Annotated in this window: 46 protein-coding genes and 1 pseudogene (1 of these 47 running past the window's edge); 11 read left to right on the top strand and 36 right to left on the bottom strand. The window is 53.3% G+C overall.

What is annotated here, in order from left to right; all coding sequences use genetic code 11:
* Positions 1-5624, bottom strand: the 5' portion of a protein-coding gene (locus FDX04_RS13220; protein ID WP_137371064.1) for a retention module-containing protein. The gene continues 3493 nt to the left of window position 1, outside the view; only the first 5624 of its 9117 coding nucleotides appear in the window; it begins with the start codon at positions 5622-5624; its stop codon lies beyond the left edge, outside the window.
* Positions 5625-5956: 332 nt separating this feature from the next.
* Between FDX04_RS13220 and FDX04_RS13215 the strand changes: the two genes are divergently transcribed.
* From FDX04_RS13215 to FDX04_RS13205, 3 genes are all read left to right on the top strand, one after another.
* Entirely contained in the window at positions 5957-7300 is a 1344-nt protein-coding gene (locus FDX04_RS13215) for a TolC family outer membrane protein (RefSeq protein ID WP_137371063.1), read from the top strand.
* A 90-nt stretch (positions 7301-7390) separates the two neighbouring features.
* Complete coding sequence (locus FDX04_RS13210) at positions 7391-9583, top strand: type I secretion system permease/ATPase (RefSeq protein WP_249935536.1); 2193 nt, start codon at positions 7391-7393, stop codon at positions 9581-9583.
* A complete protein-coding gene (locus tag FDX04_RS13205) occupies positions 9570-10943 on the top strand; it encodes an HlyD family type I secretion periplasmic adaptor subunit (RefSeq protein ID WP_137371061.1) in 1374 nt (457 codons plus the stop codon). Before FDX04_RS13210 ends, FDX04_RS13205 begins: the two co-directional genes overlap by 14 nt.
* A gap of 41 nt (positions 10944-10984) precedes the next feature.
* Here the strand turns inward: FDX04_RS13205 and FDX04_RS13200 are convergent, their stop codons facing one another.
* Positions 10985-11590 carry a helix-turn-helix domain-containing protein gene (locus FDX04_RS13200; RefSeq protein ID WP_042310657.1) on the bottom strand — a complete coding sequence of 202 codons (606 nt, stop codon included), beginning with the start codon at positions 11588-11590 and terminating at the stop codon, positions 10985-10987.
* Between the two features lie 444 nt (positions 11591-12034).
* On the opposite strand from FDX04_RS13200, the gene FDX04_RS13195 reads away from it, so the two are divergent.
* From FDX04_RS13195 to mutS, 3 genes are all read left to right on the top strand, one after another.
* Entirely contained in the window at positions 12035-12820 is a 786-nt protein-coding gene (locus FDX04_RS13195; protein ID WP_137371060.1) for a winged helix-turn-helix domain-containing protein, read from the top strand.
* Positions 12820-13332 carry a hypothetical protein gene (locus FDX04_RS13190; protein ID WP_042310661.1) on the top strand — a complete coding sequence of 171 codons (513 nt, stop codon included), beginning with the start codon at positions 12820-12822 and terminating at the stop codon, positions 13330-13332. Before FDX04_RS13195 ends, FDX04_RS13190 begins: the two co-directional genes overlap by 1 nt.
* 241 nt (positions 13333-13573) lie before the next feature.
* A complete protein-coding gene (gene mutS, locus FDX04_RS13185; protein WP_042310663.1) occupies positions 13574-16135 on the top strand; it encodes a DNA mismatch repair protein MutS in 2562 nt (853 codons plus the stop codon).
* A gap of 120 nt (positions 16136-16255) precedes the next feature.
* On the opposite strand, the gene FDX04_RS13180 is transcribed toward mutS, so the two are convergent.
* From FDX04_RS13180 to FDX04_RS13165, 4 genes are all read right to left on the bottom strand, one after another.
* Positions 16256-16408 (bottom strand): Hok/Gef family protein, encoded by a 153-nt coding sequence (locus tag FDX04_RS13180; RefSeq protein ID WP_137361237.1) that lies wholly within the window; start codon positions 16406-16408, stop codon positions 16256-16258.
* 281 nt (positions 16409-16689) lie between these two features.
* Complete coding sequence (locus FDX04_RS13175) at positions 16690-16926, bottom strand: non-oxidative hydroxyarylic acid decarboxylases subunit D (RefSeq protein ID WP_038633131.1); 237 nt, start codon at positions 16924-16926, stop codon at positions 16690-16692.
* Positions 16927-16936: 10 nt separating this feature from the next.
* Complete coding sequence (locus tag FDX04_RS13170; protein ID WP_038633134.1) at positions 16937-18364, bottom strand: non-oxidative hydroxyarylic acid decarboxylases subunit C; 1428 nt, start codon at positions 18362-18364, stop codon at positions 16937-16939.
* A complete protein-coding gene (locus tag FDX04_RS13165) occupies positions 18364-18957 on the bottom strand; it encodes a non-oxidative hydroxyarylic acid decarboxylases subunit B (protein ID WP_137361238.1) in 594 nt (197 codons plus the stop codon). Before FDX04_RS13165 ends, FDX04_RS13170 begins: the two co-directional genes overlap by 1 nt.
* 159 nt (positions 18958-19116) lie before the next feature.
* Here FDX04_RS13165 and FDX04_RS13160 point away from each other — a divergent pair, with 159 nt between their 5' ends.
* Positions 19117-19521 (top strand): MarR family winged helix-turn-helix transcriptional regulator, encoded by a 405-nt coding sequence (locus FDX04_RS13160; RefSeq protein ID WP_137361239.1) that lies wholly within the window; start codon positions 19117-19119, stop codon positions 19519-19521.
* A 74-nt stretch (positions 19522-19595) separates the two neighbouring features.
* Here the strand turns inward: FDX04_RS13160 and rpoS are convergent.
* The 12 genes and pseudogenes from rpoS to cysD form a co-directional block, all read right to left on the bottom strand.
* Positions 19596-20589 (bottom strand): annotated as a pseudogene (gene rpoS, locus FDX04_RS13155) (RNA polymerase sigma factor RpoS).
* Between the two features lie 62 nt (positions 20590-20651).
* Positions 20652-21734 carry a murein hydrolase activator NlpD gene (nlpD, locus tag FDX04_RS13150; protein WP_249935535.1) on the bottom strand — a complete coding sequence of 361 codons (1083 nt, stop codon included), beginning with the start codon at positions 21732-21734 and terminating at the stop codon, positions 20652-20654.
* A gap of 164 nt (positions 21735-21898) precedes the next feature.
* Complete coding sequence (locus FDX04_RS13145; protein ID WP_042310675.1) at positions 21899-22525, bottom strand: protein-L-isoaspartate O-methyltransferase; 627 nt, start codon at positions 22523-22525, stop codon at positions 21899-21901.
* Positions 22519-23280 (bottom strand): 5'/3'-nucleotidase SurE, encoded by a 762-nt coding sequence (gene surE / locus FDX04_RS13140; RefSeq protein ID WP_061382353.1) that lies wholly within the window; start codon positions 23278-23280, stop codon positions 22519-22521. The genes FDX04_RS13145 and surE overlap by 7 nt, the downstream gene beginning before the upstream one ends.
* Positions 23261-24310, bottom strand: a complete 1050-nt coding sequence (gene truD, locus FDX04_RS13135; RefSeq protein WP_042310679.1) for a tRNA pseudouridine(13) synthase TruD — start codon at positions 24308-24310, stop codon at positions 23261-23263. Before truD ends, surE begins: the two co-directional genes overlap by 20 nt.
* On the bottom strand, positions 24307-24786 hold the full coding sequence (gene ispF / locus FDX04_RS13130; protein ID WP_042310680.1) for a 2-C-methyl-D-erythritol 2,4-cyclodiphosphate synthase: 480 nt from the start codon (positions 24784-24786) through the stop codon (positions 24307-24309). Before ispF ends, truD begins: the two co-directional genes overlap by 4 nt.
* Positions 24786-25496, bottom strand: a complete 711-nt coding sequence (gene ispD, locus FDX04_RS13125; RefSeq protein WP_061382355.1) for a 2-C-methyl-D-erythritol 4-phosphate cytidylyltransferase — start codon at positions 25494-25496, stop codon at positions 24786-24788. Before ispD ends, ispF begins: the two co-directional genes overlap by 1 nt.
* Positions 25497-25514: 18 nt before the next feature.
* Complete coding sequence (ftsB, locus tag FDX04_RS13120; RefSeq protein ID WP_003034163.1) at positions 25515-25826, bottom strand: cell division protein FtsB; 312 nt, start codon at positions 25824-25826, stop codon at positions 25515-25517.
* A gap of 215 nt (positions 25827-26041) precedes the next feature.
* Positions 26042-26365, bottom strand: a complete 324-nt coding sequence (locus tag FDX04_RS13115) for a DUF3561 family protein (RefSeq protein ID WP_137361243.1) — start codon at positions 26363-26365, stop codon at positions 26042-26044.
* A gap of 47 nt (positions 26366-26412) precedes the next feature.
* Positions 26413-27018, bottom strand: coding sequence for an adenylyl-sulfate kinase (cysC, locus tag FDX04_RS13110; RefSeq protein WP_042310685.1), 606 nt, complete (start codon positions 27016-27018; stop codon positions 26413-26415).
* Complete coding sequence (gene cysN / locus FDX04_RS13105) at positions 27018-28445, bottom strand: sulfate adenylyltransferase subunit CysN (RefSeq protein WP_042310687.1); 1428 nt, start codon at positions 28443-28445, stop codon at positions 27018-27020. The genes cysC and cysN overlap by 1 nt, the downstream gene beginning before the upstream one ends.
* 9 nt (positions 28446-28454) lie before the next feature.
* Entirely contained in the window at positions 28455-29363 is a 909-nt protein-coding gene (cysD, locus tag FDX04_RS13100; protein WP_003034152.1) for a sulfate adenylyltransferase subunit CysD, read from the bottom strand.
* A 254-nt stretch (positions 29364-29617) separates the two neighbouring features.
* Between cysD and FDX04_RS13095 the strand changes: the two genes are divergently transcribed.
* Complete coding sequence (locus FDX04_RS13095; RefSeq protein WP_137361244.1) at positions 29618-30655, top strand: aminopeptidase; 1038 nt, start codon at positions 29618-29620, stop codon at positions 30653-30655.
* A gap of 50 nt (positions 30656-30705) precedes the next feature.
* On the opposite strand, the gene cysH is transcribed toward FDX04_RS13095, so the two are convergent.
* From cysH to cysJ, 3 genes are all read right to left on the bottom strand, one after another.
* Positions 30706-31440, bottom strand: coding sequence for a phosphoadenosine phosphosulfate reductase (gene cysH / locus FDX04_RS13090; RefSeq protein ID WP_137371058.1), 735 nt, complete (start codon positions 31438-31440; stop codon positions 30706-30708).
* 76 nt (positions 31441-31516) lie between these two features.
* Entirely contained in the window at positions 31517-33229 is a 1713-nt protein-coding gene (cysI, locus tag FDX04_RS13085) for an assimilatory sulfite reductase (NADPH) hemoprotein subunit (protein WP_042310692.1), read from the bottom strand.
* Positions 33229-35028: an NADPH-dependent assimilatory sulfite reductase flavoprotein subunit gene (cysJ, locus tag FDX04_RS13080; RefSeq protein WP_137361246.1), complete on the bottom strand. Its 1800-nt coding sequence runs from the start codon at positions 35026-35028 to the stop codon at positions 33229-33231. The genes cysI and cysJ overlap by 1 nt, the downstream gene beginning before the upstream one ends.
* 305 nt (positions 35029-35333) lie before the next feature.
* On the opposite strand from cysJ, the gene queD reads away from it, so the two are divergent.
* Positions 35334-35696 (top strand): 6-carboxytetrahydropterin synthase QueD, encoded by a 363-nt coding sequence (gene queD, locus FDX04_RS13075; protein ID WP_137371057.1) that lies wholly within the window; start codon positions 35334-35336, stop codon positions 35694-35696.
* A gap of 47 nt (positions 35697-35743) precedes the next feature.
* Here queD and queE read toward each other — a convergent pair whose 3' ends face one another.
* The 3 genes from queE to FDX04_RS13060 form a co-directional block, all read right to left on the bottom strand.
* Positions 35744-36415 carry a 7-carboxy-7-deazaguanine synthase QueE gene (gene queE / locus FDX04_RS13070; protein ID WP_137371056.1) on the bottom strand — a complete coding sequence of 224 codons (672 nt, stop codon included), beginning with the start codon at positions 36413-36415 and terminating at the stop codon, positions 35744-35746.
* A 71-nt stretch (positions 36416-36486) separates the two neighbouring features.
* The gene (locus FDX04_RS13065) at positions 36487-37176 is read right to left on the bottom strand and encodes an N-acetylmannosamine-6-phosphate 2-epimerase (protein WP_061382359.1); all 690 of its coding nucleotides are present in this window, start codon (positions 37174-37176) and stop codon (positions 36487-36489) included.
* A complete protein-coding gene (locus tag FDX04_RS13060; RefSeq protein WP_137371055.1) occupies positions 37176-38732 on the bottom strand; it encodes a maltose/glucose-specific PTS transporter subunit IIC in 1557 nt (518 codons plus the stop codon). The genes FDX04_RS13065 and FDX04_RS13060 overlap by 1 nt, the downstream gene beginning before the upstream one ends.
* A 165-nt stretch (positions 38733-38897) precedes the next feature.
* On the opposite strand from FDX04_RS13060, the gene FDX04_RS13055 reads away from it, so the two are divergent.
* Positions 38898-39722, top strand: a complete 825-nt coding sequence (locus FDX04_RS13055) for a MurR/RpiR family transcriptional regulator (protein WP_042310698.1) — start codon at positions 38898-38900, stop codon at positions 39720-39722.
* A 55-nt stretch (positions 39723-39777) separates the two neighbouring features.
* Here FDX04_RS13055 and eno read toward each other — a convergent pair whose 3' ends face one another.
* From eno to rlmD, 5 genes are all read right to left on the bottom strand, one after another.
* The gene (eno, locus tag FDX04_RS13050) at positions 39778-41076 is read right to left on the bottom strand and encodes a phosphopyruvate hydratase (RefSeq protein ID WP_042310706.1); all 1299 of its coding nucleotides are present in this window, start codon (positions 41074-41076) and stop codon (positions 39778-39780) included.
* 86 nt (positions 41077-41162) lie between these two features.
* Positions 41163-42800 carry a glutamine hydrolyzing CTP synthase gene (gene pyrG / locus FDX04_RS13045; RefSeq protein ID WP_005130912.1) on the bottom strand — a complete coding sequence of 546 codons (1638 nt, stop codon included), beginning with the start codon at positions 42798-42800 and terminating at the stop codon, positions 41163-41165.
* Between the two features lie 224 nt (positions 42801-43024).
* Entirely contained in the window at positions 43025-43816 is a 792-nt protein-coding gene (mazG, locus tag FDX04_RS13040; RefSeq protein WP_137361247.1) for a nucleoside triphosphate pyrophosphohydrolase, read from the bottom strand.
* Between the two features lie 70 nt (positions 43817-43886).
* Complete coding sequence (relA, locus tag FDX04_RS13035) at positions 43887-46121, bottom strand: GTP diphosphokinase (protein ID WP_042310708.1); 2235 nt, start codon at positions 46119-46121, stop codon at positions 43887-43889.
* Positions 46122-46221: 100 nt separating this feature from the next.
* Entirely contained in the window at positions 46222-47520 is a 1299-nt protein-coding gene (gene rlmD, locus FDX04_RS13030) for a 23S rRNA (uracil(1939)-C(5))-methyltransferase RlmD (RefSeq protein ID WP_042310710.1), read from the bottom strand.
* A gap of 57 nt (positions 47521-47577) precedes the next feature.
* Here rlmD and barA point away from each other — a divergent pair, with 57 nt between their 5' ends.
* Positions 47578-50334: a two-component sensor histidine kinase BarA gene (gene barA / locus FDX04_RS13025; RefSeq protein ID WP_137349465.1), complete on the top strand. Its 2757-nt coding sequence runs from the start codon at positions 47578-47580 to the stop codon at positions 50332-50334.
* A 43-nt stretch (positions 50335-50377) separates the two neighbouring features.
* Here the strand turns inward: barA and FDX04_RS13020 are convergent, their stop codons facing one another.
* The 7 genes from FDX04_RS13020 to FDX04_RS12985 form a co-directional block, all read right to left on the bottom strand.
* Positions 50378-51520, bottom strand: coding sequence for a glycerate kinase (locus tag FDX04_RS13020; protein ID WP_079226056.1), 1143 nt, complete (start codon positions 51518-51520; stop codon positions 50378-50380).
* An 83-nt stretch (positions 51521-51603) separates the two neighbouring features.
* The gene (gene gudD, locus FDX04_RS13015; protein WP_042310713.1) at positions 51604-52944 is read right to left on the bottom strand and encodes a glucarate dehydratase; all 1341 of its coding nucleotides are present in this window, start codon (positions 52942-52944) and stop codon (positions 51604-51606) included.
* Between the two features lie 20 nt (positions 52945-52964).
* Complete coding sequence (locus FDX04_RS13010; protein WP_137361249.1) at positions 52965-54305, bottom strand: enolase C-terminal domain-like protein; 1341 nt, start codon at positions 54303-54305, stop codon at positions 52965-52967.
* Between the two features lie 2 nt (positions 54306-54307).
* Complete coding sequence (gene gudP / locus FDX04_RS13005) at positions 54308-55660, bottom strand: galactarate/glucarate/glycerate transporter GudP (RefSeq protein ID WP_061382367.1); 1353 nt, start codon at positions 55658-55660, stop codon at positions 54308-54310.
* Positions 55661-56006: 346 nt separating this feature from the next.
* Positions 56007-56456, bottom strand: coding sequence for a flavodoxin (locus FDX04_RS12995; protein ID WP_137361250.1), 450 nt, complete (start codon positions 56454-56456; stop codon positions 56007-56009).
* 19 nt (positions 56457-56475) lie between these two features.
* Entirely contained in the window at positions 56476-57258 is a 783-nt protein-coding gene (gene truC, locus FDX04_RS12990) for a tRNA pseudouridine(65) synthase TruC (protein WP_137361251.1), read from the bottom strand.
* Positions 57258-57587 (bottom strand): YqcC family protein, encoded by a 330-nt coding sequence (locus tag FDX04_RS12985; RefSeq protein ID WP_042310722.1) that lies wholly within the window; start codon positions 57585-57587, stop codon positions 57258-57260. Before FDX04_RS12985 ends, truC begins: the two co-directional genes overlap by 1 nt.
* Positions 57588-57671: the final 84 nt, after the last annotated feature.

Here is a 57671-nt window from a genome sequence, read left to right as displayed (position 1 = left end):
TGTAGCCATTGCGTATCAACGCCAATGGAATACCCCAAGGTTCCCAGATTTGGCAGGTTCGTCACCGTCGCATCAACCATATGGCCGCCGATATTCAGGTGCACCACATCATTAACCCTGGCATCACCGCCCACCGTACCGCTGACGATCGTCGTGGTTTGCCCCAATTCGATCTTATTCAATACATCGTCGCCCGTTACCGGATCGATGGTGATTGAGGCCAGCGCTTGCGCGTCCAGCGTAACCGTATGATGCGCTGTAATTTGCGCATGGTTCAGGGCATCGTCCGTGATATCCATGGTGACGCTGATATGCGGATCGGCAACCAGATCGGCCGTCGCAACGGGAACGTGGAATCCCATTTGTTGATTACCGCGATCCTCTACCACACCGGAATAGGTATGGCCATTGATGGTCATGGAGAACGGATCGCCGGGGTGAACTTCCCCGCTCACCGTCCCGCTCACCATCGTATAGCCATGCATCTGCTCAGCGAGGTTCAGAGTATTATCCGGCGTCACGGCATCAATGGTTATCTGCGCATCGACACGGGTATCGATAATCACTGTGGTTTCTGCATTGGCCGTCGCCGGGTTGCCCGCGCCATCGGTGGTGCTGACCGTCGCGGTCAGATGCGGATCGGAGATCAGATCGGCGGTACTGACCTTAATGCTATAGCCGAGAACGCCGCCTCCGGTATCGCTCACTTTTCCCGTCAGGACGTGGCCATTCACGGTGAGATAAACGACGTCATTTACATGAACATCCCCAGCCACTTTCCCGGTTACATACGTGAATGGTTGTTTTGATTCATCACCATTAATCATATTGTCGCCAGTGACGGGATCAATCGTCAGCATGGCTTTGGCATGTAAATCAACCAGCAGGTCGTGCGTTATCTCCGCTTGCTGGAAATTATGCACATTATCTTCACCGACTACACGAGCAACGATATGCGGGTCTTTGACCAGATCGCGGCTCAGAACGTCCAGCTTATATCCCAGCGCATTGTTATGTTCCGGGAGTGCCTGCGCGGTTGTTTCGTAGGTATGACCGTTGACGATGACCTGAACTTTAGCGCCCGCGTGTACATCGCCGGACACCGTGCCCATCACCTCAGTGAGATGTTTTGCTGCTTCTGCGCCGTTGAGCTTGTCATCGCCCGCTACCGTATCAACGGTGATTCCCGCCCCGGCATGATTATCAATATGCACCACATGGGTTGCGGTGGTTATAACCTCATTTTCCACCGCATCGTGAGAGGTAACCGTGACCTTAACGGACACATTTTTATCCTGGAACCCCTTATTATCGCTGAATGCCGACGAATTAACCGGGACCTGATAGCCTAAGACGCCGCCCCCAAGGTCGATGACCTTGCCGTTAAACGTCTGGTGATTGATCTCAACGATCACCGCATCGCCAGGTTGCGCGTCTCCTCCCACCTTGCCGCTGATGAGCTGCATCGGCGTATCCAGCTCCTGGTGGTTAAGGTTGTTGTCGTCAGTAACCTTATCAATAGCCACGGTGCTGTGCGCCTGGGTATCCAGCGTGACGGTTCTATGCTCCACCGCAACCGCCTGATTGCCCGCAGCGTCGTGGCTTAACAGCGTGACCATTACGTCGTTGCTGCCTTCCTGCAGCACGCCCGTTGGAACAAACACTTCGTAGCGCAGAACGCCGTGATCGTTAACCACCGTGCCGCTAAAGTCCTGATTTTGCCCCTGCACGTGAACAGTCACCACGTCACCCGCTTTGGCATCCAGACCTTTCGCGATACCGCTAATCAGCGTCGGCATGCGGTTTTCAATGGCGTTTACCACGTCATCGGACGCCACCACTGCGGTCGTCACCACGTTTTTAGCAAAGTTATCGATATGCACTTTATGACTGTCAGTCGCGATGGCAAGGTTACCCGCCGCATCATGCGAGGTAACCGTGACCTGTACGTCGACATCCGTCAGCACATGAACGCTGTTGTTTGCAAACGCTGATGAGTCCACATCAATGCGGTAACCCAGCTTCCCCTGACCAAGGTCAATAACCTGACTCTCGTACTGATGACCATTAACCACCAGTTGGATCGGGTCGCCGACCTTCGCATCTTCCCCCCCGACGATGCCCGTAATGCGCTGTTTCGCCGCAGATAGTTCCTGGTAATTGATGACATTGTCCGTGGCAATGTTATCCAATGAGATAGCGTTATGCGCATGCGTATCGAGGGTGATAATACGGTGCGATTCACTGGCCACTGCGTTGCCCAGCGCGTCATGGCTGAGCAGTGTTGCGACCACCGCATTCTTACCTTCATGCAGAGTTCCATGCGGCAAAACCACTGCGTAGCGTAACTGACCATTGTCGTTGATCACCGTGCCGCTAAAATCCTGTCCTCGTACGCTGATAGTCACCGCATCGCCAACTCTGGCATCGCCCCCCACCACGATACTCACAATGGTGGGCATGCGATTTTCGTTGGCATTCACCACATTGTCCGTCGCTACCGCATCAATTTTGAGCGTGTTTTCCGCATAGTTATCGATATGAACTTTATGCGTATCGGTGGCGATGGCCAGGTTTCCCGCCGCATCATGAGAGGTGACCATCGCGGTAATATTCACATTCGTCAGAACATGGTCGTTGTTATCGGCAAATGCAGAAGAGTCCACATCGATGCGATAACCCAGCTTACCGCGGCCAAAATCAACCACCTTACCGCTGTACTGATGACCATTTATCTCCAGTAAGACCGGATCGTTGACCTTCGCATCCTCACCGCCAACAAAACCGGTAATCGTCTGTTTAGCCGCAAGCAGTTCCTGGTAATTCAGCGCATTGTCTGCAGTGAGGTCATGTATGCGGATAGTATTATGCGCCTGCGTGTCTAACGTGATGGTGCGGTGTGCCAGCGCGGTAACTTCATTTCCCACCGAGTCATGACTGACCAACGTCACCACTACGTCGTTTTTACCTTCCTGCAAGGCCGTCTTCGGCAACGCGACTTCGTAGCGCAACTGCCCGTCATCATCAACGATTGTTCCGGCATAGTTTTGCCCATGGACGCTGACGGTGACCGCATCGCCCGCTTTAGCATCACCACCGGCTTCCCCGCTAATTAGCGTTACCATACGGTTTTCAATGGCGTTGACCACATCGTCCGTCGCCACAGCATCGATGCTGACCTGATTGGTGGCAACGTTATCAATGTGCACGCTGTGGGTGTCGGTGGCGATCGCCAGGTTACCCGCCGCATCATGAGAGGTAACCGTGACCTTCACGTCCACGTTACCGTCGACCGGCACGCTGTTGTTGGCAAAGTCTGCGGTGTTTACCGTGATACGGTAGCCCAGCGTGTTATTGCCTAAATCGATTACCTCCCCCCGGTACTGGTGACCGTTGATCTCCAGTTGTACCGGATCGCCAGGTTTAGCATCTTCATTGCTGCCAATGGTGCCGGAGATCACCTGGTTACGTGCGTAAAGCTCGCTACGATTCAGGGTGTTATCACTATCTACATCATTGATTGACAGCGAGTTATGCGCCTGAGTATCGAGCGTGACGGTACGGTGCGCGAGCGCGGTGACTTCGTTACCCGCCGCATCGTGGCTGACCAGCGTGACCACCACATCATTTTTACCTTCCAGCAGCGTTCCTTTCGGTAATGCCACTTCATAGCGCAACTGACCGTTATCATTGACCACCGTTCCGGCATAGTTATGCCCCTGTACGCTGACGGTGACCGCATCGCCCGCTTTGGCATCACCGCCTGCCACACCGCTAATCAGCGTGGTCATGCGATTTTCAATGGCGTTGACCACATCATCCGTCGCCACCGCGTCAATGTTGACCTGATTGGTCGCAAGATTATCAATGTGCACACTGTGGGTATCGGTGGCGATCGCCAGGTTTCCCGCCGCATCGTGAGAGGTAACCGTGACCTTCACTTCCACGTTCCCATCAACCGATGTGCTGTTATTGGCAAAGTCGGAAGCGTTAACCGCAATACGGTAGCCCAGCGTATGATTGCCAAGAGCGATCACCTGACCGCTGTACTGGTGACCGTTAAGCTCCAGTTGTACCGGGTCACCCGCCTTCGCGTCTTCGCCACTGACGGTTCCGGAGATAAGCTGGTTGAGCGCAAACAGTTCAGCGCGGTTCAGGGTGTTATCGTCGGTGACGTCATCAATCGTCAGGGCGTTGTGCGCCTGGGTGTCCAGTACCACGGTACGGTGCGTCACGGAGATGGCTTCATTGCCTGGTGCGTCGTGGCTGACCAGCGTCACCTGCACCTCATTCGCGCCCTCTTTCAGGGTGGCTGAAGGCACCACGATCTCATAGCGTAGCTGTCCATGGTCGTCGAAAACCGTGCCATGAAATTCTTTGCCCTGAAGGGTCAGCGTGACCGGGTCGCCCGCTTGCGCATCGCCGCTGGCGACGCCAGAAATGACGGTCGGCATACGAAACTCATTGGCATTGACGACATCATCAGTCGCTACTGCTTCAATAGTCACGGCGTTTTGCGCGGATAGGTCGTTATCGACATGATGATCGGTAGAAACCGTTGTGCGATTACCGGCATCGTCGAAAGAGGTCAGCGTGGCGTGAATATTTGGGTCGTTCAGCAATCCCTGAGTCTTTACCGGAATGGTATAAATCAGAGCGCCATTGCCCGGGTCGCTCACAACGCCGGTATATTCTTTACCATCAACCAATAAGGTAACGAGATCACCTGGTTTGGCATCTCCGCCGACACTCCCGTGGATCATCGTCTGCGGCTGGCGGGACTCGGCGTAGTTAATGAGGTTATCCGGCGTGACGCTTTCAACGCTAATGTTGATGTCTGGTCCGGTAATATCAATCAGCGCATGATCGACACTTTCTGCCGTTCGTCCTGTGACATCGGTCGCTATTGCCACTACGGTGACATTTCCTGGCACTAATCCGCCCAGATCGGTATTAATATTCCAGTGACCGTTATTCACCGGAACCTCAACGGTGAATGTGTTTTTTTGGCTATCGGTGAAGGTAAGCGTGACGTGATTTTGATTGCTGGTGCCGCTTAAATGTGTCTGGTGGAATTCACTTTTGTTAATAAAACCGTCATTACCGGCAAACTCGGTAATTTGTACTTCAGGCGGGAAAACGCTCGCCGAGCCTGCTCCCCCAACTGGCAAGTTGATATCCCAGTTCGGGCTGCCGAGACCTTTGGTATTAAAACCCGCCGTAGGATCAACCACCTGTCCGGTTAATTCAAGCTGAACCAGGGTGTGACCACCGCCACCGCCCTCAAGCTGTACCGGCGCGTCATTACCCGCCGCGGTAGCTTCCAACACCTGCGTCGGGTCAGCGCCGTCGGCAATGGCTTTTTGTACGGCGGCAATATCCTGGGCATCATGCTCCGGATTATGGTTGACCTGTAGCCCGTGTTCGCCCCAATGGCTGTTACGGCCAATATCCAGCGTCTTCCCGTCTGGTAAAGAGAGACTCACCGCGCCGCTGGCGCCGGTCACAATTTCCTCACCGCTATATACTCTGTCGCCCTCATGAACAAGTCGTTGTGTGCCACTAGCATCGACAACGTATACCTGCCCAATGATTGCTTTGATCACACCGAGTAATTTGCTCACCGTAACCTCACTTAATTACCATCATTATTTTTATAAAATCGTTAATATATTAACGAACAAACATCACATTCATTTAATGTAAACATTAATATCTCAATGTAGAAAAAAACACATTTTAAAGAATGCAATTACATGAGACTTGACTGGCAAATGAATATAATAAAAAATAACCAAAAATAAAACACGATGTGACAAAACATGTCTGAGAATAGCTGACCACAAGCTTCAATTAAGACAATTTACCTTTGTTAATTAATATAACGTGTTTGTAAAAATGGATGATAGCGACGACAGCAGGATGTCATAACCGTGTCATATAAGGCATTCATGTCATGAAGAAGTTTTTAGTTTTTCTGCTTTCATGCTTTTCAATATCCTCAGTAAATGCAGAAGACTTACAAAATACCGTTAAAAACGCTTTAGCTAATCATCCTGAAGTTAATGCCGCAATAAATAGCCGTTATTCTTCAGAGCAAGAACTGCGGGCCGCACAAGGTGGCTATTTACCCTCACTCAATTTAAATGCTGAAGCCGGGCGTAAAAATGTTGATGATGCAACGACTCGCGCGGCAGGACGCAATAACGGTCTGACCCAGTCACCTAACGAAGCGACGCTGAGTCTTGAGCAAAATGTGTTTAATGGCTTTGCCACCTCCAGCGAAGTTGCACGGCAAAAAGCGACCGTTGACTCGCGCGCCTGGAGCGTGATGAACACCAGCGAAAGCACCGCTTATGCGGTCATTCAGGCCTATTTCGACGTGCTACAACGCGAAGAGTTTGTTCGCCTTGCTGAGGACGATCTGGCGAACCACGAACGCATTTACGACCAGATAAAACTGCGTACCGATCAGGGTGTTGGGCGCTCCGGGGACTTTATGCAAGCCGAAGCGCGTCTGGCGCAGGCGCGTAATAATTTGCTGACCGAACAGACGAATCTTGAAGACGCGAAAACCACTTTTGTCAGCGTGACAGGCATGGATCCGCAAGGTTTAAGCCTGCCCGAGAGTATTGACTCTCAGTTACCCACCTCGCTGGAAGACGCCAAAAGTCGGATGGAAAAAAACAGCCCATTACTGAAATCCGCCAATGCGGATATCGAAGCCGCGCATCAGCAGTATGAGGCTTCGAAATCTACCTTCTATCCGCGCGTGGACGTTGAGCTTTCCCGCGGGATTAGTAATAACACCGACACCACCCGCGCCCATACTGAAGAGTGGGAAGCGATGGTAAAACTGCATTACAACCTGTACCAGGGCGGCAGCGACAAAGCCAATATGAACTCCCGCGCGTATCTGCATAAACAGGCGCAGGACGTACGCAATAACACGCTACGCCAGCTGAATCAGGAGCTGAGCCTGGCCTGGACGGCGTTACAAAACGCACGCGCTCAGCTTCCTTCAGCGGAAGAATATGCCGACCGTAGCGTCAAAGTGCGCACCGCTTATCAGGATCAATTCAGTCTTGGCGAACGTACGCTGCTGGATTTGCTCGACAGTGAAAATGAAGTTTTTTCTTCTAAACGTCGCCTTGTTGAACTGCGTTATCTGGCGATGACCAGCGGCTACCGTATTAGCGAACGCACGGGTGAATTAATGAATATTCTAAAAATCACACCGCCGCCATCAGAACAACCGGTGAATTCACAAGAAGAAAATAGCTTACCGGATCTGCATTAATAATTATTAATCCAAAATAAATCTCTGACCTGCACGCTGATAATTAGCTTGCTATTATTTCAACGTGCACGGTCAGAAATGGTTGCGAAAATGAGTGCACAAGCTGAATTATTAAATGAAGTATCCGGGAATTATGCCTGCCCTAATTCTCAACATCACGATCCCCGCAGTTATAATGACGATCCGCTATTAGATAGCTTACTCATTCTGTGTGCATTACACGGTAAACCGGCGAGTCGTTCAACATTAAGCAGTGGGTTGCCATTAGAAAACGATCGGCTCACGCTGAATATATTTCCACGCGCGGCGGCAAGGGCCGGTTTAAAGGCGCGGGTTGTCACGCGCGCACTCGATAAAATTCCGGTCATGTCTCTGCCTGCGGTCCTGTTACTGCGTTCTGGCGGAACCGGAGTATTACTGGCATGGAACGATGACGGCAGCGCCCGGTTTATGCCCAGCGAAAGCGAAGGTGGGGAAATTCGGATCGACAGCGTCACGCTTGAGCAGAATTATGCCGGGAAGGTCATTTTCGCCCACCCTCGTCACGAATTCGATTTGCAGGCGGAAGCTTTTCTGCCACGTACCAAATCCTGGTTTAAAGACACGCTGAAGCTGTCACGTTTCCTGTATATGGATGCGGTGCTGGCTAGCCTGCTGATCAACCTGATTGCGCTCGGCACACCGCTCTTCACCATGAACGTCTATGACCGGGTTGTGCCTAACCAGGCAACGGTCACGCTGTGGGTGTTGGCAGTCGGTATCTGCCTGGCTTTTGTTTTTGATCTGATATTGAAAATGCTGCGCGGTATCTGCCTTGATATTGCGGGGAAAAAAAGCGATCTCATCATCTCTTCAACGCTGTTTGAGCGCATTATCGGCATGGAGATGAAAGAACGTCCGGCGCGGGTGGGCAGCTTTGCGCAGAATATTCACGAGTTTCAGTCACTGCGCGATTTCCTCTCATCACTTACGCTGACGACGATTATCGATCTGCCCTTCACCCTGCTGCTGCTGATCGTCATCGGGATTATTGGCGGTGCGCTGGCCTGGATCCCGATCCTGACGCTGCCGATTGCTTTGTTGTGCAGTTGGGCGTTACAAAAACCGGTCAACGCGGCAGTCACTAAAACCATGAGTCTCGCCAGCGAACGCCAGGCATTGCTGATTGAAACCCTGAGCAGTCTGGATGCCATCAAAGTGAATAATGCCCAGAGCGAGCGCCAGTATCAGTGGGAACAAACGCTGGGCAGCCTGAGTCGCCTGGAGTTACGGGTGAAAACGTTGTCCAGCCTGGCGAGCAACCTGACCGGCTGGTTCCAGCAAATCTCCGGGGTGGTGATGATTATCGTCGGGGTGTACATGATTATCGGCGGCAAACTGAGTATGGGGGGACTTATCGCCTGCTACATGCTCAACGGCCGGGCATTAATGCCGCTGGGTCAGTTAACCGGCCTTATCGCCCGCTATCAACAGGCGAAGCTCACCATCAAAAATACCGAGAAAATGATGTCGCTGACGCAGGAGCGTCGCGCGGATGAAAATCCGCTCAAACGTGAGCAGCTACAGGGCAGCATAGAATTTCGCGATGTCGATTTCAGCTACCCGGAACAACAGAACCTGTCGCTGCAAAAAATCAATCTGACCATTCAGCCTGGGGAACGAATCGGCATCATCGGACGCAGTGGTTCCGGTAAAAGTTCGCTCAGCAAATTGCTGGTCAATCTGTACCAGCCCAGCGCCGGAAATATTCTGATCGACGGGATCGATTCTCGTCAGTTAGATGTGAACGATCTGCGCCACAGCATCGGCTACGTGCCGCAGGATATCCAGTTGTTCAATGGCACGCTACGCGACAATTTGCTGTGCGGGGCGCGTTATATCGATGACGAAACCATGCTGCGGGCAGCAGAACTGGCGGGCGTCAACGATTTTGCGCGCTTGCATCCAGACGGCTACAACCTGCAGGTTGGCGAGCGCGGCTCCCGACTTTCCGGCGGGCAGCGGCAGGCGGTAGCGCTTGCACGCGCGCTATTGCTGGATCCGCCTCTTCTGTTACTGGATGAACCCACCAGTTCGATGGACAACACCAGCGAGGAGAAGATCAAACACGCTCTGGCTCCCTGCATCGCGGGCAAAACGTTATTACTGGTTACACACCGTGCGTCCATGCTGTCGCTGGTTGACCGCCTGATTATTGTCGATAAAGGACGCATCATCGCGGACGGCCCGAAAGCAGTGGTGATGGATGCGTTGAAAAAGGGGCAGATTAATGCATCTCGCTGATTTCCTGGCTCGTGCCCGCCGCGCTATGCAGCACTACTTTCATGGCCGTGATGAAAATCAAACTGACAGTATCAATGAAGTCAGTCAGGTCATTATTGATGACTCCCCGAGAGTGATTCGACTGACGCTGTGGACGATCCTCGCGCTGGTGGTGTTGTCTTTCGTGTGGGCTGGCTTTGCGAAAATCGATGAAGTCACCCGCGGGGAAGGTAAAGCGATCCCTTCATCCAAACTGCAAAAAATCCAGAACCTGGAAGGTGGGATCGTCACCGAGCTGTATGTTCATGAAGGGCAAATCGTTAACGCCGGAACACCATTACTGCACCTGGATGACACGCGCTTTGCCTCTAACGTCGGCGAAACAGAAGCGGATAAACTCAGCCTGCGGGCAAAAGTTGAACGTCTGACGGCGGAGGTTGAAAACCATGACTTTGTTATTTCGCCAGAGATTGCCAGCAAAGCGCCGGATGTCGCGCGGGGAGAAACCGAACTGTACAACAGCCGCCGGGAGCAGTTTCATAACGAAATATCCGGGCTGGAAGAACAACTGGTGCAGAAAAAACAGGAGCTGCGCGATTTTGAATCTAAGCAAGATCAGTTCAAGCACAGCCTTGGGCTAATACGCCAGGAAATCAAAATGTCCGAGCCGCTGCTCGCCTCGGGCGCCATTTCAAAAGTTGAACTACTGCGTCTGCGCCGTACCGAAGTGGAAACCGCCGGGCAGCTCAATTCTATTAGCCTGTCGCTGCCCAAGGCCGCATCAGAAATTAACGAAATTGAGAATAAAATCGGTGAAAGCCGTGGCCGTTTCCAGAGCGATGCGCTGGCGCAACTCAACGAGGCGCGCACGAACCTGAGCAAGGCACAGGCCAGCGTTAAAGCGCTGGAAGACCGGGTGAACCGGACGATGGTCACCTCACCGGTGAGGGGTATCGTTCAGCAGGTGATGGTGAATACTATCGGCGGCGTCATACAGCCTGGCAGCGATCTGGTAGAAATCGTTCCGCTGGATGACAAGCTGTTAATCGAAGCCAAAATACAGCCGCGCGATATTGCCTTTCTTCATCCGGGCCAGCACGCGATGGTGAAATTTACGGCCTACGATTACACCATCTATGGCGGTCTGCAAGGCGAAGTGGTGCAGATAAGTCCGGACACCGTCACCGATAAACAGGGGCGAAGCTTTTATATTGTTCGCCTGCAAACGGACAAAAACTACCTGGGAACGAAAGAACATCCGATGCTGGTAATCCCCGGCATGGTAGCGAGCGTCGATATTCTCACTGGCAAGAAAACGATTCTCAGCTATCTGTTAAAACCGATTATTCGCGCTCGCGCGGAGGCACTCAGAGAACGTTAATCGCCTGCGCTCCCTTTCATCATGTCAGGGAGCGCATAAATTTATAACGGAGTACAGAAGGAAAGTTTTCCCCGGTTTAATGTGATTTTCCCGTCATTAACCAGTTCCTGTAAAACCTTGTGGATGGCGCTGCGGGAGATATGATTACGGGTCAAAATAAAGGTATATACGGACGTTTTCTCACGCACCTCAGGTTCCATCGACCAAATATATTTTACGTGTTCAATAATCTGCTCACGAATGGTGCGATGTGACTGCAACGCTTCACGCTGAAAATAGCGTTGCAGGTGATGCGTTAAGATATCAAACGCCTGCTTCCATAAGTTTTTAGCGGTAAACATATGATCTGCATTCTGCACGCTCATCGCCCACATTTCGCAATCGGTATCGCAACGTAAATAGTGCCCGGCAACTTCAGTACGCATTTGCGGCAAACCGAGTATGGCCGGAGCAGAAATACTCACGGTGACTAAGTCATTTTCCACACGATAAACAGAGACGGTCCCTTTCTCCAGAAACAAGATATTTCCATCAACCTTCAGATCAATACGCTGGCGTTTTTTGCGTAACGACAGCCAGGCATTCTCTGACTTCTTCATTTCATCACCCACAAGTACTACAGCATTTTCAATTTCTTTCTGGAACATGGGACTCTCTACCGCAAATTATGGCTTTATCAAAATTCACTTAGCATCAAAATAAATGTCAGCCTTCAAGCAGGCTGACATTTATCCCTCTTCTACATCTGCCACCGGCATTCCCTGGTGCCGTGGACGCGTTCAGGCACATGCTGTTTTCGCGTGGTGGCGTCAGGCAGTATATTGCGCTGTTCATAAAGAATTAATGGCAATCATCTTTGCGGTCACTCTTTCATCTTTCTCTTCTTTGCAGCATAGCCAAAAAGACACAACCAATTGATTTATATTCACTTTATTTCAATTAAAAAGTTATCATTGTTAGTATATTATGATACTAATTTGAAACACTTCGCGATCTTCGTTGTAGGATCGGGTCCATGCTGGTAGCTATTATGGGCTAAGTGGTATCATGACTTACCAACCGCCTGGCGCACCATTAAGAGTAGAGACACTATGTCTGAGACTGGCAATGTCAGTTATCTGATTGAAAATAGAATCATATTTACGCCAGACACACAATCTCTGGCGCGAGTAGCGCAACCCAATCAGCAGATAAAACTCAAACACTCAGCCTCATTATGTCTTTTATTACTTATTCAGCATCGCGGTCAGGTGGTTTCACAAAATGAACTACTGGAGTTCGGCTGGGGTAAAAATCATCGTCAGGTTAGTTTCAATGCCTTTTATCAAAGCATTCTCTCCCTACGTAAAAGTTTGCAGCAGCTGGATCTGGAACAACCACTGATCACAACAATCCCTCGTAAAGGGCTGATTATTCAGGAGTCGTTTGACATTCAGGCGATTGAGACGCCAGAGAGTATCTCTTCTTCAGGTGAAGAGTCCGTAGCCCCGGATACCGTTATAGAGGAACTGCTGCCTGGGACGTCGCGTCAATCTTTGTTCACCACCGCAGAAATAATCATGGCGACGCTGACGCTTATAATTTGCGCGCTGATATTATACCCATGGCAGGCCAGCGATGATTATTTTTCCGACTATATCAAGGACAGCAAAACGCCAACTGACTGTCAGTATTATTTCAATAACGATGCCAGTAATTTCTCCCGGCATACGGCGTTTGTCGACAAAAATCCAGGGCTGTGTCAGAGCAATAAATTCATCTATATTACGACCTACCCTGAGTCAAAGAAATTGTCAGTGCTTTTATGTCGCTCACCGATGAAAACCAGGCAAGAAAACGCCTGTCAGTCGGTTTATTACCCCCGGTATGATAGCTAATGAATTTATATCCGCGAACATCCCGTATCCAGACAGGTGTTATCCTGCTGATCTGTTTTGCTGCGCTCATGGTTACTGCCGTCTATCGGTTCAATAAAAACACAGGTGAACTTCATAATCTGACCTGTCGTTCAGCCATCGAAATAGTACGTAATACAAGCTCATTTCGTGGGATTATTGATATTAAAATCGGCGGGAGTAAAGGCATTGTGAATGTTGATGGCATCATCAAAGATGCCAGAAATAATGAGCAAACCGTGCAACGCATGGTCCTGTTTACACAATCCAGCTACGGCTCAAGTCCGGTCTGGATTTCACAGAAAATACAAATATCCAATCGCGAAACAGCCCCCGCCAGCCTTATTCAGGAACTGCTCCCCGACTTTTTCCTGACCAATACCAGCGTATCCAACGTCGATTATTTTGCGCTAAATAGCAAGACGTATCTGATTACCAAAGAAGGGATCCCTTACCTGTACTGCCAGAATTATGCGTTGCCGCAAAATGAATAATAAGTAAGCGTTCTGGCGGCCAAACCTACGGGGGAATGTCCGTGGATGAATTTATCGCTCCCCCCTCCCCAGAATACATTGTCATCGTCTGATTCGCCCCGGAGCGGAACCTGGATCGAGAAGTCATCCTTCCCCGCTTTCCCTGAAAAGCATATCTCCGTTATCATGTGTCTCTTATGTGATAACAACGAAAACAAGAATATCGCAATCCATTGAAAATCAGGGAACTGGACACAACTCCATGAGTACAATCGATAATCTCGACGCCCACACCCCAATGATGCAGCAGTATCTCAAGCTGAAGGCTCAGCACCCGGAAATACTGCTGTTTTACCGCATGGGCGACTTTTACGAACTGTTTTATGACGATGCGAAACGCGCGTCTCAGCTGCTTGATATCTCCCTGACTAAGCGCGGCGCATCCGCAGGCGAGCCCATCCCAATGGCGGGTATTCCCCACCATGCGGTAGAAAACTACCTCGCCAAGCTGGTCAATCAGGGGGAATCCGTCGCTATTTGCGAACAGATTGGCGATCCAGCCACCAGCAAAGGTCCAGTTGAGCGTAAAGTGGTACGTATTGTCACGCCTGGCACCATCAGTGATGAAGCGCTGTTACAGGAGCGCCAGGACAACCTGCTGGCTGCCGTCTGGCAAGACAGTAAAGGCTACGGTTATGCCACGCTGGACATCAGCTCCGGGCGTTTTCGCGTTAGCGAGCCTGCCGACCGCGAGACCATGGCCGCCGAACTGCAGCGTACTAACCCAGCTGAACTGCTGTATGCCGAAGATTTCGCAGAAACCTCACTGATTGAAGGACGTCGCGGCCTGCGCCGTCGTCCGCTGTGGGAATTTGAAATTGATACCGCCCGTCAGCAATTGAACCTGCAGTTTGGCACACGAGACCTGATTGGCTTTGGTGTTGAGAACGCCCCACGCGGGTTATGCGCTGCCGGCTGTCTGCTGCAATATGTGAAGGATACCCAGCGCACCTCGTTGCCGCATATTCGCTCCATCACTATGGAGCGTCAACAGGACAGCATCATTATGGATGCCGCCACACGCCGCAATCTGGAGATCACCCAGAACCTGGCGGGCGGCGTTGAAAACACATTAGCTTCGGTACTCGACTGCACCGTAACACCTATGGGCAGCCGTATGCTCAAGCGCTGGCTGCATATGCCGGTCCGCGATACCAAAATCCTCACCGAGCGCCAACAGACCATCGGCGCGCTACAGGACACCACCAGCGAATTGCAACCTGTGCTGCGTCAGGTGGGCGATCTGGAACGCATTCTGGCTCGTCTCGCGCTGCGTACCGCGCGCCCGCGCGATCTGGCCCGCATGCGTCACGCTTTCCAGCAACTCCCTGAACTACGTGCGCAACTGGAAAACGTAGACAGCGCCCCGGTGCAGATGCTGCGTGAGAAAATGGGTGAATTTGCGGAACTGCGTGAACTGCTGGAACGCGCCGTGGTGGAAGCTCCACCGGTGCTGGTACGCGACGGCGGCGTCATCGCGCCTGGCTATAACGAAGAGCTGGACGAGTGGCGAGCGCTGGCTGATGGCGCAACCGACTACCTCGACAGACTGGAGATCCGCGAGCGCGAACGCACGGGTCTCGATACGCTGAAAGTCGGATTCAACGCCGTTCACGGATACTACATTCAGATCAGTCGTGGACAGAGCCATCTGGCGCCAATTAATTACGTGCGTCGCCAGACGTTGAAAAACGCAGAACGTTACATTATTCCAGAGCTGAAAGAGTATGAAGATAAAGTTCTGACTTCCAAAGGTAAGGCGCTGGCACTGGAAAAACAGCTATACGACGAGCTGTTCGATATGCTGCTGCCGCATCTGGCTGATTTACAACAGAGCGCCAGCGCACTGGCGGAGTTGGACGTCCTGGTCAACCTGGCAGAACGTGCTTATACGTTGAATTACACCTGTCCGACCTTTACCGATAAACCTGGTATTCGTATTACCGAGGGGCGTCATCCGGTGGTGGAGCAAGTACTGACAGAGCCGTTTATCGCCAACCCGCTCAACCTATCCCCACAACGCCGGATGCTGATCATTACCGGGCCGAACATGGGGGGTAAAAGTACCTATATGCGCCAAACCGCGTTGATTGCGCTACTGGCTTATATCGGCAGCTATGTTCCGGCACAAAAAGTCGAGATAGGGCCTATCGACCGTATCTTTACTCGCGTAGGTGCGGCGGATGATCTGGCATCCGGTCGTTCCACCTTCATGGTTGAGATGACCGAAACCGCCAATATTCTGCATAATGCTACCGAGAACAGCCTGGTGCTGATGGATGAGATTGGACGCGGCACTTCAACCTACGACGGCCTGTCGCTGGCATGGGCGTGTGCAGAAAACCTGGCTAATAAAATCAAAGCATTAACATTGTTCGCGACCCACTACTTCGAACTGACTCAGTTACCGGAGAAGATGGAAGGCGTCGCGAATGTACATCTGGACGCGTTAGAGCATGGCGATACCATCGCCTTTATGCACAGCGTACAGGATGGTGCAGCGAGCAAAAGCTATGGCCTGGCGGTAGCAGCCCTGGCTGGTGTGCCGAAAGAGGTGATCAAACGCGCGCGGCAAAAACTGCGTGAGCTTGAAAGCATCGCGCCGAATGTTGCCGCAACCCAGGTCGACGGCACGCAGATGTCGCTGCTGTCAGTTGCGGAAGAAACGTCACCCGCCGTTGAAGCGCTGGAAAACCTCGACCCGGATTCACTCACGCCTCGCCAGGCTCTGGAATGGATCTACCGGTTGAAGAGTCTGGTGTAGTAAAAAGCGCCCGGTGGTGCTACCGCTTACCGGGCCTACGGTAACAAGCGAATACTGCGGAAATGGGTGCGAGAGGCCGAAACCAGACCATCAAGACGCGGGGTTTCCCCCGCGTTGTTGCTACTTCTTCGGTTCGTAAGCGAGAACAGCTTTAAACTCCATATTACGCTCTTTGATACTTAACTCGCACAGCGAATCTCGTACCATTAACGTAAATCCCAGCACCGTGAAACACAGTACTACAATTGCCAAAAGGGCATATTTTGTCAGCATGTCTTGCCTCCCTGCAAAGAAGAGACTAACATCCAAATTGTTCAGGTTTGTACGCTAGCCTCAGGTTGATAGAACTATCTCCTGGGGCTTTTGTCTTTCCGGGACCTTGCAAATGCTCAAAGCTCAGAAAGCCTCAAGCACCCGCCGCTATTCTATTCCAGGTGTCATCTCCTCGAACAAATTAAGCCATTTGCTACGAGCCTGCTCGCAAAATAACAAGCCCCGGATATGCCGAGGCTTAATATTGGTGCGTTGTCGGCCGGGTAACCCAGCTATGTTGATTAACGCTTATCTTCCGCCAATAGCGGCGGAATACTCGGCACCATTGGCGCATCGTCGATATCTTTCTGCGTCATGCGAAACGCTTGCGGATAATGCTCGCGGCTGGTACGGCGTAGCGGCTCGGTATTACGCCAGGTGTACAGACAATGCTGGCACTGATATACGGTCCAGACACCTTTTACCGGCGAGTTCGCCATCACTTCAATATGTTCATCGGCACAACGTGGACAAATCATCTGCTACTCCTTATTTACGGTTGGCCAGCATGGCGGTCAGCTTTTCAGCCCAGGCTTTTGTTTCCGGTAAATCACATACCGGTTGGCTGTAATGACCTCGGTTATCCGGTGCAACCGGTGTCGTGGCATCGATGATGAGCTTATCGGTAATCCCCGCCGGACTGGAACCGGGATCAAGTTCCAGCACCGACATATTCGGCAGTTGCACCAGATCGCCCGCCGGATTGACCTTCGAGGAGAGCGCCCACATCACCTGCGGCAGGTTGAACGGGTCAACGTCTTCATCAACCATAATCACCATCTTCACGTAACCCAGGCCGTGCGGCGTGGTCATAGCACGCAGCCCCACCGCGCGGGCAAAGCCGCCGTAGCGTTTTTTGGTGGAAATAATCGCCAGCAGTCCGTGGGTGTACATGGCGTTCACCGCCTGCACTTCCGGGAATTCGGCTTTCAATTGTTGATAAAGCGGTACGCAGGTCGCCGGGCCCATCAGGTAGTCGATTTCGGTCCACGGCATACCGAGATAGAGTGATTCAAAAATCGGTTTGCTGCGATAAGAGACTTTATCGATACGCACCACGGTCATATTGCGTCCACCGGAATAGTGGCCGGTAAACTCGCCAAACGGACCTTCGATTTCGCGTTTACGGCTTTCAATGACCCCTTCGAGGATCACTTCAGAGCCCCACGGTACGTCAAAACCGGTGAGCGGCGCGGTAGCGATCGGGTACGGGCTTTCACGCAGCGCTCCCGCCATCTCGTATTCAGACTGATCGTATTTCAGCGGCGTGGCGCCCATCAAAGTGATGATAGGATCATTACCCAGCGTGATGGCAATCGGCAAATCTTCACCGCGCTCTTCCGCTTTATGCAGGTGCAGCGCGATATCATGCATTGGCACCGGTTGCAGACCGAGCTTACGTTTGCCCTTCACTTCCATGCGGTAGATGCCGACGTTCTGCTTGCCGAAGTTGTCCCGATCCAGCGGATCGCGCGACACCACGCAGGCTTTATCCAGGTAGAAACCGCCGTCGCCATCGTTCAGGCGAAACAGCGGCAGAATGTCGAAAAGATTAATGTCTTCGCCGTCGACGGTATTTTCAGCCCATGCAGGGTTCGCACGGCGTTCCGGGGCAACCGGAAATTTATCCCAGCGACGGATAAACTCATCAATCTGTTTTTTCACCGGGGTATTTGGCGGCAGACCTAAAGAGATGGCGTGATTCTGCCATGAACCGATGGTGTTCATCGCTACGCGGGCATCGGTAAAACCTCGAATGTTGTCAAACCACAGCGCAGGCGCGCCGTCGCCAATACGTCCGGTTGCGTTGGCCGCCGCGGCCAGATCCGGCTCAGCGTTAACTTCTTCACTGATTTTCAGCAATTGTCCCTGGTCGTCCAGCGCTTGCAAAAAGCTACGCAAATCATCAAATGCCATTATTCATTCTCCTGTGCAAAATTCTGCGCCTGTCTTAATCCCTGCCAGCGCCGGGCGTTAGGATGTTCAAGCCCAAACTGATCGAGCACGCGTGCGACAATGTGCTGCGTGATGTCATCAACGGTTTGCGGATGGTTGTAAAACGCGGGCATGGGCGGGACCATCGTCACGCCCATGCGAGAAAGCGCGAGCATGTTTTCCAGATGAATAGTGCTGAGCGGCATTTCACGCGGAACCAGCACCAGTTTGCGCCCTTCTTTCAGCACTACATCAGCGGCACGCCCCACCAGCCCTTCCGCGTAGCCTGCACGAATACCAGCCAGCGTTTTCATACTGCAGGGGATAATGATCATACCGTCAGTACGAAACGATCCGGAGGAGATGGTCGCGGCCTGGTCCGCCGGGTTGTGGCAATAGTCTGCCAGTGCGGATACATCGCGAACGCTGTACGGCGTTTCCAGCTCAATGGTCATTTTGGCCCATTTCGACAGCACCAGATGGGTTTCCACCTCCGGCATTTCCCGCAGCACCTGCAGCAGCGCCACCCCGAGCGGGGCGCCGGTGGCCCCCGTCATTCCTACAATCAGTCTCATTGAATCTCTCAATTTTGTTCGTGTACGAACATTTTGATTAAAATACTCCCACAACGTATTCCGGGCAAGGCCACCGCGCACGGATCGCTAAAACAGCACTGGTTAAAAAAGGAGGCGTAACCCGTTATGATAGAGACTGACAGCAATCCCGGAGCTCTCATGCCGTTACGAAATAAAGCGTTTCACCTTTTACGTCAGCTTTTTCAGCAGCATACGGCTCGCTGGCAACATGAGTTACCGGATCTGACCAAGCCTCAGTATGCGGTAATGCGTGCTATTGCCGAACAGCCCGGTATTGAACAGGTCGCCCTGACCGAGGCAGCGGTCTGTACCAAAGCAACGCTTGCAGAAATGCTGAGCCGGATGGAAAAGCGTGGACTGGTCAGACGAGAACACGACCCGGCGGATAAGCGTCGACGGTTTGTTTATTTGACTGCGCAAGGAGAAGCATTATTGGTCAGCGCAACCCCGCTGGGAGATCGCGTGGATGATGAGTTTCTGGGCAGACTTAGCGAGGAAGAACGCGAACAGTTCACTCGTCTGGTGCGCAAAATGATGGAATGACCCGCCGGGCAATATTCTACACAAAGAAAAAGGCCAGTCTCGATGAGACCGGCCTTTCTTGATAGAACTTGTGCTTACTCGCGGAACAGCGCTTCGATATTCAGCCCCTGAGTCTGCAGAATTTTCACGCAGACGACGCAGGCCTTCAACCTGAATCTGACGAACACGTTCACGCGTGAGACCAATTTCGCGACCCACATCTTCCAGTGTTGCAGCTTCATACCCCAGCAGACCGAAACGACGTGCCAGCACTTCACGCTGTTTGGCGTTCAGTTCGAACAACCATTTGACGATACTCTGTTTCATATCATCGTCTTGCGTGGTGTCTTCCGGACCGTTTTCTTTTTCATCGGCCAGGATGTCCAGCAACGCTTTTTCGGAATCGCCACCCAGCGGGGTGTCTACCGAGGTAATGCGCTCATTGAGTCGGAGCATACGGCTGACGTCATCAACCGGTTTATCCAGTTGTTCAGCAATCTCTTCTGCGCTCGGTTCGTGGTCCAGTTTATGCGACAACTCACGCGCGGTACGCAGATAGACGTTCAGCTCTTTTACAATGTGAATCGGCAGTCGGATCGTACGGGTTTGGTTCATAATCGCCCGTTCGATCGTCTGACGTATCCACCACGTTGCGTATGTTGAAAAGCGGAACCCGCGTTCCGGGTCAAACTTCTCGACTGCACGGATAAGTCCCAGATTGCCCTCTTCAATCAGATCCAGCAATGCCAGACCACGATTGCCATAACGGCGGGCAATTTTCACCACCAGACGCAGGTTACTTTCAATCATGCGGCGGCGAGAGGCGACATCTCCACGCAGTGCGCGACGCGCAAAATAAACTTCTTCTTCGGCTGTTAACAGTGGTGAATAACCAATCTCACCAAGGTAAAGCTGAGTCGCGTCCAACACACGCTGTGTGGCCCCCTGCGATAACAGCTCTTCTTCAGCCAGGTCGTTATCACTGGGTTCCTCTTCACTCAAGGCTTTCTCATCAAAAGCCTCTACTCCGTTCTCATCAAATTCCGCATCTTCATTTAAATCATGAACTTTCAGCGTATTCTGACTCATAAAGGTGGCTCCTACCCGTGATCCCTAACGGAACTAGCAAGTGAAAGCCTGGTTCCGCCGAATTATCGCTGCGGCAAGTAACGCAGCGGGTTTACGGATTTCCCCTTGTAACGAATTTCAAAATGCAAGCGTGTTGAACTGGTTCCGGTACTACCCATGGTAGCTATTTTCTGCCCCGCCTTGATTTCTTGTTGTTCCCGGACCAGCATTGTATCGTTATGGGCGTAGGCGCTCAGGTAATCATCGTTATGTTTGATGATAATAAGGTTACCGTAACCACGCAGCGCGTTACCGGCATAGACGACGCGTCCATCTGCGGTCGCGACAATAGCCTGTCCTTTGCTGCCTGCAATGTCGATCCCTTTATTGCCACCTTCGGTAGCCGCAAAGTTTTCGATCACTTTGCCGTCAGTTGGCCAGCGCCAGGTAGAGATTGGCGCGCTGGTCGACGTTGAGCTTGCAGTTGATTCGGTTGTGCTAACTGCTGGAGCCGTTACTGGCGCTGTGACCACGGTCCCAGCAGGCTTGTTGTTCGGCAACATTTTGTTAGCACTTTGTTCACCTGAATCCTCAGAATACGTAATTGTTGGTTTCGAAGCAACAGCAACGGTGGAATTTTGTGCAGGGTTGGTCACAACTCCTTGCTGTGCTGCATCCGCCTGGGTGATGGCATTCCCACCGGTAATCGGTGTACCCGAGGCGTTGCCCACTTGCAGAGTTTGGCCGACATTCAGGCTATACGGGGCCGGAACGTTATTGCGCTGTGCGAGGTCACGGAAATCGTTCCCGGTAATCCAGGCAATATAGAAAAGCGTGTCGCCTTTCTTGACAGTATAGGTGCTGCCGCCCGTGTAGCTACCTTTCGGAATATTCCCATACTTACGATTGTACACGATACGACCGTTTTCCATCTGTACAGGCTGTTCTGCAACAGGTTGAATTTGCGTTGGTTGCATAGTCGGAGTCTGCACCGGTTGGATCTGTGGCGTCTGTTGTACTGTCGACGTCGAGCCCATTTTTGGCGGAGGCGTAATCAGCATGCCGGAACTGGTGTTCGTGGATGCACCGCCGTCAACCGAGCTGACCGGCGCTGGTGGATTCGAGGTGTTTGAACAACCTGCCAGCCATAATGAAACCAGTGACAATGCCGCAATACGGCGAATGGTAAATTTGTGGCTTCCCGCGCTCATTTATCCCCCAGGAAAATTTGGTTAAAACCCGTAACGTAATCACCGTGTAAAAGCATCGACACGATACGCTGACTAATTCCAGAATATCCAGGAAAACTCCAGGTATTCAGAGCCAGTTTCTACGCAAGCTCCCCTTTAACTAAGGGAACAAAACGTACGGCCTCCACGGTATCAATAATAAATTCGCCTCCCCGACGACGCACCCGCTTCAGGAACTGGTGCTCATCGCCCACGGGTAAGACGAGAATGCCGCCTTCATCCAACTGCATCATCAGCGCAGTTGGGATCTCAGGCGGCGCTGCCGTTACAATGATAGCGTCAAACGGGGCCCGCGCTTGCCAGCCCAGCCATCCATCACCGTGACGGGTAGAAACATTATGTAAATCAAGCTGTTTCAGGCGACGACGCGCCTGCCATTGCAGGCCTTTAATGCGCTCAACGGAGCATACATGATGCACCAGATGCGCCAGAATCGCCGTCTGGTAGCCTGAGCCCGTGCCAATTTCCAGCACCCGCGATTGCGGCGTTAACTCAAGCAGCTCAGTCATACGTGCAACCATATAAGGCTGCGAAATCGTCTGCCCCTGACCAATCGGCAAGGCAATATTGTCCCAGGCCTTATGTTCAAACGCCTCATCAATGAATTTCTCACGCGGCACGGCAGCGAGAGCATCGAGGACTTGCTCATCTCTGATGCCCTGGGCACGTAATTGTTCAAGAAGAGTATGTACGCGTCTGCTTACCATTGCGTGTCGACTCCCACGCTGTCCAACCAACTCGAAACCACCTCATGCGCACCGTAGGCGGTTAAATCGACATGCAGCGGCGTGATGGAAACATAGCCTTCATCGACGGCGGCAAAATCTGTATCTGGCCCGGCGTCGCATTTTTCCCCCGGCGGCCCAATCCAGTACAACGTATTCCCGCGTGGATCCTGCTGTGGGATAACCTGATCCGCCGGATGGCGACTGCCGCAGCGGGTGACGCGAATACCTTTAATCTGATCCAGCGGTATATCCGGAACGTTGATATTCAAAATACGCCCGGTGCGCAGCGGTTCACGACTCAGCGCCCGTAATATACGACAGGTTACTGCCGCGGCAGTATCGTAGTGCTTATGGCCATCAAGCGAGACAGCCAGCGCAGGGAACCCAAGGTGACGACCTTCCATTGCCGCCGCAACGGTACCGGAATAGATGACATCATCCCCGAGATTAGGACCTGCGTTAATACCAGAAACGACAATGTCCGGACGCGGACGCATTAATGCGTTCACGCCCAGATAGACGCAGTCGGTGGGCGTACCCATTTGTACGGCGATATCGCCGTTATCATAGGTAAACGTGCGAAGTGAAGATTCCAGCGTCAGCGAGTTAGACGCGCCACTGCGGTTACGATCCGGGGCAACCACCTGTACATCAGCAAACTCACGCAGCGCTTTCGCCAGCGTTTGTATACCGGGTGCATGGACCCCATCATCGTTACTCAGCAATATACGCATAATCACCCATTGTGTTAATAAGTTCCCTTACTACACTGGTGGCGAAGCTACCTGCCGGTAGCCAGAAGCGTAACTCAACGGTTACGTCATCCCACCAGTTCCAGCTTAATTGTTGTGGATACAGCAACATAGCGCGTCGCGATGCCTCGACTTTCTCGCGCAATAACAGGGACTGCAGCACGGTTTCATCCGCAACAGCGCCTTCTTCAAACGCCAGCGCGTCGCGCTGAGTTCCCCACTCACCGCTACCCGGTAATGCCGCTGTAATCATCAATTCTTTATCATCGACGCGACGCTGTAATTCAGTCTGTTCTTCCTGCGTGGCGACAAACCAGCTTCCGCGTCCCGACAATTGTAGCGCATCGCCGTCAACAACTTGATTAAAGTCTGTTTTTTTCAAGCGTTCACTGACGATCTGATTAAACAACGCGCTACGGGCCGCCGACAACCAAAAACTGCGTTTATTGCGATCGCGCACCGGCGCATCGCTTTGCGCCCAGCGCAGTGCCCCTTGCAGATTGCTACCGCCGATCCCAAAACGTTGAGCGCCAAAATAGTTCGGTACGCCGCGCTCGCTAATCGCCTGTAAACGCGCTTCAACGTCATTTCGCTCGCTCACTTCACGCAGCACCAGCGTAAATTCGTTGCCTTTCAGCGCCCCTAAACGCAGCTTACGCTTGTGGCGCGCGTACTCCAGCACTTTACAGCCTTCGAGCTCAAATTTGCTTAAATCAGGCATTACATTGCCCGGCACGCGCGCGCATAGCCACTGTTCCGTGACCGCATGCTTATCTTTTTGCCCGGCAAAGCTCACTTCACGGGCGTGAATTTTCAGGAACTTCGCCAGCGCGTCGGCGACAAAACGGGTATTACAGCCGTTTTTCAGGATACGCACCAAAATGTGCTCGCCTTCGCCATCCGGTTCGAAACCTAAATCTTCGACGACGACAAAGTCTTCCGGATTCGCTTTCAGGACACCATGGCCCAGTGGTTTACCATGAAGATATGTCAGATTTTCAAACGCAGTCATTTCGTTGCCTTAATGAGTAACGCCACCGCTTCACAGGCAATCCCTTCCCCACGCCCGGTGAAACCGAGTTTTTCCGTGGTGGTCGCTTTCACGTTAACATCATCCATATGGCAGCCGAGATCTTCGGCAATAAATACACGCATTTGCGGAATGTGCGGCAGCATCTTCGGTGCCTGAGCAATAATCGTCACATCCACATTACCAAGCGTATAGCCTTTAGCCTGAATACGCCGCCAGGCTTCACGCAATAATTCGCGGCTATCTGCACCTTTAAAGGACGGGTCGGTATCCGGGAAGAGTTTACCGATGTCACCCAGCGCCGCCGCGCCCAGCAAAGCATCGGTTAGCGCATGTAACGCCACATCACCATCAGAATGCGCCAGCAGTCCTTTTTCATACGGGATGCGCACGCCACCAATGATAATTGGGCCAACGCCGCCAAAAGCGTGTACGTCAAAACCGTGTCCGATTCGCATTATGCATTCTCCTGATGAATTGTTCGGGACAGATAAAATTCCGCCAGCGCCAGGTCTTCCGGGCGGGTGACTTTGATGTTGTCAGCGCGTCCTTCGACCAGTTGCGGATGAAAGCCGCAATATTCCAGCGCCGAGGCTTCGTCCGTAATGGTTGCGCCTTCGTTAAGCGCACGGGTCAGGCAGTCATGCAACAGTTCGCGAGGGAAAAACTGCGGCGTTAACGCATGCCATAAGTCGGTACGATCGACCGTATGGGCAATGTCTGTGCGGCCCGGCTCAGCGCGTTTCATCGTATCGCGTACGGGTGCGGCCAGGATCCCGCCAGTGCGGCTGGTTTCACTGATTGCCAGCAAACGCGCTAAATCATCCTGATGCAGACACGGCCGCGCGGCGTCATGCACCAGTACCCAACGGGCATCTCCTGCGGCTTGCAAACCGGCAAGGACAGAATCGGCACGTTCATTGCCACCATCCACTACGGTAATTTGCGGATGCGCGGCAAGTGGAAGTTGGGCAAAGCGGCTGTCGCCTGGGCTGATAGCGATGACGACTCGCGTCACCCGGGGATGGGCCAGTAGCGCATCAACCGAGTGTTCAAGAATGGTTTTATTGCCAATTGAGAGGTACTGCTTAGGACACTCTGTTTGCATTCGGCGGCCAAATCCGGCAGCCGGCACCACGGCGCAAACGTCCAATAAAGTGGCTGCCATGTTAGATCCCTGGACGGTTTATCGATTATTTTGCCCTGCAGTCTGGGCGCGTTTAGACGCGTCAGGCACCAGACGATAAAAAGTTTCGCCCGGCTTAGTCATGCTGAGTTCGTTGCGCGCGCGCTCCTCAATAGCCTCTTGTCCGCCATTGAGATCGTCAATTTCTGCAAAGAGCTGATCGTTACGCGCTTTAAGTTTCGCGTTTGTAGCCTGCTGCGCAGCAACATCATCGTTGACGCGACTATAGTCATGTATGCCGTTCTTACCGAACCACAGCGAATACTGTAGCCAGACTAATAAAGCCAGCAACAGCAGCGTAAGTTTACCCATCCTGCCCCCTGAAAAACGGCATTAACATCCCATAACTTCCGTAGACGACTTTACATCAACGGACGGGAATGCCGCGACAACGCGGGCAAATGTACCACATTTGCCCGTTGTTACGTATACCCTGTGTAAGGAGAACATAATCTCATTGTTGGTTACGGTTTGAATTATGACCAGACAGTGAACGACATCGGCGAGCGTTTAAAAAGGACGTTAGCCTAGCCCAAAAGCCAAAAGAATAGCGCGCTAAACATTCCCCCCACCACCAGCAGGGTGCTGGTAATGCTCAGCAGCAGCTTTCCCTTTAATAGCGAGTGCAGGGCAATACCCGCCACAATCGCCACGGGCAGCAACGCGAGGAAGAAAGGCCAGGTATAAAGGAAGAAAAACAGTGTGTTAGGGCCATACATCAGACATGGGAACCCCAGCGCCAACAGCCACGCGGCAAAACCGACCACGGCCCCCGGGAGTGACCAGGTGGTTTCGTCGTCGGCGGCGAAGGTCTCTGACTCTGTGATAGTAATGTTATGGCTGTTACGCATATCTAATCCTGTGACCGTGACTGACCGGGCATGCAAGCTCGGGTGTCTCAGGATCTGATAATATCTTCCTGCCTCAGCAGGTCTAATAATTGGGGAACCAAATTTGTTACCAATTGTTCACCATCCAGATGAATCTCTGGCGATTCAGGCGCTTCGTATACCGAATCAATTCCGGTGAAATTGCGCAACTCCCCCGACCGGGCTTTTTTATACAGCCCTTTTGGATCGCGCGCTTCGCACGTTGCTAATGGCGTATCGACAAAAACCTCAATAAAACGCCCTGCGCCAAGGCGTTCGCGGACCATTTTTCGCTCGGCGCGATGGGGAGAGATAAACGCGGTCAACACCACCAGACCGGCATCCACCATCAGGTTCGCCACTTCGCCAACGCGCCGGATATTCTCCTTACGGTCAGCATCGCTAAACCCCAAATCGCTACACAGGCCGTGACGCACGTTATCGCCATCCAGCAGATAAGTGCTGACGCCCAGCTTGTGCAGCGCTTCTTCCAGCGCTCCCGCTACGGTAGATTTACCGGAGCCAGACAGCCCGGTAAACCACAGCACAACACCACGGTGACCGTGGCGTTGCTCCCGCTGTTGCGGTGTAACAGGATGGGCATGCCAGACGACGTTTTCGTCATGCAGCGCCATTATTTGCCTCCCAGCAGATCGCGCGCACCCCAGTGTGGGAAGTGGCGACGCACCAACGCATTCAGCTCCAGTTCAAACGCGCTGAACTGAGAAGCGGCGGCCTGTTCCTGAATGATAGGCTCGCGCACCAGCCCCGCGCCAACGGTGACGTTAGTCAGGCGGTCAATGATAATCAACCCACCCGTAACCGGGTTCTGCTGATAGGTATCCAACACCAGCGGTTCATCAAACGTCAGATTAACCAGACCAATGCCGTTCAGCGGTAACGCGTCGACCTCACGCTGGGTCAGGTTATTAATATCGACCTGATACTGCACGGTATCCACGCGTGCACGGGTCTTCTTGCCGGCAACTTTGATGTCGTAGCTCTGCCCCGGCGACAGCGGCTGTTCCGCCATCCACACCACATCAACGGCAGCGCTTTGTACCGCTGGCAACGCTTCACCAGCATCCAGCAGCAAATCGCCCCGGCTGATATCAATCTCATCTTTCAGCACCAGGGTGATCGCTTCACCTGCATGCGCTTGCTGTAAATCACCATCAAAGGTAACGATCCGCGCCACGCTCGACTCAACGCCGGACGGTAACACCTTGACGCGTTGCCCTACCTGCACGCTACCGGAGGCCAGCGTTCCGGCATAACCACGAAAATCCAGATTTGGTCGGTTCACATACTGCACCGGGAAACGCATCGGCTGGGTATCGACAATGCGCTGGATCTCAACGGTTTCCAGCACTTCGAGCAGCGTCGGACCGCTGTACCATGGCATGCTGACGCTTTGTGAAGCCACGTTATCGCCTTCCAGCGCGGAGAGCGGCACAAAGCGGATATCCAGGTTGCCCGGCAGTTGTTCAGCAAACGTGAGATAGTCTTCGCGGATGCGGTTAAATGTCTCTTCGCTAAAGCTCACCAGATCCATTTTGTTGATTGCTACCACCAGGTGCTTGATCCCAAGCAGCGTGGAGATAAAGCTGTGACGACGGGTCTGATCCAGCACGCCTTTACGCGCATCGATCAACAGGATCGCCAGGTCGCAGGTCGACGCACCGGTCGCCATATTGCGGGTGTACTGTTCGTGTCCAGGGGTATCCGCAATAATAAATTTGCGCTTCTCGGTGGAGAAATAACGATAAGCCACGTCGATGGTGATGCCCTGCTCACGCTCGGCCTGCAAGCCGTCAACCAATAGCGCCAGATCGAGCTTTTCGCCCTGGGTGCCGTGGCGTTTACTGTCGTTATGCAGCGATGAGAGCTGATCTTCATAGATCTGCCGGGTATCGTGCAGCAGGCGACCAATCAGGGTACTTTTCCCGTCATCCACGCTACCGCAGGTTAAAAAACGCAGCAGGCTTTTGTGTTGCTGGGCAACCATCCAGGCTTCAACGCCGCCTTCATTAGCAATTTGTTGTGCAAGTGTCGTATTCATGGCGGCTCCTTAGAAATACCCCTGACGTTTCTTCAGCTCCATGGAGCCCGCCTGGTCGCGGTCAATCACGCGGCCCTGACGTTCACTGGTGGTTGAGACCAGCATCTCTTCAATAATTTCCGGCAGCGTCTGCGCGTTAGACTCCACCGCGCCGGTCAGCGGCCAGCAGCCAAGCGTGCGGAAACGCACCATGCGCTTTTTAATCACTTCGCCGGGTTGCAGATCGATTCTGTCGTCATCAATCATCATCAGCATACCATCGCGCTCCAGCACCGGACGCTCAGCCGCCAGGTACAGCGGTACGATGTCGATATTTTCCAACCAGATGTACTGCCAGATATCCTGTTCGGTCCAGTTAGAGAGCGGGAATACGCGAATGCTTTCGCCTTTGTTAATTTGTCCGTTGTAGTTGTGCCACAGTTCCGGACGCTGATTTTTCGGGTCCCAGCGATGGAAGCGATCGCGGAAGGAGTAAATTCGCTCTTTGGCGCGCGATTTCTCCTCATCACGGCGTGCGCCGCCGAACGCGGCGTCAAAACCGTATTTGTTCAGCGCCTGCTTCAGCCCTTCGGTTTTCATAATATCGGTATGCTTGGCGCTGCCGTGAACAAACGGATTGATGCCCATCGCCACCCCTTCCGGGTTTTTATGCACCAGCAGTTCGCAGCCGTAGGCTTTCGCCGTGCGGTCACGAAACTCATACATCTCGCTAAATTTCCAACCGGTATCAACGTGCAGCAAGGGGAACGGCAGCGTACCAGGATAAAACGCTTTGCGCGCCAGATGCAGCATTACGCTGGAATCTTTACCGATGGAGTACATCATCACCGGATTAGAAAACTCGGCGGCCACCTCACGAATGATATGGATGCTTTCCGCTTCCAGTTGCCGCAGGTGGGTAAGTCGTTTTTGATCCATAACCGTTCCTATGTAATGCCGTTATTTTGCTAACGATGCTCAGATAACCTGACTATAGGGAGGGCAAGGAGGCGAATGAAATTACGAATTGGAATGAGTAGTTCCTCAAAGGAATAACGATCTGGAAAAGCAAATATCAAAAAGTGCTTAAGCCACCGGATTTCGGGCATTTAGGAGCAAATGAAATTGTTTTACCGCGATCACGGTTTCATACTAGCGGCTAAAAATTTCTGCTTGGTATTTAAGGACTCACTATGTTTTCCGCATTGCGCCACCTGACTACCGCCCTGGCGCTCGGCGCGTGCTTCATCCTTCCCGCACAGGCAACATCTTCGAAGCCCGGAGATATCGCAAATACCCAGGCGCGATATATCGCAACGTTTTTCCCTGGCCGCGTGACGGGATCTCCGGCAGAAATGTTATCTGCTGATTATATACGTCAGCAATTTCAGCAGATGGGCTATAGCAGCGATATTCGGACGTTTAACAGCCGCTATATTTATACCGCCAAAGATAATCGTAAAAACTGGCATAACGTAACGGGCAGCACCGTCATTGCAGCCCATGAAGGCAAGGTGCCACAGCAGATTATTATCATGGCGCACCTCGACACCTACGCTGCGCAAAGTGACGCCGATTCCGATGCCAATCTGGGTGGATTAACCCTGCAGGGTATCGACGACAACGCCGCAGGGGTAGGCGTGATGCTGGAGCTGGCTGAACGGCTCAAAAATGTGCCGACGCAGTACGGCATTCGCTTTATCGCCACCAGCGGCGAAGAAGAAGGCAAACTGGGCGCAGAGAACATCCTGAAACGAATGAGCGCCGCCGAGAAGAAAAACACGCTGCTGGTTATCAACCTCGATAATCTGATCGTTGGCGATAAGCTCTATTTCAACAGCGGGAAAAGAACCCCGGAAGCCGTACGAAAACTGACGCGCGACCGGGCGCTGGCCATCGCGCGCAGCCGCGGTATTGTCGCCAGCACCAACCCCGGACTGAACAAAGACTATCCGAAAGGTACAGGCTGCTGTAACGACGCAGAGGTGTTCGATAACGCGGGAATTGCCGTCCTGTCCGTTGAAGCGACCAACTGGAGCCTGGGCAAGAAAGATGGCTATCAACAACGCGCCAAAAGCCCCTCGTTCCCCGACGGCAACAGTTGGCACGATGTACGGCTGGACAACCAACAGCATATCGATAAAGCGTTACCGGGCCGGATTGAGCACCGCAGCCGCGACGTGGTACGCATTATGCTGCCGCTGGTAAAAGAGCTGGCGAAAGCGGGGTAATCCTGAAGAAAAAGAGCCTCGGTAATGCATAAAGCTTACCGAGGCTGATATTACCCTTCGTGCAACCCACACTCGCGCTTCAGCCCGAAGAAGCGCGTCTCTTCTTCCGCCATGCCCGGCTCCCATTTGCGGGTGGTGTGCGTATCGCCAACCGACAGATAGCCCTGATCCCACAGCGGATGGTATTTCAGACCGTGTTTTTGCAGATACTGGTAAACAGTACGGTTATCCCAGTCGATGATCGGCAGCACTTTAAACACGCCGCGCTGGATAGCCAGCACCGGCAAATGCGCGCGACCGCCTGACTGCTCGCGACGCAGGCCCGCAAACCAGGTCTGCGCGTTAAGCTCTTTTAACGCCCGGTTCATCGGCTCAACTTTGTTGATATCATTGTATTTTTCAATACCCTCAACGCCCTGCTCCCACAGTTTGCCATAGCGTGCTTCCTGCCAGGCTGCGCTCTCTTTGGCGCGGTAAACCTTGAGATTCAGCTTGAGCTTGTCCGTTAACTCATCGATAAACTGGTAGGTTTCCGGGAACAGATAGCCAGTATCGGTCAGAATTACCGGGATATCCGGGCGGATCTGATTGACCAGATGCAGACTTACTGCGGCCTGAATACCAAAGCTGGAAGAAAGCACATATTCTCCCGGCAAATTCTCCAGTGCCCACGCCACGCGGCCTTCGGCGTCCAGCTTTTCCAGTTGGCTGTTAGTTTCAGCCAGAGCCATAACGCGTTCAACTTTCGGCAGATCGTTCAATGCGTGTAGATCGAGTACGGACATAATTACCTCATCTTATGCCTGATGGCGCTACGCTTATCAGGCCTACAAAACCGTCGCGTCACCAGGCAAAGGGAACTTATTCCCAGAAATCACGCGCTGGATCGAGCACCGGGCGAATGATGCCCGCACGCACCGTAAAGTCGCCGAAGCCTTCACCCGCTTCGCGCTCTTTCGCCCAGCGCCCAACCAGTTCGTCAACGGAATCGAGAATTTCTGATTCCGTAATGTTTTCGCGATACATACGCGGAATACGCGTCCCCATGCGGTTGCCGCCCAGATGCACGTTGTAGCGACCCGGCGCTTTGCCCACCAGCCCCAACTCCGCGAGCATCGCGCGGCCACAGCCGTTCGGGCAGCCGGTCACGCGCATCACAATATGCTCGTCCGGGATACCGTGTTTTTCCAGAATCGCTTCGACTTTGTCCGTGAACGACGGCAGGAAACGCTCGGCTTCGGCCATCGCCAGCGGGCAGGTCGGGAACGAGACGCAGGCCATCGAGTTTTCACGTTGCGGTTTCACCGCATTCATCAACCCGTGGTCGCGCGCCAGCTTCTCGATCTTCGCTTTCTGACTTTCCGGCACGCTAGCGATGATCAGATTCTGGTTGGCGGTGATGCGGAAATCGCCTTTGTGGATCTTCGCGATCTCCAGTAAACCCGTTTTCAGCGGACGTCCCGGGTAATCCAGGATACGACCGTTTTCGATAAACAGCGTCAGGTGCCAGTTGTTGTCGATCCCTTTCACCCAACCAATGCGATCGCCGCGACCGGTAAACTCATACGGGCGGATCGGCTCAAATTTGATCCCCGCGCGACGCTCAACTTCTTCTTTGAACGTGTCGACACCGACGCGCTCAAGCGTATATTTGGTTTTCGCGTTTTTACGATCGGTACGGTTACCCCAGTCACGCTGGGTCGTCACCACCGCCTCGGCTACCGCCAGGGTATGCTCCAGCGGCAGGAAGCCAAACTCGCTGGCCGTACGAGCGTAGGTTTTCTTATTACCGTGCTCAATAGACAGACCGCCGCCAACCAGCAGGTTAAAGCCCACCAGCTTGCCGTTTTCGGCAATCGCCACGAAGTTCATGTCGTTGGCGTGCAGATCGATATCGTTCTGCGGCGGGATCACCACCGTGGTTTTAAATTTACGCGGCAGATAGGTTGCGCCAAGGATCGGTTCTTCGTCGGTGGTCGCGACCTTCTCCTGATCGAGCCAAATCTCCGCATAGGCGCGGGTGCGCGGCAGCAGATGTTCAGAGATCTTTTTCGCCCACTCATAGGCTTCCGCGTGCAGCTGCGACTCATACGGGTTTGAGGTACACAGCACGTTACGGTTCATGTCGTTGGCAGTCGCCAGCGCATCCAGCCCCACCGAATGCAGCATCTGATGCACCGGTTTGACGTTCTTCTTCAGAATACCGTGGAACTGGAAGGTCTGACGGTTAGTCAGACGGATGCTGCCGTAAATTGTGTTGTCAGCGGCGAATTTATCGATCGCCTTCCACTGGGTAGTGGTAATCACTCCGCCCGGCAGACGGCAGCGCAGCAGCATCGCGTGACGCGGCTCCAGCTTCTGCTCGGCGCGCTCAGCACGAATGTCACGGTCATCCTGCTGGTACATGCCGTGGAAACGGATCAGCAGGAAGTTATCGCCGTGGAAGCCGCCGGTCAGGCCGTCATTCAGGTCTTCCGCGATGGTGCCGCGCAGGAAATTACTTTCACGCTTCATGCGCTCGGCGTCAGTCAGTTTGCCTTCGACCACTAAAGGCCCTGGGTGTTTTTCGCTCATTAGTAGACATCTCGCTGATAACGGCGCTCGACGCGCAGCTCACTTAAAAATTCATCCGCCGCTTCGATGTCCATTGCACCGAATTCAGCAATCACTTCCAGCAACGCCTGCTCAACGTCTTTCGCCATGCGATTAGCGTCGCCGCAGACATAAATGTGGGCACCGTCATTGATCCAGCGCCACAGCTCTGCGCCCTGTTCGCGCAGTTTGTCTTGTACGTAGATTTTTTCTTTTTGATCGCGGGACCAGGCCAGATCTATCCGGCTCAGCACGCCTTCTTTTACGTAGCGCTGCCACTCGACCTGGTACAGGAAGTCTTCGGTGAAATGCGGGTTACCGAAGAACAGCCAGTTCTTGCCTTCCGCACCGTCGGCGGCGCGCTGCTGCATAAAGGCGCGGAACGGCGCGATACCGGTACCCGGACCAATCATAATCACCGGGGTCTGCGGGTTAGCCGGCAGGCGGAAGTTGTCGTTGTGCTCGATGAACACACGCACTTCCCCTTCCTCTTCCACGCGGTCGGCGAGGAAGCTGGAAGCTCCGCCAGCGCGGGCGCGGCCTTCAATCTCGTAACGCACAACGCCGACGGTCACGTGGACTTCGCTTTCAACTTCCGCCTGCGCGGAGGCGATAGAATAGAGACGCGGCGTCAGTGGACGCAGCAGGCCGATTAACGCGTCGGCATCAAGCTGTGCCGGGGAGAAACGCACCATATCGACGATTGGCGTGGTAGCCGCATACTGCTGCAGCTGGGCTTTATCGCCCACCAGCGACAGTAGCGATTCACTGCGCGTCAGCGTGGCGTAGTTTTCCACGATATTCGCGGTGTTGACCGTCAGCTCGAAATGCCACTCCAGCGCTTCGGCCAGCGGCAGGATTTTTCCTTCGACCGTGACCGGTTCATCCCCTTTCAGCCACAGCAGTTCAACCAGCTCTTTCACCAGAGCCGGATCGTTCTGATACCACACGCCCAGCGCGTCGCCCGGCTGATAACGCAGACCGGAATCGCCAAGGTCGATTTCGATATGGCGGACGTCTTTTTCCGAGTTACGACCGGTAATTTTCTGGTTCACCGACAAGGACGCAGTCAGAGGCGCTTCTTTGGTGTAGGGGCTGGTATGTACTTCATTTACCGCACCGCTCGCTGCAACTTGTACAGACGGGGCAGCAGGCGCACGCGCTTTCAGCACATCGACCAGACGCGCGCGCCATTCAGAGGCGGCAGCCTGGTATTCCACGTCGGCGTCGACGCGGTCGAGCAGGCGCTCACCGCCCAGCTCGGCCAGCTTGCTGTCGAAGTCTTTCCCGGCCTGGCAGAAAAATTCGTAAGAGGTATCGCCAAGACCCAGCACCGCAAAGGCGGTATCGGTAAGCTTCGGCGCTTTTTTCGAGAACAGGAACTTATGCAGCGCGACGGCTTCTTCCGCTGGTTCGCCTTCTCCCTGAGTCGATGCCACCACAACCAGCAACTTTTCATTGGCGATTTGTTTGAATTTGTAGTCGCCGGCATTGATCAGAGTGGCATTGAGCTTCGCGGCAATCAGATCATCGCGCAGGGCTTCCGCCACACGGCGCGCATTACCGGTTTGCGAGGCAGAGATAAGCGTAATCCCTGGCATTTCTGCGGCAGGCGCAGGGGCTGTCGCATTGCTGGCTGGCTGCTGATTCAGCACGCCCCAAAAGTAACCAGAAACCCACGCCAACTGTGCGGGAGTGAAATCGGTAGTGGCCGCCTGAAGGCGCGCCAGTTGCTCCGGGTTTAGCGGTAGCAGAGCGGAAGGTGGGGCCTGTGTCGTCATGCGTTGTCATGTTCCAGTAAGCAAAGCGGATTTCAGCAATAAAACCCAAACTGAAGATAAGGTTAACGGCGGGCATAGTAACAATTAAAGAAGGGATAGAAATAACAAATAACCAAATGAACTAACCTGTTTTAGTTATAGTTATTAACAGCAAAATCGATTTAATAAGCCTATGATATATAAAAATTTATTAAGCATTATCTTTATGAATGGATTGTTCTGATACTCTGCGCCCTTTTAACTAATGATAAAATTTGCTCTTTACGGTACCCTACGGCGGTTTTTCGCATTCTTGAGAGTAAAAAATGTCCACCACCTTGTTTAAAGATTTCACCTTCGAAGCCGCTCACCGCCTGCCGCATGTACCGGAAGGGCATAAGTGTGGTCGCCTGCATGGTCACTCATTTATGGTGCGTCTTGAAATTACCGGTGAAGTCGATCCGCATACCGGTTGGATTATGGATTTCGCAGAGTTAAAGGCGGCGTTTAAGCCGACTTACGACAGACTCGATCACTACTATCTGAACGATATTTCAGGCTTAGAAAACCCAACCAGCGAAGTGCTGGCAAAATGGATTTGGGATCAGGTTAAACCTGTTGTCCCTCTGCTGAGCGCGGTAATGGTGAAAGAGACCTGCACGGCGGGTTGCGTGTATCGCGGCGAGTGATAGTGACTTTGCCGGATGGCGATGCGTAGCCCACCCGGCAGAATTTATCAGGCAATATTCAGGTATTTATGGGTCTGCATCGACAGACGCCAGTTACGCGCGATACAGGTATCAATGCACAGACGCGTCGCATCTTCTTTCTGGCTGATTGGCTGTAAGGCAATGATCCGTGGCTTGTCATCGCTCAACGTTGCCAGCAGTTCATCCAGCGCTTCAATATCGCGAACGCGGCCGACCGGATGTTTGATTTCATTCGCGCGTTCCAGCGCCTGTGACAGCACATCATAACCGCCGCGCATATTTACCTTTGGCGATACGGTCACCCAGGTATTCGGCGTACAGCGTACCTCGTGGGTACCGCTGGTTTCAATCTGGCAGCTAAAGCCGTTCTTTTCCAGCAGGTCAGTCAGCGGCATCAGGTCATGAATGCAGGGCTCACCGCCGGTGATCGCCACATGACGGGCGGTATAGCTCTGACGCTGAATAACAGCCAGCAGATCTTCACTGCTCGCCGCGCCCCACTTATCGCTCTCTTTAGTCTTGGCCAGGATGCTGTACAGGGAGACTTCCCGATCCTCAAGCTTATCCCAGGTGTGTTTGGTATCGCACCAGGCACAGCCAACCGGGCATCCCTGTAAACGAATAAAAATGGCGGGGACGCCGGTAAAGTAACCCTCACCTTGCAGGGTCTGGAACATCTCGTTAATCGGGTACTGCATAGCGTTCTCAATATGGGGATAAACGCTAATTATCGCAGATCCCCGCCAAAGTATCATGCCCCATCGATGCTTTACGAGGCGATCGCCGCGACAAAGCGTGCCGTTATCTGCTGCGGACGCGTGATAGCGCCTCCAACCACCACGGTATGCGCGCCTAATGCCAGACAACGTGCGGCGCGTTCCGGGGTATCGACGTTACCTTCCGCCACGACTGGTATGGTGACCGCCGCCAACACCTCACGTAAAAAACCGCAGTCGTTTTCCGCCAGCACATGCCCGGCAGTGTCCGCGGTATAGCCATAGAGCGTGGTGCCCACGCAGTCAAACCCCAGCCGCTCAGCTGTTACCGCCTCATCAACGGTGGCGATATCCGCCATCAGCAGTACGGACGGGTAGCGGGCGCGGATTTGCGTGACCAGTTCTTCCAGCGTTTGCCCACCGGGGCGCGGTCGCGCTGTCGCATCCAGAGCAATAATTTCCGGCTCAACGGTCATCAGCTCATCCACTTCCTGCAGGGTGGCCGTAATAAACACCTCGCTGCCCGGATAATCGCGCTTGATAATCCCTATTACCGGCAGGGAGACGCTCTCTTTGATCGCGCGAATATCTACCACGCTGTTCGCACGAATACCTATCGCCCCGCCCTGCGCTGCCGCCAGCGCCATACGAGACATAATAAACGGGCTGTGCAGCGGCTCATTTTCCAGCGCCTGGCAGGAGACAATTAACTTACCTTTCAGGGAATCCAGTACAGTTTTCATCACGATAAGATCTCTTCGACTTCATTTTTAATAATGGTGACATGCGGGCCATAAATCACCTGAACACCGTTGCCGCGAATAATTACGCCGCGCGCTCCGGTCGCTTTCAGCCCCGCTTCATCTACCTTGCTGCTCTCTTTCACCGTCACGCGTAAGCGTGTGGCGCAACAGTCCACCTCTTCCAGATTCTCTTTGCCTCCCAGCCCGGCGATGATTGCCGCTGCGCGTTCGCTCTGAGGCAGACCGGACTCCACCTGGGCAGCGTTCTCACGCCCCGGCGTCAGCCAGTTAAAGCGGTTAATCAAATAACGGAAGGTGAAGTAGTAAAGAAAGAACCACGGAACCCCAACCAAGGGGACGTACATCCAGTTAGTTTTCGCTTCTCCCTGTAGCACGCCGAAGAGGAGGAAATCGATCAGTCCACCCGAAAAGGTTTGCCCAATAGTGATATGTAAAATATGCGCCATCATAAACGCCAGCCCATCGAAGAAGGCGTGAATGACATATAACACCGGAGCCACAAACAGGAAGGAGAACTCAATAGGCTCAGTGATGCCCGTCAGGAAAGAGGTCAGAGCAGCCGACAGCAACAGTCCGGCGACAAGCTTTCTGTTCTCCGGTTTTGCCGTGTGGTACATCGCCAGGCATGCGCCAAGCAGGCCAAACATCATGGTGATAAAGCGCCCGGACATAAAGCGCGAGGTACCGGCATAAAACTGCTGCGTATTCGGATCGGCAAGTTGGGCAAAGAAAATACGCTGGGTGCCTTCGACCAGTTGACCGTTGACGATTTCGCTCCCGCCCAGCGCCGTCGTCCAGAACGGCAAATAAAAAATATGGTGTAAACCCAGTGGACCAAGCATACGCAGGATGAAGCCGTACAGCAGCGTCCCCAGATAGCCCGTCGCATCCACCAGACCGCCCAGTCCAAAAATGAGCTTCTGGAAATGCGGCCACACCACCGTCATGATCGCCCCCACCACAATCGCGGCAAGCGAGCTGATAATCGGTACAAAACGCGAACCACTGAAAAAACCAAGAAACTGAGGGAGTGAGACTTTATTGAAACGACTATGCAGCGCGCAAGTGACCAGACCAATCACTACCCCACCAAACACGCCCGTTTCCAGCGTCTGAATGCCCAGCGTCATCCCCTGGCCCACAGCACCTGGATTCTCGTGCGCCAGCGTTCCGTTGAGCGTTAACAAAGCGTTGATGGTGGCATACATCACCAGAAATGCCAGCAAGGCCGCAAGGCCCGCCGTGCCTTTATCCGTTTTCGCCAGCCCCACGGCGACACCAACCGCAAAAAGCACCGACAGGTTGGCAAACACGATAGAACCCGCGCTGGTCATAATCGTGAAGATTGCCTGCAGCCAGTCGACATTCAAGAATGGGTAGGCCGTCAGCGTATTGGGATTCGACAAAGCCCCACCAATCCCCAGCAACAACCCCGCTGCGGGCAATACCGCAATCGGCAGCATGAACGATTTGCCGAACCTTTGCGCCTTTTCAAACCATGCGCCTGACGAAGCACCGCTAAATATTTGCATCATTTTTTCATCTCCCCGATCATTGATGAAAATTTTTACCATAATTAATTATAAAAATGAAAATTACCATCAAAAACCAGGAAGCCGATCATACTTTTTTAAAATGACTGGCATCTCTCCCCTGCTTTCCGCCACACTATCGGCAGAGAAACGCATTAAGGATTTTGCATGTCAGAAAATGAAAACCTGTTGCTGAGATTGCGCCAGGGCGTTGATGGATATAGTCGAACTCAACAAAAGCTGGGAGAGTTTGTGCTTAGCGATCCGGCAAGAGTGGTCTATCTGACGATTACCGAACTGGCGCGTGAAAGCGACACCAGCGAGGCGAGCGTCACGCGTCTGTGCCGTACGCTGGGGTGTAAGGGCTATAACGAATTTAAGATGGCGCTGGCACTCGATCTCCGGCAAGGAGAGCCGGTAGAGCACAGCGGTGATGAGATTGACAATGTCGTCAATGAATCCGTGCAAGCGCTGCAGGACACGGCAAAATTACTCGACAGAACATTACTGGAAGCAGCCGCTCTGGCGCTGCATCAGGCTCAGTCGGTACAAATTTATGGCGTAGCGGCCAGCGCTATTCTGGGGGAATATTTACATTACAAACTCCTGCGCCTCGGCAAACCCGCGCAATTGTTCAGCGACATGCATCGTGCAGCCATGAACGCCACAACGCTAAGCAAAGACACGCTGGTAGTGGCGATATCCAGTTCGGGCTCCACCCGCGACCTGCTGCATGTGGTTAAACTGGCGCGTAAGCAAGGCGTACGCGTACTGGCGCTGAGTAATACACCGCGTAGTCCGCTGGCTTCGCTGAGTGATATTCAACTGGTCGCAGCCAAACCGGAAGGTCCATTGAGTGCTGGTGCGCTAAACGCCAAGGTGGGTGTCATGCTGTTAGTGGAACTGCTCACCACGTCGCTGATTGCGCTGGATGAAAAGTACAGCGATGTGAGCCAGCAAACGGCGAGTGCGACCCTACCGCTACTGCTTTAAAGACGTAAAAAAACCCGCCGCAGCGGGTTTTTACGTTAAGAGTTAAAGAACAGGATTACGCCTGACCTTTGATCTCTTTACGACCGTTGTACGGAGCCTGTGCACCCAGCGCTTCTTCGATACGAATCAGCTGGTTGTACTTAGCAACGCGGTCAGAACGGCTCATAGAACCAGTTTTGATCTGGCCTGCAGCGGTACCAACAGCCAGGTCAGCGATGGTAGCGTCTTCAGTTTCGCCAGAACGGTGAGAGATGACAGCGGTGTAGCCAGCGTCTTTCGCCATTTTGATCGCAGCCAGAGTTTCGGTCAGAGAACCGATCTGGTTAAATTTGATCAGGATGGAGTTAACGATGCCTTTTTCGATGCCTTCTTTCAGGATCTTGGTGTTGGTTACGAACAGATCGTCACCAACCAGCTGGATTTTGTCGCCCAGAACTTTAGTCTGGTATGCGAAACCGTCCCAGTCAGACTCGTCCAGACCATCTTCGATGGACACGATCGGGTACTGTTTGGTCAGTTCTTCCAGGAAGTGAGTGAATTCTTCGGAGGTGAATGCTTTGTTGCCTTCGCCAGCCAGAACGTATTTACCGTCTTTGTAGAATTCAGAAGCTGCACAGTCCATCGCCAGAGTGATGTCTTTGCCCAGCTCGTAGCCAGCTGCTTTAACCGCTTCAGCGATTACAGCCAGAGCTTCAGCGTTGGAACCCAGGTTCGGCGCGTAGCCGCCTTCGTCACCAACTGCAGTGTTCATACCTTTAGCTTTCAGAACCTTAGCCAGGTTGTGGAACACTTCAGAACCCATACGTACGGCTTCTTTCAGAGTCTTAGCGCCAACCGGCTGAATCATGAACTCCTGGATGTCGACGTTGTTGTCAGCGTGCTCACCACCGTTGATGATGTTCATCATCGGAACCGGCATGGAGTATTTGCCCGGAGTACCGTTCAGTTCAGCGATGTGCGCATACAGCGGCAGGCCTTTAGCAGCAGCTGCTGCTTTGGCGTTCGCCAGGGACACAGCCAGAATGGCGTTTGCACCGAAGTTGGATTTGTTTTCAGTACCGTCCAGATCGATCATGATCTTGTCGATGCCAGCCTGATCTTTAGCATCTTTACCCAGCAGAGCCTGAGCAATTGGGCCGTTAACAGCTGCAACAGCTTTCAGTACGCCTTTACCCATGAAACGGGATTTGTCGCCATCGCGCAGTTCCAGTGCTTCGCGGGAACCAGTAGAAGCACCTGACGGAGCTGCTGCCATACCAACGAAACCACCTTCCAGGTGTACTTCGGCTTCAACAGTCGGGTTACCACGGGAGTCGATGATTTCACGACCGATGATTTTAACGATTTTGGACATTAGGTTTTCCTCAGTACAAGTTAAACTAAAACTCCAGACAAACAATGCACCCGAATGGGTGCATTGCCGTTCTAACTTTTTACTTCTTACTTCGCCTGACGCTTCTGATGTTCACTGGCGGCTTTCACAAAGCCGGCAAACAGCGGGTGCCCATCACGTGGCGTGGAAGTAAATTCCGGGTGGAACTGACAGGCCACGAACCACGGATGATTCGGTACCTCGATGATCTCGACCAACTGATCATCACCGGAACGGCCTGCAACACGCAGACCAGCAGCTTCAATCTGTTTCAACAGCATATTGTTGACTTCGTAGCGGTGGCGATGGCGTTCAACGATTGTCGGCGTGCCGTACAGTTGACGGACCAGACTTTCATCGCTCAGTTGACACTGCTGCGCGCCAAGACGCATGGTGCCACCCAGATCGCTCTTCTCGGTACGGACTTCGACGTTGCCGTCTTCGTCACGCCATTCGGTAATCAGGGCCACCACCGGGTACTTACAGTCTGGCACAAATTCCGTGGAGTTGGCGTTGTCCATACCCACTACGTTACGCGCAAACTCAATCAACGCAACCTGCATACCCAGGCAAATGCCCAGATAAGGAATATTGTTCTCACGCGCAAAGCGCGCCGTCGCGATTTTACCCTCAACACCACGGTAGCCGAAGCCGCCAGGGATCAGGATAGCATCCAGACCTTTCAGGATCTCAACGCCGCGCGTTTCGACATCCTGCGAATCGATCAGCTTGATGTTGACGGTGACACGATTCTTCAGACCACCGTGCTTCAGCGCTTCAATCACTGACTTATAGGCATCCGGCAGTTCAATGTACTTGCCGACCATACCGATAGTCACTTCACCTGCCGGATTCGCTTCTTCGTAGATAACCTGTTCCCATTCTGACAGATTAGCTTCCGGACAGTTCAAGCTGAATCGTTTACAAATATAATCGTCAAGGCCCTGGGATTTCAACAGGCCCGGAATTTTATAGATGGAATCGACATCTTTCAGAGAAATCACCGCTTTTTCCGGAACGTTACAGAACAATGCAATTTTCGCACGTTCATTAGCCGGAACTGCGCGATCGGAGCGGCAGATCAGGATATCTGGCTGAATACCGATAGAAAGCAGCTCTTTTACAGAGTGCTGAGTCGGTTTCGTTTTGACTTCACCTGCCGCCGCCATGTACGGAACCAGCGTCAGATGCATAAACAGCGTGTGCTCACGGCCAATTTCTACGGCCATCTGGCGAATCGCTTCAAGGAACGGCAGAGATTCGATATCCCCAACGGTTCCGCCGATTTCGACCAGAACAACATCATGACCTTCACCGCCTTCCAGAACGCGCTCTTTAATTGCGTTGGTGATATGCGGGATAACCTGAACAGTAGCGCCCAGATAGTCGCCACGGCGTTCTTTACGCAGAACGTCAGAGTAGATACGACCCGTGGTGAAGTTGTTGCGGCGGCTCATTTTCGTACGGATGAAACGCTCATAGTGACCCAGGTCCAGGTCGGTTTCAGCGCCGTCTTCGGTAACGAACACTTCCCCGTGTTGGATTGGGCTCATAGTACCCGGATCGACGTTGATGTACGGATCCAGTTTCATCATGGTCACGTTGAGGCCACGGGCTTCAAGAATGGCTGCGAGGGAGGCTGCGGCAATGCCTTTTCCCAGAGAGGATACGACCCCGCCGGTCACAAAAATATAGTTCGTTGTCATGCTGGACCTGAGAAGTTAGGGTGAAACGATGGAATTACCAAGACGGGAAAGTAGTATACCCGAACATGACGAGCGCCACAAACTTTCATTATCCCTCCTCTTCACCAGGCTCACATTAACATCGGGAGTGAGAAAATAGCCCCTTTGGGGTAAATGTTTTTGACGTAAATCAAGCGCTTGTTATTTAAAAAATCACACAAAACGCCCTTGACCGACGAAATCCCTTAGAGATCAATTTCCTGCCGTTTTACCTGTTGCCAGACTTCTTCCATCGTTTCCAGATCAACACCCGTCATTTCCAGACCGCGTGCAGCGACAATTCGCTCAACTTCACGAAAACGTCGTTCAAATTTCTCGTTCGCTTTTTGTAACGCAGTCTCGGCTTTTTTCCCCAGATGACGAGCCATGTTGACTGTGGCAAACAGCAGATCTCCTATTTCTTCCTCCAGTTTAGCCTGGTCGACAACAGCCTGCTTTGCCTCAAACATGACTTCGTCGATCTCTTCATAAACCTTGTCGACAACCGGTCCTAATGTTTTCCAATCGAAGCCAACATTAGAGCAACGTTTCTGGATTTTCTGGGCGCGCATTAGCGCCGGTAAACTGCGGGGAATATCATCGAGCGCGGAATGCTGTGCTTTCTCGGCGCGTTCTTCGCTTTTAATTTGCTCCCAGCGGGTGAGCACTTCAGTACTGTTGCTGGCAGAAACATCAGCGAATACATGCGGATGCCGGCGTTCAAGCTTATCGCTGATGGCGGCGCAGATATCATTGAAATCAAAACGGCCTTCTTCCTGCGCCATCTGGGCGTAAAACACCACCTGGAACAGCAGGTCGCCGAGCTCTCCACGCAGGTCGTCGAAGTCTTCACGCGCAATCGCATCCAGTACTTCATAGGTTTCTTCGAGGGTGTAAGGGGCAATAGTGGCGAATGTCTGCTCTTTATCCCACGGACAGCCGTTTTCCGGGTCGCGCAGGCGCTGCATAATACCGAGCAGTCGATCGATTTGGTTCATGTGAAAATCCTGGAGATTCGAATAACTGTAGGCCGGATGGCGGCTTCGCCTTATCCGGCCTACGTTCGTATTAATTACCGTGCAACCGCCGCGCGTCGATCACATCCGGCACCTGGTTCAGCTTACCAAGCACGCGCCCGAGCACCTGCAGGTTATAGATTTCGATGGTCATATCGATGGTGGCCAACTGTTGTTTGGTATCGCTCCGGCTGGCAACCCCCAGCACGTTCACTTTCTCGTTGGCAAGAATGGTGGTGATATCACGCAATAAACCGCTGCGATCGTTGGCCTGGACGCGAACCACCAGCGAATATCCCGCCGAGTAGCTTTCGCCCCATACCGCATCAACAATCCGCTCCGGCGCGTGTGAACGCAGCTCTGCCAGCTGTTCGCAATCGGCCCGGTGCACGGAAATACCGCGCCCCTGAGTGATAAACCCAACGATTTCATCGCCAGGAATCGGCTGGCAGCAGCGGGCAATGTGGTGCATCAGGTTACCAACCCCTTCCACCACGACGCGACCATCGTCTTTACGGCGACTCTGCGGCGCCTGGGTTTTCTGCTGAAGCTGTTTCAGCGCGGCAGCATCCTGCTCAGCAGCGCTCGGCTTATTAAACTGCGCCTGCAGGAAGTTCACCATCTGGTTGAGACGGATGTCTCCTCCGCCAATCGCCGCCAGCAGTTCATCCAGTTCATTGAAGCTGTAGCGCGGCAGCAGATGTTTTTCCGCCTCTTTCAGGCTAATGCCCAGGTGCGCAAGCTCATCGTCGAGGATCTGGCGGCCCGCAAGGATGTTTTTGTCACGATCCTGTTTACGGAACCAGGCGTGGATCTTCGAACGACCACGGCTGGTGGTTACATAGCCAAGGTTAGGGTTCAACCAGTCACGGCTTGGGTTTGGCTGTTTCTGGGTGATAATTTCAATTTGATCGCCCATCTGTAACTGGTAGGTAAACGGCACGATGCGCCCACCAATTTTCGCGCCAATGCAACGATGCCCTACATCACTGTGAATGTGGTACGCAAAGTCCAGCGGCGTGGAGCCTGCAGGTAAGTCCACAACGTCACCTTTTGGCGTAAAGACGTAAACCCGGTCATCGAAGACCTGGCTGCGGACTTCATCCAGCATTTCGCCGGAATCCGCCATCTCTTCCTGCCAGGCGATCAGCTTACGCAGCCACGCAATGCGGTCTTCATGCCCAGAACGCGCCGCGCCTGATGCAGTCCCTTCTTTGTACTTCCAGTGTGCCGCCACGCCCAGTTCGGCATCTTCGTGCATCTGTTTGGTGCGGATCTGGATTTCAATGGTTTTTCCACCCGGTCCCAGTACAACCGTATGGATTGACTGATAGCCGTTGGGTTTCGGATTAGCGACGTAATCATCGAACTCATCCGGCAGATGGCGATAGTGAGTATGTACTATCCCGAGCGCGGCATAGCAGTCCTGTAAGCGCTCCGCCACGATACGCACCGCGCGCACATCAAACAGCTCATCGAAGGCTAACTGCTTTTTCTGCATTTTTCGCCAGATGCTGTAGATATGCTTCGGACGCCCGTACACTTCGGCTTTGACGCCTTCCGTTTTCATCTCTGAGCGCAGATGTCCAACGAACTCTTCAATATAGTGTTCGCGATCGATACGACGCTCGTGCAGCAGCTTGGCAATGCGTTTGTATTCGGCCGGGTGCAGGTAGCGGAAGCAGTAATCTTCCAGCTCCCATTTTAATTGCCCGATGCCCAAACGGTTGGCCAGCGGCGCATAGATATTGGTGCACTCTTTTGCCGCCAGAACGCGTTCATCTTCCGGCGCGTCTTTCACTTCACGCAGATGCGCGATCCGCTCTGCCAGCTTGATGACCACGCAGCGGAAATCATCCACCATTGCCAGCAGCATACGGCGGACGTTATCGACCTGCTCAGAAGAGACTGAGTCGGTATGCGTGGCTTTCAGCTGGCGTATCGCCGCCATATCGCGCACACCATGGATAAGATGCACAATCGATTTACCCACGCTTTCACGCAGGATATCCTCACTGACCACGTTGGCATCCGCCAGAGGAAACAGCATTGCTGCACGCAGTGTGTCGATGTCCATACTCAACATAGAGAGTATTTCTACCATCTCCACGCCACGCCATAACAGCAGATCTGCATCAGGATGTCCCTGTGTTTGCTGCTGGCAGTACGCCCAGGTTTCGGCTAAGCGTTCACACGACTGCTGGCTGGAGATTCCCAGACTCGCGATCCATTTCTTGGGATCAAACTCACCAGCTTTATTTATATGTGCACTTCTTACCGCAACCATTGTCCTCTCCTTTAGGGGCCAGGCCTGTCGAAGTCGACAAGCCTTACCCATTGTCTTTCATGCTGCATTACAACCCGAAATCCAATGGGTACAAATTTCATTACAAACGCTCAAACAGGACCATTGATTCCAGGTGTCCAGTGTGCGGGAACATATCGAGCATCGCCAGTCGCCGTATGGCATATCCCGCGTTGAGCAAAGCGTCGCTGTCACGAGCCAGCGTTGCAGGGTTACAGGATACATAAACAACGCGTATAGGTTCTAATTTTATAATATGTTGCATTACACCGGCAGCCCCCGCACGCGCAGGATCGAGCAACACTTTGTCGAATCCGTTTTTCGCCCACGGCTGCCGGGTAACATCCTCCTCAAGGTTTTCATGAAAGAATGTCACGTTGTGTAATCCGTTATTCAGCGCGTTTTCCCGGGCTTTTTCGACCAGCGCCGGAACCCCTTCAACCCCTACCACGCTTGCTGCCCTTACTGCCAGCGGCAGGGTGAAATTCCCCATACCGCAGAACAGATCGAGCACGCGATCTTCAGGTCGCACATCCAGCCATTCCAGCGCGCAGGCGACCATTTTTTGGTTTACCCCTGCATTGACCTGAATAAAATCACGCGGGCTGAAGCTTAACCGTAGTCCATTTGAGTCATACCAGGGCGATTCTTCTGATACTGATTCAAGTATCTCGCTTTGCGGGGCCAGAAACAAAGACAGCCCCTGAGAATGCGAAAAGCATTCCAGTTTTTCTTTATCCGCAGCACTTAATGGTGCCGTGTGGCGCAAAATCATCAACGCGCCGCTCCCTGCCTGCACCAGTTCAACATGCCCCAGATGACGTAACCCTTGCAAACTCTCCAGACACGCCCTGATATGGGGCAATAGCGCTTCAAGTTGGGGCACCAAAATAGGGCATTGTTTGACATCAATAATGTCGCTGGATGCGGATTTGCGAAACCCCATCTGCAATTTTTGTTCTTTTGGCCGATAGTTAAGGCTCAAACGTGCGCGACGACGATAGCCCCATGGAGTATCAGCGATAATATCCGACACTTCACATTTCATTAAACGCGCTAACGCCGCGCTTTTGCTACGCTGCTGCAACGGGATGCTGGCGTGCTGCTGCTGGCAACCGCCACAGACGCCAAAATGCGGGCAACGTGGCACTTCACGCTGCGGGCTGTCGTTTAAACGTCGTTTTACTTGCGCGCGGGCGAACTGTTTTTTATCTTCGGTAATCACCACCTCTGCGCTTTCCTGGGGTAGCAATTCCGGTATAAACAACGCCTTTCCGTTATGGCGAGCGACACCCTGACCAAAAGGATCGAGGTCATTGACGGTAACGGTTATGATCTGACGCGTCGTCACGCGTCGTTTTGCAGAGTAGAATTGCGCCATCGACGAGATATTTCTCTATTTAACAGTGTGACCCTAATTGTCCCATAACGGAACTCCATGACCAACTACAGCCTGCGCGCACGCATGATGATTCTGATCCTGGCCCCGACCGTCCTGATTGGTTTGCTGCTCAGTATCTTTTTTGTTGTGCATCGCTATAACGACTTGCAGCGTCAACTGGAAGATGCCGGCGCCAGCATCATAGAGCCACTGGCGGTCTCCAGCGAATATGGCATGAACCTGCAAAACAGGGAATCCATTGGCCAGCTTATCAGCGTACTGCATCGCCGCCATTCCGATATCGTGCGGGCAATTTCTGTCTATGACGAGAATAACCGGCTGTTTGTCACCTCCAATTTTCATCTCGATCCATCTGAAATGCAGTTGGCGACCGGTTCACCGTTTCCCCGTAAGCTGAGCGTCACCCGGCTCGGGGATATCATGATCCTACGAACTCCAATTATATCGGAAAGCTATTCGCCGGATGAATCTGCCATAAGCGACGCCAAAAATACGCAAAACATGCTGGGGTATGTAGCGCTTGAGCTGGACCTCAAGTCGGTTCGACTGCAGCAATATAAAGAGATCTTTATCTCCAGCGTAATGATGCTGTTTTGTATTGGTATTGCGTTAATTTTCGGCTGGCGTCTGATGCGCGACGTAACCGGCCCGATTCGCAACATGGTGAATACCGTTGACCGTATACGTAGAGGGCAGCTCGACAGCCGTGTGGAGGGTTTCATGCTGGGCGAGCTGGATATGCTCAAAAACGGTATCAACTCGATGGCGATGTCTCTTGCAGCCTACCATGAAGAGATGCAGCACAATATCGATCAGGCGACTTCCGACCTGCGTGAAACGCTGGAGCAGATGGAAATCCAGAACGTCGAACTGGATCTGGCGAAAAAACGCGCCCAGGAGGCGGCCCGAATTAAGTCTGAGTTTCTGGCTAACATGTCGCACGAGCTACGCACCCCGCTGAATGGCGTGATTGGCTTTACGCGCCTGACGCTGAAAACCGAGCTTAACACCACGCAGCGCGATCACCTGAATACGATTGAGCGATCGGCCAACAATCTGCTGGCCATCATCAATGATGTTCTCGATTTCTCCAAACTGGAAGCGGGCAAGCTCATTCTGGAAAGCATCCCATTCCCGCTTCGCAGCACGCTGGATGACGTCGTCACGCTGTTAGCGCACTCATCCCATGATAAAGGGCTTGAGCTGACGCTGAATATTAAGAATGATGTGCCGGACAACGTCATCGGCGACCCGCTGCGCTTACAGCAGGTCATTACCAATCTGGTCGGCAATGCCATCAAATTTACCGAGGGCGGTAATATCGACATTCTGGTCGAGAAACGCGCCCTCAGTAACACGAAAGTACAAATTGAAGTGCAAATCCGCGATACCGGCATCGGTATCCCTGAGCGCGATCAGTCACGCCTGTTCCAGGCCTTCCGTCAGGCGGACGCCAGTATTTCCCGCCGCCATGGCGGTACCGGACTGGGTCTGGTCATTACGCAAAAACTGGTCAACGAAATGGGCGGGGATATTTCCTTCCACAGCCAGCCAAACCGGGGCTCCACCTTCTGGTTCCATATCAGTCTCGATCTCAACCCTAACGTTCTCATCGATCGCTCGACAACCCGGTGCCTTGCGGGTAAACGACTGGCCTATGTCGAACCTAACGCCACTGCCGCGCAATGCACGTTAGATATATTAAGTGAAACGCCGCTGGAGGTGATTTACAGCCCTTCATTCTCCGGGCTGCCGAAGGATCACTACGATATTCTGCTGATTGGCATTCCGGTCACTTTACGCGAACCGCTCACCATGCAACATGAGCGGTTGGCAAGCGCAGCGGCGATGACCGATTTCCTGTTATTAGCCCTGCCCTGTCACGCGCAGATTAACGCCGAGAAATTGAAACAAGGCGGCGCAGCGGCGTGTCTGTTGAAGCCTCTCACCTCAACCCGTCTGCTGCCTGCGCTGACAGAGTATTGCCAGTTGAACTACAGCGCGGATCAGCCGTTGCCAGATGAGAGCAAAATTGCCATGACCGTTATGGCGGTGGACGACAACCCGGCAAACCTCAAGCTGATTGGCGCACTGCTGGAAGATAAGGTACAGCACGTCGTGCTCTGCGACAGTGGACACCAGGCGGTGGATCGTGCCAAACAGATGCAGTTTGATCTGATCCTGATGGATATTCAGATGCCCGACATGGACGGTATTCGCGCCTGCGAGCTGATCCACCAGTTGCCTCATCAACAACAAACGCCGGTTATTGCGGTTACCGCGCATGCGATGGCCGGGCAAAAAGAGAAACTGCTCAGCGCCGGGATGAATGATTACCTGGCGAAGCCTATCGAAGAAGATAAGCTGCACAATCTCCTGTTACGCTACAAACCTGGCGCGACCACATCGCTTCGGGCGCTCGCGGTTGAACCTCTGGAGCCGGTCGTCAATCTGAATACCACGCTCGACTGGCAACTGGCATTAAGACAAGCCGCGGGGAAAAACGATCTGGCGCGGGATATGCTGCAAATGCTGCTCGATTTCCTACCCGAAGTACGCAACAAAATTGAAGAACAGCTGGTAGGCGAAAACCCTGAAGGTCTGGTGGATATGATTCATAAGCTGCACGGTAGTTGCGGCTATAGCGGCGTCCCCCGCATGAAAAACCTGTGCCAGCTCATTGAGCAACAATTACGTAGCGGGACTAAAGAAGAAGAGCTGGAGCCAGAATTTTTAGAGCTGCTGGATGAAATGGACAACGTTGCGCGCGAAGCGAAGAAGTTGTTGGGCTGATATTCGCCGGATGGCGGCGTGACCGCCCTATCCGGCCTACAACTCAGCGTAACAGTTGGCCCGCTTTCAGCGTCGCAGCCACGTTGCGCGCCGTCATTCGTACGTTCTCACTCGCATTCTTCAGCGCCTCATCCAGCGAACAAATGGTATAGATGACGCTAAAAACCGCATCCAGCCCATGCTCATGTACGACACCGACATCCGCCGTCAGGCTACCGGCAATGCCGATCACCGGTTTGTTGTAACGCTTTGCGATCTTCGCCACGCCAACCGGAACCTTACCGTGAATAGTCTGGCTATCGATACGCCCTTCCCCCGTCACCACTAAGTCCGCATCCGCAACGCAGGCATCCAGGCGTAACGCATCCGTCACGATCTCAATACCGCGGCGTAGCTGTGCGCCGCAAAACGCATACAGCGCCGCCCCCATACCGCCAGCAGCGCCACCGCCGACCAGCTCCAGCACATTGACGTCCAGATCGCGTGCGATCAGTTGCGCATAGTGCGTAAGCGCCCGATCAAGACGCGGAATCATCTCCGCCGTCGCCCCCTTTTGTGGACCAAAGACCACTGAGGCTCCTTCTTTACCGGTCAACGGGTTAGTGACGTCGCAGGCCACTTCGATACGGCATCCGGCAAGACGCGGATCTAACTGCGAGATATCAATTCGGGCGAGCGATTCCAGGCCCATCGCGCCATGGGCAATATCTTCATCTTGCGCATCCAGCAACCTTGCGCCCAGCGCCTGCACCATACCAGCACCGCCATCATTGGTGGCGCTACCGCCAATCCCGATGATGATATGTTCCACGCCCGCATCCAGCGCATGACGAATTAGCTCCCCGGTTCCCCAGGAGGTGGTTTTCAGCGGATCGCGTAAATTCGCAGGAACCTGCTCCAGCCCGCTGGCGGCTGCCATTTCAATAAACGCCGAGCGCTCATCGCCGGATAAACCATAAAAAGCCTGAATTGTATTGCCCAAAGGGCCGGTAACATCAACATGCACAAGGTGACCTTGCATTGCGGCAACCATCGCTTCGACCGTTCCCTCACCGCCATCCGCAACCGGGATCTTCACGTATTCCGCCTCAGGCCAAATCTCACGGAATCCCAGTTCAATAGCCGTTGCCACTTCAAGCGCACTCAAACTTTCCTTATAGGAATCCGGTGCGATCACTATTTTCATAAAGCATCCTTACGCATGTTGACTGTGTTAAGCATACACCAGGAGGAAAACCGCTCCACTTTGTGGGATCGGTCCCAGTTCGCTTAGCGTACCATGCACGGGCGCTTATTATCAAACGTCCAGTTCGGGATCAGATACTGCATTCCCATCGCATCATCACGTGCACCCAGTCCATGTTGCTGATACAGCTCATGCGCTTTCATCACCTGATCCATATCCAGCTCCACGCCCAGGCCCGGTTTCGCCGGAACCTGCACCATACCGCCCTTGATTGCAAAAGGTTCTTTGGTCAGGCGCTGGTTACCTTCCTGCCAGATCCAGTGGGTATCGATAGCGGTAATTTTCCCAGGCGCTGCCGCCGCGACATGAGTAAACATCGCCAGCGAAATATCAAAGTGGTTGTTAGAGTGAGAGCCCCAGGTCAGCCCGAACTCATGACACATCTGCGCCACGCGAACAGAACCCTGCATGGTCCAGAAATGCGGGTCCGCCAGCGGGATATCCACGGACTGCAACGACAGCGTATGCCCCATTTGTCGCCAGTCGGTGGCGATCATATTGGTGGCGGTCGGCAAGCCAGTAGCTCGACGGAACTCCGCCATCACTTCACGACCGGAGAAGCCCTGCTCGGCGCCGCACGGATCTTCCGCATAGGCCAACGATCCTTTCAGGTACTTACCAATTTTAATCGCTTCATTCAGCGACCATGCGCCGTTGGGATCGAGCGTGACGCGCGCCTGTGGAAAGCGTTTCGCCAGCGCGACAATAGACTCCGCTTCTTCTTCCCCGGCCAGTACGCCGCCTTTCAGTTTGAAGTCGTTGAAACCATATTTCTCATACGCGGCTTCCGCCAGACGTACTACCGCATCCGGGGTCATCGCCTCTTCATGACGCAGGCGATACCAATCGCATTTCTCATCCGGCTGGCTTTGATACGGCAGCGGCGTCGCTTTACGGTTACCAACGAAGAACAGATAGCCCAGCATTTCGACTTCGCTACGCTGCTGACCATCGCCCAGCAGAGATGCGACGTTGACGCCCAGATGCTGACCTAACAGATCCAACATCGCCGCTTCGATCCCGGTAACCACATGAATAGTGGTACGTAAATCGAAGGTCTGCAAACCACGGCCACCGGCATCACGATCGGCAAACGTATTGCGTACCGCGTTCAGCACGTTTTTGTACTCACCCAGCGTTTTCCCCACCACCAGCGGAATAGCATCTTCCAGAGTCTGACGAATTTTTTCGCCGCCAGGAATTTCCCCTACCCCGGTATGACCAGAGTTATCTTTAATAATCACAATATTACGTGTGAAGAACGGGGCATGGGCACCGCTCAGGTTCATCAGCATGCTGTCATGACCTGCAACCGGGATCACCTGCATAGAGGTCACGACGGGGGTAGTAAATTGTGCGCTCATAATTAAATCCTTATTCAAAATTAGTGGCGGCCGAAAACGGGACGTTTACGGTCAAAAGTCCATCCGGGAATCAGATACTGCATTGGGCCTGCATCATTACGTGCGCCGCCAGGCAGCGCCTTATAGGCCTCATGGGCTATCTGTATCTGATCCCAATCCAGCTCCACGCCCAAACCGGGCGCATCAGGTACCGCAATTTTTCCGTTTTTAATCTCCAGCGGATTTTTGGTCAGACGGCAATCGCCCTCCTGCCAGATCCAGTGGGTGTCGATAGCCGTCGGGTTGCCCGGTGCCGCTGCACCGACGTGGGTAAACATCGCCAACGAAATATCAAAATGGTTGTTGGAATGGCAGCCCCAGGTCAGGCCCCAGTCATCGCATAACTGTGCCACGCGCACCGCGCCGGAAAGGGTCCAGAAGTGCGGATCGGCCAGCGGAATATCCACAGCGTTCAGCATTACCGCATGGCCCATCTCACGCCAGTTGGTGGCGATCATATTGGTCGCCACCGGCAGGCCGGTCGCACGGCGGAACTCGGCCATCACTTCGCGACCGGAAAAACCCTGTTCGGCACCGCACGGATCTTCTGCATAAGTCAGAACATCGTTCAGCCCTTTACACAGAGAGATGGCTTCATCCAGCAGCCAGGCCCCGTTGGGATCAACCGTAATACGCGCATCCGGGAAGCTTTTTTTCAGCGCGCGTACGGTGTCGATTTCCTGCTCGCCTGGCAGTACGCCGCCTTTGAGTTTGAAATCTTTAAAACCGTAGCGATCCTGCGAGGCTTCCGCCAGACGCACCACCGCATCCGGGGTCATCGCTTGCTGGTGACGCAGGCGGTACCATTCATGGTTGCCCGGCGTGCTTTCCAGATACGGCAGATCGGTCTTCGTGCGATCGCCTACGTAGAACAGATAGCCGAGCACAGTGACCGCATCGCGCTGTTTGCCGGGTCCTAACAGTTCACAGACCGGCACGTTGAGCGCCTTGCCCAGCAGATCGAGCAATGCGGCCTCCAGCGCGGCCACCGCATTAACCCGCAGTTCAAAGGTCCAGGCGCCTTTACCAAACGTGTCAAAATCAGCGGCCTGGTTGCCTTTATGCACCTGCTGAACCACTTTATTCAGACGCGCGACTTCCTGTCCCAACACCTGTGGGATTGCATCCACCAGCGTCTGATAAATCACTTCACCGCCCGGCGCTTCACCAACCCCGGTATTGCCAGCGTTATCGGTGAGTACCACGATATTGCGGGTAAAGTATGCGTTATGCGCACCGCCAATATTGAGCAGCATGCTGTCATGCCCGGCCACTGGGATGACCTTCATATCGGTAATAATGGGACTCGATTGTGTTGTCATCGTCATTGTCCTGCGACAGGTTTCAGTTCGATACGTTTAATATCACCCACCAGCACCAGATAGCTGACGACCGCAATCAGCGCATGTACCCCTACGTAAATCAACGCGCCGTTAAACGAGCCGGTAGTGCCCACAATGTAGCCAATGGCAATTGGCGTGACGATGCCGGAAATGTTGCCAAACATATTGAACAGGCCGCCGCTCAGACCGCTGATCTCTTTTGGCGCGGTGTCGGCCATCACCGCCCATCCCAACGCGCCGATGCCTTTGCCGAAGAAGGCCAGCGCCATAAAGCCAATGATCATCCACTCGACGTTGACGTAGTTACAGAACACCATCACCATCGATAGCAGCATCCCCATGACGATTGGCGTTTTACGCGCGATATTCAGTGAACCGGTACGGCGCATCAACCAGTCGGAAATAATGCCGCCGAGCACACCGCCCGCAAATCCGCAAATGGCCGGGACCGAGGCAACAAAGCCGGCTTTCAGAATAGACATACCACGCGCCTGCACCAGATAAACCGGGAACCAGGTGATAAAGAAGTAGGTCAGCGCGTTAATGCAGTATTGGCCGATATAAATACCAATCATCATCCGTGAACCCAGCAGCTGTTTGATCTGCCCCCACTTCACGCTGAACGGTACTTTAGCTTTGGCGGCCGCCTGATCCATATTGATCAGCGCCCCGCCTTCGGCAATGTACTCCAGCTCTTTTTGGTTTACGCCCGGATGCTGGTTTGGTTCATGAATCACCTTTAACCAGATAAAGCTGATAACAATCCCGAGACCGCCCATAAAGAAGAACACATGTGACCAACCCACTTCATGGGTCAGCCAACCCATGATTGGTGCGAAGATAACGGTGGCAAAGTATTGCGCCGAGTTAAAGATAGCGACCGCCGTGCCCCTTTCCTGCGCCGGGAACCACGCCGCCACAATACGACTGTTGCCGGGGAAGGAGGGGGCTTCGGCTAACCCCACGAGGAAACGCAGGGTAAACAGCGCGACGATAATTCCAAAGCCGCTAAAGATATCGACGAAGCCCTGCAGCAGGGTAAACATGGACCAGATAAAAATGGACCAAAAATAAACACGTTTGGAGCCGAAGCGATCGAGCAACCAGCCGCCGGGAATCTGGCCGATGACATACGCCCATGAGAAAGCGGAGAATACATACCCCATGCCTACCGCATCCAGGCCAATGTCTTTGGCCATCTCCGAACCGGCAATGGATAAGGTGGCGCGATCGCCGTAGTTGAAGGATGTGACGATAAACAGCATCACCACTATCCAGTAGCGAGCGTTAGTGCGTTTTTCCGCGCTGCTCGCCGCCTGACTTAATGAACTCATTGTTGCACTCCTGAATCCTGGCTTGCGCCAGTTCATTCTGTACAGCACCTGTAGGGTGATCAGAATGAGAGGTTAGTGTGTGGCAGTTTTGGTACAGCTCAGGGCCGTTTTATTCTGACTCGCTGCCATTCCGGGAACTGACGGGAAAAGTATATGAAGGAGTGCCACTTTCCCTCACCGTGCATGAACACAACATTAGGGAGGCAGTGAGAAGTTGTTTGGGGCATAAGCCCAAAGCAGTGGAAGTTAGTTCACGTAATTGGGGTTTTATTGCCGGGTGGCGGCTTCGCCTGACCCGGCCTACGGTTTTCTAATGAGGGGGGTGCATGCCCGTGCGGGCGAGGGATTATTTAAGCAAGGTTCCCCATTTTTCTACCCAGGGATTAGATTCGCTTTCCGGTTCAGGATGCTCGCTGGCATCAATCAGCAGCATTTCACCTACGCGCTGCGCGCTTTGTTCCTGTAACAGCGCATCGAACTGCTTGCCGCCATTGCAAAAATTAACGTAGCTGCTGTCGCCAAGCGCAATGACGCCATAACGCAGATTAGGCTGGAAACCGAGATTATCTTTGATTCCCTGAAACAGCGGCACGATGCTATCCGGCAGATCGCCCTGCCCGGTCGTTGAGGTCACCACCAATGCATATTTATCCTGATAAGCCTGCCAGTCGGTAAGCTCCGGGTCTTCAAATACCGTAGCTTTATGGCCCTGCGCAGTTAAAATCGCCTCGGCCTCTTCGGCAACCAGCAGCGCGTTTCCATACATCGTGCCGACAAAAATTCCAATTTCCGCCATAACCTTTATCTCCAGGGACTTAAGAATCTATCTGTTCATCCTGACCTGACAGCCCGCTGAACTCAACCCTTTCATTCTCAGGGAGAAGTCCGCGCCAGCCAAACTGTGATAGCGCCTGCATCCAGACCTCATCCAGCCCGGCGCGAATAACCAGCGGTTCGCCAGTAAAGGGATGAGTCAGCTCAAGCTGGCTGGCATGCAGCATCAAGCGCTGACAGCCGAAATGCTCTGCGGCGCTGCGGTTTTGCCGTAAATCACCATGCTTGCTGTCGCCAATTATCGGATGGCGCAAGTGAGCCAAATGGCGTCTGAGCTGGTGCTTACGACCGGTCTGAGGCTCCAGCTCCACCAGCCCGTAACGGGTGGTGGGATAGCGCCCGGTCGCCACCGGCATTTCAACCGTCGCCAGACCGCGATAATGGGTGACCGCAGGCTGCGGCTCTTTATCCTCGCGGGCAAATTTATCGGCTATCTTATCCAGCTCTTCCACCAGCGGGTAATCCAGCACGGCGTCGTCCATCAGCCAGCCACGCACAATCGCATGATAGCGTTTCTGCATTTGATGATGTTCAAACTGCTGAGACAGCAAACGCCCGGCTTCGCTGGACAGCCCCATCAGCAGCACGCCGGAGGTCGGCCTGTCGAGCCGGTGGACGGTAAACACGTGCTGACCAATCTGGTCGCGCACCGTTTGCATCACCACCACTTTCTCATCGCGGTCGAGCCAACTGCGGTGAACCAGCCAACCAGAAGGTTTATTGACCGCAACCAGCCATTCGTCCTGATAGAGGATCTCCAGCATCAGGCGTTATCACTTGTAAATAGCGCATCCAGTTCCTGCAATGCCGTCAGGAGAATGTCACGTTGCGGGTGATCGGCCGTCAGCGCCATTTCGTAATACGGTGCGATGGCAAAAGCCTGCGGCAGCGGCTGCGCATTATCAAGCAGGGTATGCATACGGGGAATCAACACCCACTGCAGCCATTCGACCGGCTCCATGGTATCCATACAAAAAGGCTGCGTGCTGGTAAACAGATGCTCCGCTGGCTCGTCCATCCGCCAGTGATGATGTTCACGCAGTAGCGCTTCAAGCGCGTGTAACTGCTGGCGCACACGGTCATGAGTCGTCATGAAATTAACCTCAATGATGAAAAATCTGGCGCGAAGAATAGCACTAGTGAAGAGGAAATAAATATCCTCCGGCATAGCCGGAGG

The organism is Citrobacter sp. wls615, assembly GCF_005281355.1.
Taxonomy (GTDB): Bacteria; Pseudomonadota; Gammaproteobacteria; order Enterobacterales; family Enterobacteriaceae; genus Citrobacter; species Citrobacter werkmanii.
This window is presented reverse-complemented; position numbering and strand designations above follow the sequence as displayed.

Coding starts and splice junctions, on each gene's coding strand:
- FDX04_RS13215 (WP_137371063.1), top strand. CDS start 5,957: ATGAAGAAGTTTTTAGTTTTTCTGCTTTCATGCTTTTCAATATCCTCA.
- FDX04_RS13210 (WP_249935536.1), top strand. CDS start 7,391: ATGAGTGCACAAGCTGAATTATTAAATGAAGTATCCGGGAATTATGCC.
- FDX04_RS13205 (WP_137371061.1), top strand. CDS start 9,570: ATGCATCTCGCTGATTTCCTGGCTCGTGCCCGCCGCGCTATGCAGCAC.
- FDX04_RS13200 (WP_042310657.1), bottom strand. CDS start 11,590: ATGTTCCAGAAAGAAATTGAAAATGCTGTAGTACTTGTGGGTGATGAA.
- FDX04_RS13195 (WP_137371060.1), top strand. CDS start 12,035: ATGTCTGAGACTGGCAATGTCAGTTATCTGATTGAAAATAGAATCATA.
- FDX04_RS13190 (WP_042310661.1), top strand. CDS start 12,820: ATGAATTTATATCCGCGAACATCCCGTATCCAGACAGGTGTTATCCTG.
- mutS (WP_042310663.1), top strand. CDS start 13,574: ATGAGTACAATCGATAATCTCGACGCCCACACCCCAATGATGCAGCAG.
- FDX04_RS13180 (WP_137361237.1), bottom strand. CDS start 16,408: ATGCTGACAAAATATGCCCTTTTGGCAATTGTAGTACTGTGTTTCACG.
- FDX04_RS13175 (WP_038633131.1), bottom strand. CDS start 16,926: ATGATTTGTCCACGTTGTGCCGATGAACATATTGAAGTGATGGCGAAC.
- FDX04_RS13170 (WP_038633134.1), bottom strand. CDS start 18,364: ATGGCATTTGATGATTTGCGTAGCTTTTTGCAAGCGCTGGACGACCAG.
- FDX04_RS13165 (WP_137361238.1), bottom strand. CDS start 18,957: ATGAGACTGATTGTAGGAATGACGGGGGCCACCGGCGCCCCGCTCGGG.
- FDX04_RS13160 (WP_137361239.1), top strand. CDS start 19,117: ATGCCGTTACGAAATAAAGCGTTTCACCTTTTACGTCAGCTTTTTCAG.
- FDX04_RS13145 (WP_042310675.1), bottom strand. CDS start 22,525: ATGGTAAGCAGACGCGTACATACTCTTCTTGAACAATTACGTGCCCAG.
- surE (WP_061382353.1), bottom strand. CDS start 23,280: ATGCGTATATTGCTGAGTAACGATGATGGGGTCCATGCACCCGGTATA.
- truD (WP_042310679.1), bottom strand. CDS start 24,310: ATGACTGCGTTTGAAAATCTGACATATCTTCATGGTAAACCACTGGGC.
- ispF (WP_042310680.1), bottom strand. CDS start 24,786: ATGCGAATCGGACACGGTTTTGACGTACACGCTTTTGGCGGCGTTGGC.
- ispD (WP_061382355.1), bottom strand. CDS start 25,496: ATGGCAGCCACTTTATTGGACGTTTGCGCCGTGGTGCCGGCTGCCGGA.
- ftsB (WP_003034163.1), bottom strand. CDS start 25,826: ATGGGTAAACTTACGCTGCTGTTGCTGGCTTTATTAGTCTGGCTACAG.
- FDX04_RS13115 (WP_137361243.1), bottom strand. CDS start 26,365: ATGCGTAACAGCCATAACATTACTATCACAGAGTCAGAGACCTTCGCC.
- cysC (WP_042310685.1), bottom strand. CDS start 27,018: ATGGCGCTGCATGACGAAAACGTCGTCTGGCATGCCCATCCTGTTACA.
- cysN (WP_042310687.1), bottom strand. CDS start 28,445: ATGAATACGACACTTGCACAACAAATTGCTAATGAAGGCGGCGTTGAA.
- cysD (WP_003034152.1), bottom strand. CDS start 29,363: ATGGATCAAAAACGACTTACCCACCTGCGGCAACTGGAAGCGGAAAGC.
- FDX04_RS13095 (WP_137361244.1), top strand. CDS start 29,618: ATGTTTTCCGCATTGCGCCACCTGACTACCGCCCTGGCGCTCGGCGCG.
- cysH (WP_137371058.1), bottom strand. CDS start 31,440: ATGTCCGTACTCGATCTACACGCATTGAACGATCTGCCGAAAGTTGAA.
- cysI (WP_042310692.1), bottom strand. CDS start 33,229: ATGAGCGAAAAACACCCAGGGCCTTTAGTGGTCGAAGGCAAACTGACT.
- cysJ (WP_137361246.1), bottom strand. CDS start 35,028: ATGACGACACAGGCCCCACCTTCCGCTCTGCTACCGCTAAACCCGGAG.
- queD (WP_137371057.1), top strand. CDS start 35,334: ATGTCCACCACCTTGTTTAAAGATTTCACCTTCGAAGCCGCTCACCGC.
- queE (WP_137371056.1), bottom strand. CDS start 36,415: ATGCAGTACCCGATTAACGAGATGTTCCAGACCCTGCAAGGTGAGGGT.
- FDX04_RS13065 (WP_061382359.1), bottom strand. CDS start 37,176: ATGAAAACTGTACTGGATTCCCTGAAAGGTAAGTTAATTGTCTCCTGC.
- FDX04_RS13060 (WP_137371055.1), bottom strand. CDS start 38,732: ATGATGCAAATATTTAGCGGTGCTTCGTCAGGCGCATGGTTTGAAAAG.
- FDX04_RS13055 (WP_042310698.1), top strand. CDS start 38,898: ATGTCAGAAAATGAAAACCTGTTGCTGAGATTGCGCCAGGGCGTTGAT.
- eno (WP_042310706.1), bottom strand. CDS start 41,076: ATGTCCAAAATCGTTAAAATCATCGGTCGTGAAATCATCGACTCCCGT.
- pyrG (WP_005130912.1), bottom strand. CDS start 42,800: ATGACAACGAACTATATTTTTGTGACCGGCGGGGTCGTATCCTCTCTG.
- mazG (WP_137361247.1), bottom strand. CDS start 43,816: ATGAACCAAATCGATCGACTGCTCGGTATTATGCAGCGCCTGCGCGAC.
- relA (WP_042310708.1), bottom strand. CDS start 46,121: ATGGTTGCGGTAAGAAGTGCACATATAAATAAAGCTGGTGAGTTTGAT.
- rlmD (WP_042310710.1), bottom strand. CDS start 47,520: ATGGCGCAATTCTACTCTGCAAAACGACGCGTGACGACGCGTCAGATC.
- barA (WP_137349465.1), top strand. CDS start 47,578: ATGACCAACTACAGCCTGCGCGCACGCATGATGATTCTGATCCTGGCC.
- FDX04_RS13020 (WP_079226056.1), bottom strand. CDS start 51,520: ATGAAAATAGTGATCGCACCGGATTCCTATAAGGAAAGTTTGAGTGCG.
- gudD (WP_042310713.1), bottom strand. CDS start 52,944: ATGAGCGCACAATTTACTACCCCCGTCGTGACCTCTATGCAGGTGATC.
- FDX04_RS13010 (WP_137361249.1), bottom strand. CDS start 54,305: ATGACAACACAATCGAGTCCCATTATTACCGATATGAAGGTCATCCCA.
- gudP (WP_061382367.1), bottom strand. CDS start 55,660: ATGAGTTCATTAAGTCAGGCGGCGAGCAGCGCGGAAAAACGCACTAAC.
- FDX04_RS12995 (WP_137361250.1), bottom strand. CDS start 56,456: ATGGCGGAAATTGGAATTTTTGTCGGCACGATGTATGGAAACGCGCTG.
- truC (WP_137361251.1), bottom strand. CDS start 57,258: ATGCTGGAGATCCTCTATCAGGACGAATGGCTGGTTGCGGTCAATAAA.
- FDX04_RS12985 (WP_042310722.1), bottom strand. CDS start 57,587: ATGACGACTCATGACCGTGTGCGCCAGCAGTTACACGCGCTTGAAGCG.